A 57,191-nucleotide genomic window follows, 5' to 3' on the forward strand; every position below is an offset into this window, starting at 1 on the left:
GCTGCGGACTTCGTCGTCGGGAGTCAGTGACATGCAACGAAAGTACCTTGCGCCTCCTGCCTCAGAGCGCTTGACGAGCAATAGGAGCATCAACGCGGGCTGCGGACGGAGCGGCCGGCGGTATGTGCTCTCCGCTGCCGGTGAACCGGGACCGGCTGACGGTTGCTGCCGTGCTGCCGCCCGGAGGCGGCAACGGAGTCGCCGGCGTCCACCGCCTGCTGGACTAGCTTCTGTGCCTCCGTCAGGTCGTCGGCCTGCTCCCGGAGCTTGGCCAGGGCGCGCAGTGCCGGGCGGTGTCCGGCCTCGGCGGCCTGCCGGCACAGGGTCTCGGTGCCGGACCGGTCACCGGCCCGTTCCCTGACCAGGGCCAGCACGCACAGGAGGTGACGTCGGCGAGGTCGGCATGCGCTCACGGGGCCCGAACGCCGAAGCCCGCGAACTCGCAGCCGTCCCGGCGCCCCCTCCCGTCGAGGTGACTGCGGCCCGTGCGGGAGCAGCGGGCCGAACGGGCTCCCGACCGCGCGGAAGCCCACTCCGAGCAGCCCTGCCTCAGGGCTTGACGAGGATGCGGATCGGGTTGCCCTCGTGGGACTTGAGCTTGCGGATTCCCTCAGCGATGTCCTCGAGGGGGATGATCTCGCTGATCGAGCGGCTGAGGTCGAGCCGGCCACTCGAGACCAGCTTGGCGAGCGTTTCGATGTCGGTGGTCTCGTAGCCGAGGTGACCGCGCACTTGCTTCTTGGTCAGGTTGAAGAACGTCGTCGAACCGACGGTGGGCTCCTGACCGCTCATGCCCACGCCCACGAGACGGCCCCCGCTGCGCGTCAGGGCGAGCGCGGCTTCGAACGTCGGCTTGATCCCCACCGCGTCGAAGGTGACGTCGAGCATCCGGCCGTCCGTGACCGCGGCGATCTTGGCCTGCAAGTCGGGGTCGTCCGAACGGAACGCGTGGTCCGCGCCGAGGTCCAGCGAACGCTGCAGCACCTCGTCGTTGACGTCCATGACGATGATGGGAGTGGCGCCCACCAGTCGTGCGATCTGCACGATGTGCGTCCCGACGCCGCCCGCGCCCCACACGCCGACGGATTCCCCGACGCGCACCTCACCGGTGTGGACGACCGCGCCGAAGGGGGTGGAGACGGCGTCGGCGAGGATCGCGGCCTGCTCCATCGGGACGTTGTCGGGCACGCGCGTGAGTCCGGCCGCCATCGCCACGGTGTACTCCGCCCACGCACCGTCGTACGCGAAGGCCATGATGCGGACCTGGAGGCAGTGGGCGAAGTCGCCACGAGCGCAATTACGGCACTCCAGGCACGGGCGGCCGGCAGCGGGGATCACCGGGTCACCGACCGACCAGCCCCGGACGCCGGGACCGAGCTCCGCGACGAAGCCGGAGGCCTCGTGCCCCTGGGTGATCACCTGGGGGCCGCCGACCGCCTCGGCGCTGAACGTGCCGTCGAGGAGGCTCAGGTCCGAGTGGCAGATTCCGCAGTAGGCCACCTTGACGAGGACCTCGCCCGGGCCTGGGGCGGGTACCGGAACGTCCTCGACGCTGAAGGCGCCCGTGGTGGTGTCGAGCCGCTGAGCGCGCATGGTGCGCATCCCGATCACTTCCGTTCCTATTTGACAGGTGTCAACCGTAGGGCCGGTGATTGACACCTGTCAATCAGAGTGTCAGGATGCGGCTCATGGAGCACCCACAGGAGCCGAGGTCGAGCAGCACGTCGGAAGACCGACGCGCCGTCCGGTCCCAGCGGGCGCTGCTGAGTGCGGCCATCGGCCTCGTCGCGCGGGGCGACAAACTGACCGTGGCCGCGTTGGCCCAGGAGTCGGGGCTGACCCGCCAGACGATCTACCTGCACTACCCGGACGCGGCTGCCGTTCTCCTGGCCGCCACGGAGGATCTGCTGCGCCGGGAGGTCCCTCACGACGCCGATGCGGCGTGGCCCGGCGACAAGCCGCCCGCGGTGCTCGCCGCGCTCACACGGCACCTCTGGTCCCACCGGCAGTTCTACCGGCACGTCATTCAGAGCCCGGTCGCGCGGCAGGTCGGACAGACACTCACCGAGTACTTCCGGCCGGGCACCCGACGAAGGGTGGGTGAAGAGTACGGTTCCCGACTGCCGGCCGCCGTCCTGGAGGACATGACACGGTTCATCCTCGCCGGCATCGGAGCGCTCCTCGAGGACTGGATCCTCGATCCGCACGGCGAGTCGCCCGAGGACGCGGCCATGCGTTGCTGGCGCGCGGCCCACGCGCTGAGCGCCCGCCCGGCCGCCTGAGGCAACGGCCGCTGGTGCCGTGAGTTCTCCGCACGCCGTCCCACGGGGCGCGCTCCCGTCGGCGGTCACCCTCGGGGCCCTCGCGGTGCCGTCGGGCGATGGCCCCTCCCGGACGGCTCCCGGAGACCGAGCCGTTGGTGGACGGCGGGCGCGGGAGCGGTCCGTCCCGGTCGTCGTGGGACGGGCCGCTGCCCGCCTGGCGTCCGCTGCTGTGGCCGCCCGTGCGTACGACGCGGCTCCGCGTGCCGTCCCGGCCTCCCATCTGCGTGGTCGCGGCCCCCGGTTGGTGGAGGGGTGCCGGGTGCGCAGGTGTGTCGAATCGTGTCGGGATTGCGGCGGTGCAGGGCGCTGGCCGGTCGGCTCGCGGAGCGCTCGTCCGGGGAGGGGCGGGCTCGGTCAGGCGGCGGGCGGGTGGTGCCAGGTGGCCTGGACCAGCGCACGTTCCGTGCCGGTCAGGTAGACGGCCGCCGCCAGCCATGCGCGGGCGTACGCGTCCGGGTCGGTGTCCTCCAGGCGGCCGAAGGCGTCGCGGGTGCGGCGGGCGGCCTCGCCGGTCAGGTGCGCGGCGAGATCCGCGGCCGTCGCGAAGCCGCCGCGGCGCAGTCGCGCGGTGACACCGTCGCCCGGCGGTTCGGCGACGGTCCTGCGGCCTCCCGAGACGGCTGTCTCCACCAGTCGGCGCAGCCGCCACAGGGGGGCTTCGGCCAGAGGGTCCGGGGGGACGCCGGTGGATCCGGGAAGCTGGACGAGGGTTTCGGGGGGTGGGAAGTGGGTCGCCTCCAGACGGTCGTAGCCGAGGTCCGCGTGGCCGCTCCAGTCCGTGGGCAGCCTGAGCGTCGCCTCGGTGCCGGGCACGGGTGCGACGGCGAGCGGGCGGAGGGTGGCGGCGCGGTCGGGATCCAGCCGGCCGATGACACGCACGCAGAGGCCGGGGCGGGACGCGAGACGGCGGAAGTTCGCCGTGTGGGCCAGGCCGGGGTGGCTGTTGGCCGGGGTGAGCCGGACGAGCAGGCCGTCCGCGCCGTCGGGGCGCAGTTCCCGCGCGAAGATCCGGTCGCCCGCGGCGCCGGTCACGACCAGGTCGCAGCCGATCAGCGCACGGATCGTCGTGCCCTCCTGCTCCGGGTCGGCGTCGGCCGGTGCGCTCAGGCGCTCGGCGACCGCCTCGTGCAGGGGGCGGGCGAACAGGGCGGCCAGCGGGCCGTCGGCCCAGGGCCGCCCCGTCAGCGGAGTGGCTCGTACTCCCTTGCCGGTTCCCAGGCGGCCGTCCGGGGAGAGCGTCGCACCGGAGACCAGCAGACCGCCGCGGGCGAGCCCTGCGTGGTCGAGGGTGTGCGAGCCGAGGGCGACAGTGGCGGTGCCGGCGCCCCGGGCGCGGGCGGCTCCGCCGGGCTTGACGTCGGCGACGGAGAACCACTGCCCGTCTTCCCCGACCAGGTGGGTGACGACCCCGCCGTAGCCGGTGGCGGTGACGACCGGTTCGCGGCACACGCCGTGGACGCGAAGGCCGCCGCCCGGCCGGTAACCGCGGCGGGCGGTGCCGATCAGGGCGGGGTCGGGGTCCTGTGCCGCCAGCCGGTGCGTGATGAGGAGCACCTCGCGCAGGCCCGCGACCAGGTCCGCCAGGCGGTGGCCGTCGTGGCGGGCCCGGGCGCCGCGCACCTGGCGCACCACCCGCAGGGCCGCCGCCTCGGCACGGTGCAGGCCGGCGAGCCGCGCGGTGTGCGCGGCGCGCAGCAGTTCCGCCTGCGGCACCGCGCCCGTCGCCGGCACCCCGCCCGTGAGGACGGCCGCGGCCGCCGACCACAGCCCGCGTGCGGCGGCCACCTGAGCGGCGGTGGGAGCCGTGCGCGCGGACGCCGTGCGCGCGGACGCCGCGCTCACGGACGCCGGGGCCGCCGCGGGGCCGGCGGGTTCGGATGCGGTGTCCGCCACCGGGTCGACGGGTCCGGGCGCGGTGTCCGCCGCCGCTTCGGCCGGTTCGGGCGGGGCCGTCGTGTCCGCCACCGGGCACGCGCCGAGTACGGCCGCACGGTGCAGACAGCGCGGCGCCAGCAGGCAGGTGCACGTCGCCTGCGCCGCTTCCGTCACCGCACCCGAGGGGCCGGGCACGAGAACGACCTCGGCGTCCTCACCGCAGCGGACCCTGCGCGCGGTGCCGTCGTCGACGACCGGCGCGGTGGTGTACGTCTCCACGGCGGCGTCCAGCCTCTTGCGCAGCCGGGCGGTCAGGACCTCGACGGCGGCCGCCACCACGTCGGGCGCCGCCGGGGGCAGTTCGGGATTCATCGATTCTCTCCGCGCAGACGGTCGCCCACCCAGCGGGCGAGGGCTTGGGGGCTGAGGGCGGCCACGGGCATCCCCGCCGCGACGAGCTGCCGGGCGACGGGCACCGAGTAGCGGGGCGCGCCGGTGTCGTCCAGGGCGGCGCAGCCCAGCAGATGCACCCCGGAGCCGGCCAGGGCCCGTACCTCGCCCAGGAGTCCGCCCAGCGCGGCGCCCTCCTCGAAGTCGCTCACCACGACCACCAGGGTCCGGCTGGGGACGGTCACGAGCGTCCGGGCGTGCGCCAGTCCGGCGGCGATGTGGGTGCCGCCGCCCACCCGGACCTCCAGCAGCAGCGACAGCGGGTCGTCGACCCGGTCGGTGAAGTCGATCACCTCGGTGGAGAACGCCAGGAAGTGCGTCGACAGGGTGGGTACACCGCCGAGGACGGCCGCGGTCAGCGCCGACCAGACGACGGACGCCTCCATCGACGCGGACACGTCGACCACCAGGATCAGGCGCCAGTCCGCCTCCGTGCGGGAGCGGGTGCTGAACACGGGCCGTTGCGGGACGACCAGCGTGCGGCCGTCGGAGGTACGGCGGGTGTGGGCCAGGTTGGCGCGCAGGGTGCGCGGCAGGTCGAGGCGGCCGCCGGGGCGGCGGGTGGGGCGCGGGGTGGCCAGCCCGGTCAGCGCGGGCCGCATCCGGGTGGCCAGTTCCCTGGCCAGTTCCTCCACCAGACGGCGCACCAGCGGGCGCAGCCGGGCGAGTTGGTGTTCGGGCAGTCCGCCGGCGAGGGACAGCACGGAGGTCAGCAGGTCGATCGAGGGGCGGACCGCGTCCGGGTCCAGCTCCGCGAGTACGTCGTTGCGGCCCTGGTCGGCGGCGCGGGCCAGCACCTCCTCGCGGACCTCCGTGCCGAAGAGTGCCTCCAGTTCCTCGGCCCACTCCCTGGCCGTGGGGAAGGACGCCTCCTGGCCGCCGCCCCGGCCCTGGCCGTCGCCTTGGCCGAGGTCCGCGGAGCCTTCGCCGCGGCCGGCGCCGTACAGCTCGTCCAGGGCGTGGGCGTAACGGCGGGCGTCCCGCGGCAGCTTGTCGGTCTCCCGGCCGAGCAGTAGACGCCAGCGGTCGGCGGGCGCGAGGTCGCGGGCGGGCACAAGGTCGCGGGCGGGCACAAGGTCGTGGGTGGCGGCCTGCGGCGCGGGGCCGGGCCCGGGTTCGGGGTGCTCCGGGGCGGGGGCGGTCGCGGCGTTTTCGGGGGCGGGGGCGGTGGCCGGGGCGGCCGTCTCCTGCGTGCTGAGCGGCAGGCCCAGTGCGGTGAGCGCGGCGCGGCCCGCGGTGTCCGCGGCCGTCCACAGGGCGAGCAGGTGGGGCGGGGCGTTCAGCGACAGGTCGACGCGGTGGCCGAGGCGTTCGGTCACCGTGTGCAGCAGCCGGTCGCGGCCGGCGGGCGTGAGGGTGTCGAAGCCGCCGCGCAGGGCCGGCAGCCGGTCCAGGAATTGCTGGTCGGACAGCGTGTCGACGCGTTCGAGCAGCGGGTCGAGAGCGGCCGGCGCCGACTGGAGCAGCGGTGCGGCGCCGCTCAGCAGCCCGGCGAGGCGACGGGCCAACGCGCGGCGTCCCTCGGGGGTGGTGGCCGTGTCGGTCCACCCGGCGGCGCGTGCGCCGAGGCCGGCGGCGGGGTCGAGGTCGAGCAGGACCCGGGAGGCCAGGGCGGCGCCCTGCATGAGGGGGGAACCGTCGCGGGCGAGGGTCCGCAGCGCGTCGTCCATGCGCAGCCCCAGGCGGTGTTCGCCGACCCGCGCGGACAGTGCGACGAGGGCGGCCGCGTCCTGCGGATCGTCACTGCCCGCGAGGCCGGGCAGGGCCCGTACCGCCGCCTCCAGCAGCTCCGTTGCCAGGTCGGCGGCGGTCCGGCGGGCCTGTGGGGTGGTGCCGGGGAGGTGCTCGCGCCGCAGTGCCTCCATCAGGTCGAGCGCGGTGAGCAGTTCGGGGAGGGTGGCCGTGGCGGGAAGCACCTCGGCGGCGTCCGTCAGGCGTTCGGCGAGCAGGGCGGGCAGGTCGCACCGGGCGGCCGCCTCCAGGCCGGCGAGGACCAGACCGCAGGTGGGTCCGCCGTCCGCCGACTCCTTGCGGAACGTCTCGCGCAGGGTGCCTTCGGCGGCCAGGGCCGCGGTCACGCCCCGGATGCCGGCCAGGTCCAGCCGCACCGGGACGGACGGGGACCAGGACAGCCGCCAGCGGGTGGTGAGGGCGGTGCCGTCGCCGGTGCCCGTCACGCGCACGGGCTCGCCGTACCCCGCCGCGCACACGGCGAGGCGCTGGAGCAGGATCTCGCGGCGGCCGTCGAGGGCGGAGCGCAGCGGGTCTAGACGTATCTCGCGGGGGGCGGGGTCGTCGGGGTGGGGCAGCCGGAGGGCGGCGAGTTCGGCCTCCACGGAGGGGCCGAGGCCGGAGCGGGGGGTGCCCGGCGCGGTCCGGCCGCGGTGGGTGCCGACCAGGACGGTCTCCAGAGCCCGGGCGAGGGCCCGGCCGCGGCCGAGGGGCTCCCCCTGGCCCATGACGGCGGTGAGTGCTTCCAGGACCTCGCTGCGTCCCGGGGCGGCGAGGCCGCGCAGCGCGGCCAGATCGCAGGCGACCCGCAGGGTCTCCGCGGCCTCGCCGGTGCCCGCGGTGTGCCCGGCCGCGCGCAGTTCCCGGCACACGTCGGTGATGGCGCGCGCCGCGGCCCGGCGCAGTTGCCCGGGGTCGCCGGCGGCGGTGAAGACCGCCTGCTGCCAGCGCGGGTCGCGGATTCCGGCCGGGTATCCGGAGCGGGAGTCCAGCAGATCGAAGGCGTACGCGACGAGCGAGGTGACGACGGCCGGCCCTTCGCCGACGGCGGTCCGCCGGCCGGCGGCGCCCCCGGTCGGCGGGCCGACGGTGCCCCGGCCAGGGGTGTCCGGCGCCGGGGCCTTCGGAGCGGTCGTCGCGGGGGCCGTCGTGGCAGCCGGGCCGGTGGTGTCCACGGCCGCCGGCGCGGGTACGCCCGTTGCCGCCGGCCCGGCAGCGTCCATGGCGATCGGCGCGGAGACACCCGCGGCCGTCGGCACGGCGGAGTCCGGGGCCGTCGGCCCGGGGATGTCCGGGGCGGTCAGCGCCGGGGCGTGGAAGGCGCCCACGACGGCCGCGACCCGGCGTCCGCCCTCCCCCGCGCGGGCGATGGTCTCGCGCATCCGGGCCTCCCGGGCGAGGTCGATCGCGGGGACGCCGCCCGCCGACTCCGCGTCGCGGCGCAGCGCCCAGCCGACTCCGAGCGCGGCCCGGCGGATCGCCTCCGGCGTGCAGCCGGGGGCGAGGACCTCCACGCAGCGGTCCCACAGGTCGTCGCCGTCACGGCCGGTGCCGGCGGCGGCGAGGGCGTCCGCGAAGGCGGTCGGGCCGGGCCCTGCCAGGGGCACCGCGGTGCGGGTGTCGCCCGCGGGCAGTGCCTCCTCGGTGTGCCGGCGCGGGTCGGACATCGGCAGGTCGCAGCAGACGACGTCGGCGCCGCGCTCCCGGGCCCAGCGCACGGCGGCGAGTTCGGGTGAGAAGTCGGCGAACGGGTAGAACCCGAGCCGTCCGTCCACGCCGGTCGCGGCCAGCGCGACGGGCGCGACGGTCCCCGGGGCGGCCAGGTGCGCAAGCCACGGCTGGAACTCCGCGGGCAGTTCCACGCACACGACCTCGGCGCGGCAGGCGTCCAGCAGGGCGGGCACCACGGCGGCCAGCGCCGGACTGTGGTGGCGGACGCCGAGCAGGTACGGCTCGGTGTGATCGGCGAGGGCGGCGACGGCCGCCCTCGGGTCCAGGGAAGCCGTCACCGCAGGTTCTCCCGCAGGTCCCACAGGCGGCGCCAGAGCGCGGAACCGTCCTCGGCGCGGCGGCGCACCGGGCCGTCCCAGTAGCCCAGCAGCCGCGCGTGATCGGCCGGGTCGTCCTTGCGGACCACGCCGAGGAGGTGGCCGGGTACGAGGTCGAGGGCGTCGCCGCCGGGCAGGTAGGCGGTGGCCACCCCGAGCGAGACGGCGACCTGCACGGCTTCGGCGGTGGACATCACCGTGCCGGGCCGCTCCACGTCCCAGCCCTCCGCGGACCGGCCGGCCCGCAGGTCGCGGAAGGCGGTGACCAGGACGTCGAGGACCGCGTCGTCGACGGTGAAGGCCGCGCCGGCGCGTTCCACGGCGGCGGTGGCCTGCCGCCGGACGAGCGCGGTCTCGGCCTCCACGTCCCCGATGGGGTGCACGGTCTCGAAGTTGAAGCGGCGCTTGAGCGCGGCGGACATCTCCGACACGCCCCGGTCGCGCAGGTTGGCGGTGGCGATGACGGTGAACCCGGGGGCCGCGGCGACCTGGGCGTCGTCCGTGCCGGACAGCTCGGGCACGCTCATCCGGCGGTCGGACAGGATCGACACCAGGGCGTCCTGGACCTCAGGCAGGCAGCGGGTGATCTCCTCGACACGCGCCACCCGGCCCGCGCGCATCGCCGCCAGCACCGGCGAGTCGACCAGGGCCTGCGGGGTCGGGCCCTGGGCGAGGAGGAGGGCGTAGTTCCAGCCGTAGCGCAGGGCGTCCTCGGTGGTGCCGGCGGTGCCCTGCACGGTCAGCGCGCTGGTACCGCTGACGGCGGCCGCCAGCAGTTCGGAGAGCATCGACTTGGCGGTGCCGGGTTCGCCGACGAGAAGCAGTCCGCGCTCGCCGGCGAGGGTGACGACGCACCGTTCGACCAGGGCGCGCTCCCCGATGAACTTGGGGGCGATGACCAGCTTGTCGGGCAGGGTGGCGTGGGGCTTGGGCAGGGTGAGCGGTTCGCCCGCGCTGCCGCAGACGAACGTGACCACGGAGCGGGGGGTGAGCCGCCAGCCGGGCGGGCGGGGACCCTCGTCGTGGGCGGCGAGGAAAGCGAGTTCGGTGGCGTGGCGTTCCTCGGCGGGCAGTGTCTGCCGGGCCGGGAGGGTCGCCGCCGTGTCGGTGTGCGTCATGGGTGTCCTAGGTGGGCGTGGGAAAGGTGTCGCCGGGCGGCACCCGGCGGAGTCGGGGTCCCGCGCGGCGCCCGGCGGGGTCGAGTCCCGTCAGGCGCTTGGCGGGACCGGTCCCCGCAGGCGATCGGCGGGGCCGGTCACCGCCACGCGCTCGGCGGGGCCGATTACCGTGCGGCGCGCGGCGGGACCGTGCGGTGCGGCAGGCCTGCGCGCGGCCGGGACCGGTGAGCGGGGGCGCGAGCGGGGTGCCCGGCACCCCGCTCACCGGGTGGTTCAGCGGCGGCGTCCGCGGCCGCGCCGTACCTTCAGTTCCTCGAAGCGGGGCGCGTCGCCTTCCCGGACCCGCTGCCAGGCCCGGCGGAACAGGTCCGCGGCCGGTTCGGTCGGCACGAGGGCGCCGAAGGGGGTGTGCTCGCCGTGCACCACGTCGTACAGCGGCAGCTTCCACCGTTCCAAGGGCAGGCGCGGGGCCGACTGCTCGGCCCAGGCGCCGGGCAGGAACAGCGAGCGGCCCGCGCGGGCCCGGTCCGCGCCGATCACCAGGTCGGTGCCGCCGAGTTCGGTGCGCGCCGCCTTCAGACGGGCCGGCTTCCAGCCCGTCCAGCGCGCCGTCATCCGGTCGGTCGGGTCGGGCAGGGCGAGCAGCATCAGGTAGAGGGCGGCGGCGTCCTCGCCGATGCCGTACTCCCCGGCCGCCTCGGTCACCAGGTCCGGCACCGAGCGGGAGGGGTCCTGCGGCCACCAGGTGCCGTCCTTGCCGCGCTCCCCCGCGAGCGGCTCGCCCGGGTCGGCGAGGAGCGCCGCGAAACGCTGGTCGCGCACCAGCCTCAGCGCCACCTCGGCCGCGTAGGGCCGCCCGCCGTCGACCCGGATCGCGGGCAGGTACGGGTCCTGGCCGGCCTCGTCGAGCAGCGCGACGCGCAGTCCGGGGGCGGGCTGGTCGTCGTGCGTAGGCAGGATCACCGCGCCGTAGCGGACGAACTTCTCCCCGGTCTCGGTGGGGCTGCCGGCGGTCTTCCGGAAGTCGGTGAGGCTGATGTAGCGGTTGAGGTCGAGGACCAGGCCGGGGTGGGCCACCCGGGCGCGGACCGCGGTGAGCGCCGGCGGCAGCGCGGCGCGCAGCGGGTCGCCCGCGGGCAGCCGGTGGGCGAGCCAGGCGAGGGTGTCCACGGAGCCGACGAGGATCTGCTCGGTGAATCCGGCCGCGTCGTTGCCGACGGGCCGTACCCGGTCGCCGTTGACCTCCCACTCGAGGTCGCGGCTGAGGCGGGGGTCTCCGGCCGGGTCCAGCAGGGCCGGCAGGGCCTGCCGCACGTCCCACCGGCTGTGCCTGAGGGAGCGGACGGCGTCGCCGAGGATGTCCTCGGGCAGGGCGGTGCGCCGTCCGACCGCCTTGATCCAGACGTCGGCGGCAGCCCGCACGTCGGGGCCGTCGGTCCACAGCCGGGCGGGGTCGGCGGGCAGCAGCGCCCCGACCACCGCGGCCCGTATGCCTGCGTCGAGGCCGCTGAGTTCGTCCTTGGCCACGGCGGCCGGGGCGACCTTGACGCCGGTGACGGCCCGTGCCTCGGCGGTCAGGAACGTCCGCTGGTAGGCGTCGACGCCGGGCAGGCCGGCCACGATCAGCCGGGCCGTCGTGTCCGTGACGCCGGTGAGCCGGGCGAATTCGGCGGCGGCCTCGGGGAACCAGGGTGCGGGTCCGCGGGCGGCCAGTTCCGCGAGGAGCCCGCGCAGGCGGCCGGGGGTGGCGTCGTCGCCCGGCGGGAGGCAGGAGACGAGGGTGTAGGGCTCAGGTGCCTCGAAGCGTCCCGTGGGGTCGTGGAAGAAGCCGTGGAAGGTGCTGTCGGCGTCCTCCAGTCGGCGGTCTCCCAGCAGGGCGAGGAACGCGCCGTCGCCCAGTGGCAGCAGGCCGTTCCAGGCGCCGTCGCGCCACTGGCCGGAGGGGGTGCGCAGCAGTGCGCTGGGCAGGCGGACGGTCACCTGGCGCCAGTGTGCGGAGGCGTCGGGCGCGGTCAGGCCGAGGGTGTCGAACGCGGTCAGCAGTGCGCGCAGTACGTCGCGGTGTTCCTCGTCGGTGACGGGGGACGCCGTGCGGTAGGCGAGCGCGGCGCCGCGGGCGAGGAGGGTGAGCAGGTGCGGGTCGGCCACGTCGATTTCGACGCCGTCCAGGTGGAGGGTCGTGGTCCGCTCCTCGGGTACGGCGTCGCCGGTGAGGCCCGCGGCCCGGGTGAGGGTGCGCAGGGCGCGGAAGGCGGTGTCCTTGCCGTCGGGGTGGTGCCACCGGTAGGTGGGGTGCACCCCGAGCCCGTTCATGGCGTCGCGGAGGGCGGTGTCCGGGGGGCCGGCCGGGCCGTCCGCGTCGGGGCCGTCTTCGAGGGCGCGGGTGAGCCGCCGGGCCACGGCGTCGAGGGCGGCCTGCTGGCCGGCGGCGTGCCGCAGCACGCCGGCGATGCCCGCGACGAGCGCCGGGTGGCTGACGGGCAGCAGGGTGCGGACGGCCTCCGGCAGGGCCTCGGTGTCGTCCTGGGCGGCGGCCGTCAGCAGGGCGGCGGCCGTGTCCCGGTCGATGTTGCGCAGCGCCTTGGAGGCGACCGGGTCGCGGGGGGTGAGGCTCTCCCAGTACTGGACCGGCGGCAGCAGCAGCGTGCCTTCGCCGAAGACGCCGGGGGTGCGGTCGGTCTTGGCGACGGAGGTGACGATGCCGTCGGGGTCGACGATCTCGAGCTGCCAGTTGTTGCGGACGACGGCGCGGGCCCGGTCGTCGCCGGGGAAGACGACCAGGGCGGAGGGCTCGCCGGTGCCGGCGGGCAGGGTGATGCGGTGTCCGGCGAGGTCCTCGGCGCGCAGGGCGCCGCCGGGCAGTTCCACGACGCGCAGGCCGACGAGGCCGCCGACGGGCGCGCAGGCGGGGGCGGGCTCGGTCGTCGGTGCGGGCAGGAGCCGGCCGGTGCGGAAGGTGCTGCCCTCGGGGGCGTCGCGCAGCGCGTCGGCGAGGAAGGCGGGCCGGCTCATGCGTCCGAGGCCGCCCGTGGCCGGGTCGTACTCGTACCAGCCGCGCGTCTGCGGTTCGTCGGAGCCGGTGTGCCACACCCAGTGCGAGGAGCCGTCGAAGAGGAGCGGCCGGTCCTCGGGCACGGTGGTGTCACCGGCGTGCAGGACGCCGCCGCCGGTGGTCCGGCCGCCGCCGGGCAGGGTCAGGGCGTGCGGCAGGGCGCCGCGGTACCAGTCCATCTCGGTGCTGCGGGTCCGCTCGGGTCCCTTGAGGTCGTGGACGTGGTCGGCACGGGTGTGCCAGTAGCCGCGCAGGCCGTTTCCTCGGGTGCGCCAGTGGACCAGGAGTTCGCCGTCGACGTGGTGGAAGCCCGGGTCGCCCCAGGCGTCGTTCGCCGGGATGCGCAGGTCGTGGGTGAGGAGGGTGCCGTCGGGGCCGATGACGCGGGCCTGTGCGGAGCCGGCGACGACGAGGTGGGGCCAGGCGTCCGCGACGAGGATGTCCTCGACGTTCGCCTTGGGCACGAGGGCGGCGGTCGCGTCCTCCCAGGCGGGCCAGCCGAGTTCGTCGAAGAGTCCGGCTCGCAGGGTGCGTACGACGACGGGTGCCAGGTCGGTGGCGACGGCGGCGCGCACGTCCTCCTCGGCCAGCGCCAGCGCCTCGGCCGGGAGCCACTTGAGCCGGTTGAACGCTTCGGGCAGCTGGGGCAGGCCGACGGCGGTGAAGCTCCGGGCGACCGAGCGCACCCACTCGGCGAGCAGCGGGCGGCCGCCGGGCGACGCGGCGAGCATGCGCAGCGTACGGGCCCCGTCGTCGTTGTTTCCGAGGCGGTCGGCGCCGCGGTGGAACGCCGCGTGGAACCGGGAGTCGGCGGCCAGCGCGAGCAGGTCGCGCTGCCCGTCCTCCCGGGACCACTGCACCAGCGGCAGGCCCGCCCTCTCGCCCGGGGCGGCGACGGGGATGTCCAGGGACAGCAGCAGGTCGATCAGGTCGATGTCATCGCCGGCTGGCAACTCCTCCGCAGCAGAAGTGAGTTGGGCGCGCAGCGGGTCGGCGATCCGTTCCACCAGGGCGTAGAGGGCGGGCAGGCGGCCGGAGCTCCTCCAGGACGACGTCTGCTGGTTGAAGGTCAGGAAGCGTTCCAGCCAGCCCGCGGTGCCGTCGTCGGGCCGCTGTTCCTCGGGCAGCGAGGTGTCCCACAGGCCGGCTGTGGCGCCGGCATCGTCCAGCAACCGCAGCCAGAGCTCGGGCAGTTCGCTGTCACGCCTGACGGGCAGCAGGTTCAACAGGGTGCCGCGGACCCGCGGTTCGCGGCTGGCGAGAGCCGTCAGGGCCGTACGGTGTTCCCGCCACCAGCCGGCAGTGGCCCACAGCGTGGCCTCGAGGTTCAGCAGTTCGGACAGATAGTCCCGTTCGACCTGGTCGGCGTCCCGGCCGGCGGCGACGGCCAGCTTGCGCAGGCTCTTGGCCATCTGGGCGGAGGGCGGCATGCCGCCCGCGGTCCGGCGCAGGCACAGGCGGGTGAAACGCCGCAGCGCCTCGTCGGCCGGGAGGCGGGCGGCGAGTTCCTTGGCGTGGGCGGTGAGCACCTTCACCGGGAGAGCGCCGGCCAGCGCGAACTCCAGGAACACGGCGTCCAGTCGCTCCTCGTCGACGGGCAGTCCGTGCTGTGCCTCAGCCTTGCGGGCCCGCGTGAACATCTGCGCCGCGTAGGTGCTGTTCTCCTCGGCGAGGAATACGCGTCCGACCTGTTCGTAGAAGACCGGCAGGAAGTGCGGCACGGAGGCCGCGAGTTGCCCGCCCAGTTCCAGGCAGGCGTCCAGGGCCGCCTTGGGGCGCGACCTGGCCTGGCGGGCCGCGCGCTCGAGGTCCGCCACGACGGCGAGGGCGTGGTGTCCGTCCTCCGGGTGGTGCACCAGCACCCACTCGGGGAAGCCCAGCGACTGGCGCAGCCCCAGCCCCACGACGACCGGTTCCGCGTCCCGTTCCAGGCCTAGGTACTCGGCCGCGAGGTCTTCCGCGGCGCCCAGTTCACCTGCCACCAGCCGCACCACGACCCGGTCGTCGAGCCCGGGGTGGCGGTACGTCCGCGCGGTCAGCGGAACGGCCCGCTCTCCGGCGCCCCGCGTGTCCGGCGGGAGCACCGCGCCCGCCGCGAGTGCCTCCTCGTACGCCACCTGCGTTCCCTCGCTCATGCGCTCTTGCCTTCCTCGATCACACGGCCGGCGTACAGCGCCGCGGCCATCCGCATCCCCTCCGACCAGGCCACCGGGCCCACCTCGGGCAGCGGCAGCGCACGGCCGTCCGCGTCGCGCCAGGTCAGGGTGCCGGTGGACACCGCGTCCTCCCAGTAGGGCTCTCCGATCCACACCGACGCCTCGACCGTGGAGCCCGCGTCCCGGACCCGGGTGGTGGCGTAGCCGCCGGATACGCGGTAGCCGAGCGACGTGGCGCGGGCGGCCAGGGCGAACCGGGAGCGGTAGGAGCCGCCGGAGAAGTCCCGTACCTGGGTGGCCTTCGGGTCGAGGTCGGCGGGCCGGCGCCAGACGGCTCGGTGGATCTGTTCGACGCGCTGGACGATGCCCAGTTCGGCCGCGAACTCCCGGATGTCGTCGAGGTCGGGCAGGGCGACGGGATGCGGCAGGGTGACCGTGGCCGGGGACAGCCGGACCGTCTCCCCGTCCAGGTCGACCACCTTCAGTTCACCGGATTCGGTGGCCCCGCGCAGGAATCCGACCTCGTCCGGGTCGTCGCCGATCACCACCAGGTCGCGCAGCGCCGACTGCCACGCCTCGTCCGGCCACACCCGGGCCAGCAGGCCCGTGGGCACCGGCAGGGACGACACCATCCAGGCGTCGACCTGCGCCACGCACGACGCGGCGTGCCGGTCCAGCCATTCGGCGAACCGCCGCAGCCGGTCCACCTCCGGGTGGTCCTTCAGCGCGCGCGGCAGGGACTTGAGCTGCCGTCCGGCCGCTCTCCCCTTCGTGGCGCGCGCCGCCACCCGTCCATCCACCAGGGCGACCTCATACCCGTCACCCGCCGACAGCCAACCCACGAGCCCCCACCTTCGGACCACGACATCACGAAGAAAGCACATTTCACCGGGGTGATCCCGGCGCCAGTGCGACGATGGGGAGAACGTTAGGGGCGACCACTGACAATCGGATGCCGGGGTACCCGACCGGCCGATCGCTCCCGAGGAATCGGTCTCGGCGCAAGCTTCCCACATGTGCCGGGCGGCGGCCGGGAAAGGGCGGGACCCGGGCCGGGCGGGCGGCCGGTCCGTTTAGTCCGTGAAGGGGAAGGCCGGTCCGCCGACGGCGCATGGCATCGCGGTGGTTCCTCTTTCGGCTGCGCCGGGCGTTGTCAGTGGTGGCAGGCAGGATGACAGGCATGACAACACCTGCTGCTGTGATCAGGGATGCCGCCGCCTACGCGCAGGCGGTCGAGGACGCGGTGAAGGCGTCGGCCGCCTACTACGCGGGCGGGACGTCCGCCTTGGACGACGACGCCTACGACCGGCTGGTGCGAGGCATTGCCGAGTGGGAGGCGGAGCATCCTGATCAGGTGCTGCCCGGCTCTCCGACGGGGAAGGTCGCCGGCGGCGCGGTGGAGGGCGACGTGCCGCACACGGTGGCGATGCTGAGTCTGGACAACGTGTTCTCGCCGGAGGAGTTCACCGCCTGGACCGCGTCCCTGGCCCGCCGAATCGGCCACGAGGTCGAGCGGTTCAGCGTCGAGCCGAAGCTGGACGGGCTCGCGGTCGCCGCCCGCTACACCGGTGGCCGCCTGAGACAACTGATCACCCGCGGGGACGGGACGGCCGGGGAGGACGTCTCACACGCGATCGGCACCATCGAGGGCCTGCCCGAGACCCTCGCCGAGCCGGTCACCGTGGAAGTCCGCGGTGAAGTCCTCATGACGACGGCTCAGTTCGAGCACGCCAACGAGGTGCGCACCGCGCACGGCGGGCAGCCGTTCGCGAATCCGCGCGGCGCCGCGGCGGGTACCCTGCGTGCCAAGGAGCGTGCCTACACCGTGCCGATGACGTTCTTCGGCTACGGCCTGCTGCCTCTGCCCGACACGGAGACGGTGCTCGCCTCGCGACTGGGTGAACTCGCGCACAGCGAACTGATGGTGCGGGCCGCCGCCTTCGGGATCAACACCACCGCCGGCACCGCCGTGCCCGGCATCACCGCCGGCACCGTCGCGCAGGTGCTGGCCCGGGTGCAGGAGATCGCCGCCCTGCGGGCCGAGTTGCCGTTCGGCATCGACGGGATCGTCGTCAAGGCCGATTCGGCGGCCGACCAGCAGTCGGCGGGATCGGGTTCACGCGCTCCGCGCTGGGCGATCGCGTACAAGCTGCCGGCCGTCGAGAAGATCACCCGCCTGCTCGCGGTGGAGTGGAACGTCGGACGCACCGGCATCATCGCCCCGCGCGCCGTCCTGGAGCCGGTCGAGATCGACGGTGCCACCATCACCTACGCCACCCTCCACAACCCGGCCGACATCACCCGCCGCGACCTGCGTCTGGGCGACCAGGTCATGGTCCACCGGGCCGGCGACGTCATCCCCCGCATCGAGGCCCCGGTCGCGCACCTGCGCACCGGCGACGAACAGCCCATCGTCTTCCCGGAGGCGTGCCCGCGCTGCGGGGCCGGCATAGACACCGGCGAGCAGCGCTGGCGCTGCGAGAACGGCCGCAACTGCCACCTGGTGGCCGCCCTGTCCTACGCCGCCGGCCGCGACCAGCTCGACATCGAAGGCCTCGGCCACACCCGGATCGTCCAGCTCGTCGACGCCGGCCTGGTCGCCGACCTCGCCGACCTGTTCGCCCTCACCCGCGAGCAGCTCCTGGGCCTGGAGCGGATGGGCGCCACCAGCACCGACAACCTTCTCGCCGCCATCGCCGCGGCCAAGAGCCGGCCGCTGTCGCGGGTGCTGTGCGCGCTCGGGGTCCGGGGCACCGGCCGCTCCATGTCCCGCCGTATCGCCCGGCACTTCGCCACCATGGACGACATCCGCGCCGCGGACGCGGAGTCGATGCAGCGGGTCGAGGGCATCGGCACCGAGAAGGCCCCCTCGATCGTCGCCGAACTCGCCGAACTCGCCCCGCTCATCGAGAAACTCGCGGCCGCCGGGGTGAACATGACCGAACCCGGCGCCACCCCGCCCGCCCCGGACGACAGCGGCACCGGCGACCGAGCCGAGGAGACCGAGCGTGCGGGCGGGCCGCTGGCCGGGATGACCGTGGTCGTCACCGGCGCGATGACCGGCCCCCTGGAGAAGCTCAGCCGCAACCAGATGAACGAGCTCATCGAACAGGCCGGTGGCCGCTCCTCCTCCAGCGTCTCCAAGAAGACCGCCCTGGTCGTCGCCGGAGACGGCGCGGGATCCAAGCGAGCCAAGGCCGAGGATCTCGGTATCCGGCTGGCCACCCCGGACGAATTCGCCTCCCTGGTGGCCGACTACCTCAACTAGGCCGCTTGGCCGAGCCGTTGAGCGGGACTGCGAGGACGCGGCACTGCCCTCGGCCCGGGCATGGGGGTGTGCCGGCGGGGGCGTGCGGGGCGGTGTTCGTCACGGGCCGGCAGGGTCCTGCCGGTGTGAGCCGGGCCGGCCTCGGCGTGATTCAGCCTTTGCGGGCCCTGATCTCGGCGGTGAGCTGGGGGACGACCTCGAAGAGGTCGCCGACGACGCCGAAGTCGGCCAGGTCGAGGATCGGGGCTTCGGGGTCCTTGTTCACGGCGACGATGGTCTTCGAGGTCTGCATACCGGCCCGGTGCTGGATGGCGCCGGAGATGCCGTTGGCCATGTACAGCTGGGGGGAGACGGACTTGCCGGTCTGCCCGACCTGGTTCGCGTGCGGGTACCAGCCGGCGTCCACCGCCGCCCGCGACGCGCCCACTGCCGCTCCCAGACAATCGGCCAGCTCCTCGATCATCGAGAAGTTCTGCCCGCTGCCCACGCCGCGGCCGCCGGACACCACGATCGCCGCCTCGGTCAGTTCCGGACGCCCCGACGACCGGCGCGGGGTACGGGCGACCACCCTGGCGGCCTTCGCGGGGTCGGAGAAGGTGACGTGCACCGTCTCCACGGTGCCGGCGGCCGGGGCCGCCTCCGGGCTGGTGGCGTTCGGCTTCACGGCGATGACCGGGGTGCCGCGGGTGACGGTGGAGTCCACCGTGTAGGAGGCCGCGAACACCGACTGGGTCGCGATCGGCCCGGTCTCGCCCGCCCTGACATCCACCGCGTCGGTGATGACGCCCGACTCCAGGCGCAGCGCCAGACGCGCGGCGATCTCCTTGCCCTCCGCGGAGGAGGTCACCAGCACCGCAGCGGGGTTCGCCAGTCGGCCGATCTGCTCCAGGGCGTCGATCTTCGGCGCCACCGAGTACTCGGCGAACTCCGGTGCGTCGACGGCGTAGACCTTCGCCGCGCCGTACTCGCCCAGTACCACCGCGATGTCCGCGGTGGCGTCGCCGGCCCCGAGCAGCACCGCGGAGGGTTCGCCCAGGCTGCGGGCCAGGGTCAGCAGTTCCAAGGCCGGCTTGTGAACAGCGCCGCCCGTGTGTTCGGCCAGGACCAGGATCTCACTCATCGTCATTGTCTCCAGGAAGTACCGGCAGGAAGTGATGGTTCCGGTGGCTCAGACGAACTTCCGCGCCGCCAGGAACTCGGCGATCTGCTTGCCGCCGTCGCCGTCGTCCTTCACGATCACGCCCGCGGTGCGTGGCGGGCGGGCGGCGACGGCCTCGACCCTGGTCCAGGAACCGCCCAGGCCGACCTGGCGCGGCTCGATGTCCAGGTCGTCCAGGTCCCAGGACTGCACCGGCTTCTTCTTCGCCGCCATGATTCCCTTGAACGACGGATACCGCGCCTCACCCGACCGGTCGGTCACCGACACGACCGCCGGCAGGGCGGCCTCCAGTTCCTCGGTCGCCGCGTCACCGTCCCGGCGGCCCCTCACGGCGTCCCCCTCGACGGTGACCTCGGACAGCAGGGTGAGTTGCGGCACGCCCAGCCGCTCGGCGAGCAGCGCCGGGACCACGCCCATCGTGCCGTCGGTCGAGGCCATGCCGGAGACCACCAGGTCGAAGCCGGTGCGCTCGATCGCCTTGGCCAGGATCAGCGAGGTGCCGACCGCGTCCGTGCCGTGGATGTCCTCGTCGTCGACGTGCACGGCCTTGTCCGCGCCCATCGACAGCGCCTTGCGCAGCGCGTCCGTCGCGTCCTCGGGACCCACCGTGAGCACGGTCACTTCAGCGTCGCCGTGTGCCTCGGCGATCTGCAGCGCCTGCTCCACGGCGTATTCGTCCAGTTCCGACAGCAGCCCGTCCACCGACTCCCGGTCGGTGGTGGTGTCCTCGGCGAACCGCCGCTCGCCGGTCGCGTCGGGCACGTACTTGACGGTGACCACGATCCTCAGGCTCATGCTCGCTCCTTCCGTTCTCGCATGTCTCGCACAGGTGTCAGGGCTCTCGACGGGAGTAGTCGTGGAAGCCGCGGCCGGTCTTCTTGCCGAGCAGTCCCGCGTCGACCATGCGCAGCAGGAGGGGCGGCGGGGAGTGCAGGGGTTCCTTGAACTCCTCGTACATGGAGTCGGCGATGGCCTTCAGCGTGTCGAGGCCGATGAGGTCGGCCAGGCGCAGGGGGCCCATGGGGTGGGCGCAGCCGAGGACCATGCCGTCGTCGATGTCGGCGGCGGAGGCGAAGCCGGATTCGAGCATGCGGATGGCGGACAGCAGGTACGGCACCAGGAGGGCGTTGACGACGAACCCGGCCCGGTCCTGGGAGCCGATGACCTGCTTGCCGAGCACCCCGGTGACGAAGTCCTCGGTGCGGACGCGGGTCCGGCTGCTCGTCAGCAGGGACGGCACCAGCTCCACGAGGCCGAGGACCGGTACCGGGTTGAAGAAGTGGATGCCGATGACCTGGTCCGGCCGGCCGGTGGCCATCCCGAGCTTCATGATGGGGATGGAGGAGGTGTTGGAGGCGAGGATCGCGCTGGGGCGGCTGACGACCTTGTCGAGTGCGGTGAACACCTCGGTCTTGATCCGCTCGTCCTCCGCGACCGCCTCGATCACGAGATCGCGGTCGGCCATGTCCGCGAGGTCGGTGGTGAAGCGGATGCGGCCGAGCGCGGCGTCGCGGCCGGCTTCGGTGAGCTTGTTGCTGCGCAGGCCTCGGTCGAGGGAGGCGACGATTCTCCGGCGTCCCGCATGCGCGGATTCGGGTCCCGTCTCCCGGACCAGGACGTCGAGTCCGGCGCGCGCGCAGACTTCCGCGATGCCGCTGCCCATGAGTCCGGCTCCGACGACGCCCACGCGACGGACGTCCTCGGGGGTGGCGCCGTGCGATGCGGGCAGCGGACGGGACGACGGTGACATGGCTGATGGGGCCGATGTGGTCGGCGTGGTCATGGAGCTCACCGGTCCTGCCCGTGCGACGGGCGTACGTACACCGTCTTGGTCCGGGTGAAGAACTCGCGGGACGCGCGGCCTTGCTCCTTGGGGCCGTACCCGCTGTGCTTGGCACCGCCGAAGGGAACGTGCGGATCGGCCCCGGCGGTCTCGGAGTTGATGTGGAGGATGCCGACATCCACCTGGTCCGTGGCGGCGGCCACGGCCCGCAGGTCGTCGGTGAAGACGGCCGCGGAGAGCCCGAACTCGCTGTCGTTGGCCAGGGAGAACGCCTCCTGGACGTCGCGGGCCCGGCGAACGGACAGGACGGGGCCGAACAGCTCCTCCCGCCACAGCGGGTCGTCTCCGGCGAGTTCGACGACGGTGGGCTGCAGGAAGGCGCCCGTCATGCGGTCGTCGTCGTAGGGGCGTCCGCCGGTGAGGAGCTCCACTCCAGGGCGTTCCGTTCCCGCGCTCACCGAGCGGTGGATCTCGTCACGGGCCTGGAGCGAGACCACCGGCCCCATCTCCGTGTCCTCTTCCAGCGGGTCACCGACGCGCAGGGCCGAGGCCCGCTCGGTCAGCAGGGCCAGGAACTCGTCGGCGACCGGCTCCGCCACGATGAGCCGGGAGGTGGCGGTGCACTTCTGGCCCGTGGAGCGGAAGGCGCCGGCGAGTACCTCTCCCGCGGCCAGTTCCAGATCGGCGTCGGCGAGGACGACGGCCGCGTTCTTGCCGCCCATCTCGGTCTGGACGGGACGGGCCAGCCGGCCGCACGCCGCGATCAGGCTCCGGCCGACGGACGTCGACCCGGTGAACGTCACCGCGTCCACCCCCGGATGCTCGACCAGCCGGCCGCCGAGAGCGCCGCCGCCGATGAGCAGCGACAGCACTCCTTCGGGCAGTCCCGCCTCGACGAGGGCCTCTGCCAGCCGTACGGCCAGCAGCGGGACGAAGCTGGCGGGCTTCCAGACCACCGTGTTGCCGTAGCTGAGGGCCGGGGCGATCTTCCAGGCCGGGATCGCGATGGGAAAGTTGAAGGGGGTGACGACGGCGACGACGCCCACCGGGCGGTGGATCACGTGGATCTGCTCGCCGGGCCGCGGTGAGGCGAACACCTCACCGACCGGACGCGACGCCTCGCTCGCGTAGAAGCGGAAGATCTCCGCGGCGCGCCGCACCTCGCCGATTCCCTCGGCCCGGGTCTTGCCCTCCTCCCATGACAGTTCCTGGCCCCATTCGTCGGCGTGCGCGTCGAGGATGCCGGCGGCCCGGTCCAGGATCCGGCCGCGCACGTGGTGGGGCGTCGCCGCCCAGCGGGGGAAGGCATCGCGTGCGGCGGCGACGGCCCGGTCGAGGTCGCGGGCCTGGGCGAGCTGTCCGACGGCCACGGTCTCGCGGGGGCGCGCGGGGTTGACGTCGAGCAGTTCGCCGCCTTCGCCGGTTCGCCACTCCCCCGCGACCAGGTGGCGCAGGGACCGGGCAGACCGGTCGAGGCCGCCTGCCGTCACGTTCTTGCCTGCGCTCTGTCGCATCGGCCTTCCTTTCACACGGTCGGACGCGCCATGTCTGCGTCGGACGCGCCATGTCTGCGCCGTACACGTCATACGTGCGTCGTACACGTCATAGGTGCGTCGGTACGCCGTCACGCGTGCGTCGGTACGTGTCGTGCGTCCGTGGGCGCCAGGCCTCCGTACGCGTCGTGCGTCCGTACGCGCCACGTCGGCGCCTCGGGTTGCTGAGGCCGTCATTCTTGGGACCGGATGGGCGGCATCGCACTCGCCGGGATGTCCTGTCCTGGCTGGAGGGAGCACTCCGATCCGTCCATGGCCGGCGGAGCACGGCAGTGCTTGGCTCGGCTCTCCCAACCCCCGCACATCCCGGAGGATGTTCCATGCCCGGTGCTTCCCGGCCGGCCGGCGGTCCCGGCCTCACCCAGGTCCGGCGGATCGTGAGCGAGATCCCCGGCCCGCGTTCGCGTGAACTGCTGGCCCGTCAGCGCAGCCTGGTGCCGGCCGGCGTCGGCTCGGTCCTGCCCGTGTTCGTGGAGGCGGCCGGAGGCGGGGTGATCGTCGACGCGGACGGCAACTCCTTCATCGACTTCGGCAGCGGCATCGCGGTCACCACGGTGGGCAACTCCGCTCCCGCGGTGGCGGAGCGCGCGGCCGCGCAGTTGCGCCGGTTCACCCACACCTGCTTCCTGGTCAACCCCTACGAGTCCTACCTGGACGTGTGCGAGAAGCTGAACGAGCTGGCGCCAGTCCCGGGCGAGAAGCGCACCATCCTGGTGAACTCGGGTGCCGAGGCAGTGGAGAACGCCGTCAAGATCGCCCGTGCCGCCACCGGCCGCCCCGGCATCGTCGTCTTCGACCACGCCTTCCACGGGCGCACGCTGCTCACGATGAGCCTCACCGCCAAGAACAAGCCGTACAAGCAGGGCTTCGGCCCGTTCGCCCCGGAGGTTCACCGGGCGCCGATGGCGTACCCGTACCGCTGGCCCGGCGGCCCGGAGCGGTGTGCCGAGGAGGCGGCGTCCGCCCTCGCCGACCTGCTGGACCGGCAGGCGGGGGCCGACAACGTGGCCGCTGTGCTGATCGAGCCGATCCAGGGTGAGGGCGGCTTCGTCGTCCCGGCGCCCGGCTTCCTCGGCCGCGTCGCCGAGATCTGCCGCAGCCGGGGCGTCCTGCTGATCGTGGACGAGATCCAGGCGGGCATCGCCCGCACCGGCCGGATGTTCGCCTGCGAGCACGAGGGCATCCAGCCCGATCTCATCACCACCGCCAAGGGCCTCGCCGGCGGGCTGCCGCTGGGCGCGGTGACCGGCCGCGCCGAGCTGATGGACGCCGTCCCGGCGGGCGGACTCGGCGGCACGTTCAGCGGCAACCCCGTGGCCTGCGAGGCGGCGCTCGGCGTCTTCGAGGAGATCGAGAACCACGACCTGCTGGAGCGTGCCCGGGAGATCGGCGACACCATGCTCGATTTCCTCAACGCGCTCAGCGACCGGCATCCGGTGATCGGAGACGTCCGGGGCCGGGGCGCCATGATCGCGGTCGAACTGGTGGAGCCGGACGGTGACCGGGTGCCTGCTGCCGGTCTCGCCGCCCGGGTCGCCCAGCGCTGCCACGCGGAGGGGTTGCTGGTCCTGACCGCGGGCAGCTACGGCAACGTGCTGCGCTTCCTGCCGCCGCTGTCGATCTCGGACGCCCTGCTGGAGGAAGGGCTGACCGTGCTGGGCGAGGCGATCGCCAAGGAGGCCGCCTGCGCAGTCTGACGGCCGGCTCGGCCACCGGCCAGGGCCGTCGGCTCGATCACCGGGCACGGCCTCCGGCTCGGCCAACGGGCACGGCCTCCGGCTCGACTACCGGCCGTGGCCTCCGGCTCGGCTAACCACCGAGGCCTCCGGGCTCCTGCCAGGCGGACAACGCCAGCAGGAGTTCGGCCCGCACATGGGCCGAGTCCAGATCCGCACCCGACAGGCTCTGGATTCGGTCCATTCGGCTGCGCAGGGTGTGGCGGTGCACTCCCAGAGCCGTGGAGGCCGCCTCCCACTGGCCGTTGTGCTCCAGGAAGGCACGCAGCGAGGCGAGCAGATCGGTGCCGTGTTCCGTGTCGTAGGCGGCCAGAGGGCCGAGGCGGGCCTCGGCCAGGGACTCCAGGACCCTTCTCGTCTCGGGGACGGCGGCGAGCATCCGGCCGGCCAGCGACTCGAACTCGACGACGTCCGTGCTCCTCCTGGCCTGGGCGACCGAGGCGGCGTTCAGCGCCTCGGTCAGGGCCGCGGGACCCTCGGTCAGGGCACGGACGGCACTGAGACCGGCCCACGTGCGCGACCTCAGCCGGACCCGGGCGCCGTCCGTGACCGTCTGTGCCGTGGCCCCGTGGCCTGCGGGCAGGAGCACGGCCGCGCATCCGCCGTGCATGCGCCCGAACAGGGGCAGGCCGCGCTCGGCCAGTTCCTCCCCCACGGCGTGCAGTGCCTGGCGCGGGTTGCCGCCCCGCAGTGCGAGGACGCGGATGCCGTCCCGGACCGGGAAACCCGCCTCGGTGAGGTGGGCCAAGGCGGCGGCCGCCTCGACGGTTCCGTCGAACAGCATGCGCAGGAGCATGCTGTTGACGCGGCTCTGCTCGTCACGCAGGCGCAGCGGCTTCTCCGCCTCCAGCGCGATCAGTGACGCGGCGTGGCCGAGCAGGAGGTGGTCGACCGGCGTGAGCGTCCGACCGGCGACCAGGGCCAGACGGCCGTGGACGCGTGGCCCCACGCGGATCTGCTGCACGGCGACCACTCCGTCGGGGCCGGCGCTGACCGCGGCCGCCCAGTCCTCCGGGCTACGGACGCCGGCCGGGGCGTGCACTCGCGGAACACCGGTCCCGGGCGGGTGCGCCGCTCGCGGCTTGCCCTCCTGGTCCAGGAAGACCACGGCGGAGCGGGTGCACACGGCCAGCTCCCGCACCACGGCCTGGGCCCCGCCGTGCAGCGCGGCCCGGGTCATCCGCGGCTGGATCCGTGACGCCTGGACGACACCCTCGTACTGCTGCTCGGCCAGGCGTTCCATGACCGCCTTGGTGACGGCCACGAAGGGCGTGGGCAGCGGCACCTCCAGCAGGGCGAGCCCGGTCTCCTCTGCCGTCTCGGCCAGCTCCGCGGGCACCTGCTCGTGCGACAGGCCGATCCCGAAGCCGACGGCGGCCACCTCGGCCTTCGCCAGACGCCGTATGTAGTCGGCGCGCGCCTCGGGTGACGTCGGCAGCCGTAGCCCGGTCGTGAGCACCAGCTCGCCGCCGGCGAGCCATGGAGTCGGGTCGGCGAGTTCGATGCTGTGCGCCCAGACCACTTCCTGGTCGAGGCCGTCACGGCCCGCCACCAGCCTGAGGCGCAGTTCCTGACGCCGCAGCAGCCAGGTGAGAGGTACACCCATCGAGTTCACCGCCAACATTGACCTTCAAAACTGGAGTTAATCATCACGATCGGCGGTAGTCCGCCGACAGGGGGCCGGGGCGCCCTTCGGCCGACTCCACACGCGACAGGTGGGCTCTCGGCCGACCAGCGGTCGAGAGCCCACCTGTCAGTGCTGAGCAGCCCTCGTCAGACAGAGGCAGCCGACGAGGACGGGGCGGCGACCGGGTCGGCCTCCCCCGCCGCAAGCGCGTCAGCCATCACCGCGTCACCCGCCGGCGCGTTCCCACGCCGGTGCGGCTTGGCCACCGCCATGTACAGCGCGCCGATGCCGAGCACGACCACGCCGCTGACCAGCACGATGTAGTTGTCGTACCACGGCGTCCCGGGGGTGCGCGGCCAGCAGATGTTGACGAGCGCCACGATGCCGTAGGCCAGCGCGCCCACCGTGACCGGCATCCCCCAGCGTCCGAGCCGGTACTCGCCGGAAGGCCGCCAGCCGAGCACCCGGGCCCGCAGCGCGGCGAAGACGACCATCTGGAAGGCCAGGTAGATGCCGAGGGTCGAGAAGGAAATGATCTTGACGAGGGCGTCGGCGGAGAACGCGGACGCCACGATGATCAGCGCGGGCAGGACGGCGGCGAGCAGCAGCGCGTTCGGCGGCACCCGCAGCTTCTCGGAGAAGACCGCCAGCACACGGCTGCCGGCGATCATGCGGTCGCGGGCGAACGAGTAGGTCAGCCGGCTGGCCGCCGCCTGCAGGCTCATGGCACAGGAGAGGAAGGACAGCAGCACGATCACGAGCACGACCCGGGCGCCACCGCTGCCGAACGCCTCGGTGAGCACGGGGGTCACCGGGTCGGCGTTCTCGCCGCTGATCACGGCGCCGAAGTCGGTGACGGCGAGGATCAGGGCGAGACACACGCCGATCGAGGCAGCCCCTCCGATGTAGATGGTGCGCCGCATGGACGTCGGGATGCGCCTGCCGGGGTTGGGGACCTCCTCGGCCACGTCACCGCACGCCTCGAAGCCGTAGTACTGGAACACGCCGATGAGCGCCGCGGCCGAGAAGGCGTAGAGGTAGGAGTGGCTGCCCTGGGCGCCGAAGCTGTCGAAGAGCACGCCGAGCCCGTGGTGGCGGTGCGCGACGAGCAGCCACGTGCCCACCGCGAGGGCGCCGACGATCTCGGCGGCGAAACCGAAGACTGCCGCCGCGGAGAGCACCTTCGTACCACCGAAATTGATCACGGTGGCGAGGAGCAGCAGGCCGAGGGCGCAGGCGATGGTCGTCTTGGTGCTCGACGTGAACCCGAAGGCGGCGGCCACGTAGGGCCCGGCTCCGTAGGCGACGCCCGAGATGGTGGAGAGCAGGGCGAGGAGGTAGACCCAGCCGGTCATCCATCCCCACTTGCGGCCCCACAGCCGCCTGGCCCAGGGGTAGACACCGCCGGCCACCGGGAACTGCGCCACGACCTCGCTGAACACCAGGGCGACCAGGAGCTGCCCGACGCCGGCGATGACGAAGGCCCAGATCATCGGCGGGCCGCCGGCCATGAGCGAGGCGCCGAAGAGGGTGTACACGCCGACGACGGGCGAGAGGTAGGTGAACCCGAGCGAGAAGTTCGCCCACAGGCTCATGTCCCGCTTGAACTCGGACTCATAGCCCAGCGCGGCGAGGCGTTGGGAGTCGGCGTCGGCCGGGAGTGCCGAGGCGGGTGTGGCGTCGTGCATGGATGAGCTCCTAGAGACAACCCGGTACTGCGGTTGGGGTCGACGGGGCAGAGGACGTGGCGCCAACGGGGTCGACATCAGGTGACCGCGGCTGAGATGGCGAGAAACCTATGACATTGAAGGTAATGAGACAAGGGTTTGACTTGGTATCCTGCTCGGTGATTTCGCGTTACTACCGTGTTGCGACCGCGAGGGGGGGCCGTGGCTGCAGTGAACGGCCACTCTCCGGTGATGAGCGCGGTGTTCGCTCCGCTGAGCGACTCCGGCCGCGCCGACATGGTGGTCCGCAGGATCGCCGAGGCCGTCACTCTGGGTCTGATGGCCGAAGGCGACCAGCTCCCCAGTGAGAACGACCTGGCGGAGCAGCTGGGAGTGGCCAACGGCACCGTTCGCGAAGCGCTGGCCATCCTGCGTGAGCAGGGGCTCGTGGAGACCCGGCGCGGACGCAACGGCGGCAGTTTCGTCCGGGCGCCCGAGGACGGACTGGCCAGGATCCACCAAGCCCGCCTGAAGGAGATCGGCCTGTCGGAGCTGCGGGATCTCGGCGACGAGCAGTTCGCGGTGTCGGGAGCGGCGGCCCGCTTCGCCGCCGAGCGCGCCCCCTCGGACCTCGCGGACCGGCTGGAGAAGCTGGTCACGGTGTTGCGCAAGGCGGACAGCCTCGCCGAACGCCGCAAGGCCGACGCACGCTTCCACATCGAGGTGGCGGTGGCCGCCCAGTCGGTCCGGCTGACCCGCCTTGAGGTGCGCTTGCAGGCGGAACTCGGCCCACTGCTGTGGCTGTTGGAGCTGGACGCCCCCGACGTCTCGGCGTGGGCCGACCAGCACCATGAGATCCTCGTCGCGATCGCCGCCGGCGACGCGTCCGCCGCCCGCAGGCTCGCGGAGGAACACAGTGTCGCGTGCGCCCACCACCTCGTACGGACCCGTCTGCGGTTGACCGACTCCTGATCCCCCGGTGGCGGCACGCCACCCGTTTGCCCCGACGGAGCAGTAATGACCAGCAACGCAGCGACCGGCGTCGCCCGATGCGCCGACTCCCTCCGCGTCGCGGTGGAGTCCTTCTTCTCGTCGCTGACCGTCCTGGAGGCAGCGGCGAAAGAGTGTCTGAGGACCGCTTACGCACAAGGCAGGCAGCCGGAGAGCGCGGATCTCGTGCCCCTGCGGCCGCTGATCCGGTCGGTGCTGGCCGCTCAGGAAGGGCGCATCAACGGCACGGGGGTGGTCATGGCGCCGGGCGCGCTGTCCGATGCCCGCCTGCACCTCGAATGGTGGCAGCGGGCCGGCGCGAGGGACTTCCGGCCGGTGCACCTGGACCTCAATCCCCGCAGCGAGAACTACTACGATTTCACGCTCAAGCCGTGGTTCGCGATTCCGCGCGACGAGGGCCACGGCACGGTGATGGGCCCGTACGTCGACCTGCACGGCGCCGACCTGTACCTGCTGACGTTCGCGCTGCCGCTGGTGGTGGAGGGCACCTTCGTGGGTGTGGTGGCGGCGGACGTCCCGGTGAGCGGTTTCGAGCAGCTCGTCGTTCCGGCGCTCAAACAGCTCGGCTGCGACGCGGTCGTGATCACGGGCGAGGGTCGGGTGCTGGCGACGAACACGCCCGTCTGGGCGGTGGGCGCCCTGGCCCGCGACCTGCTGCCCGAAAACGCGGGCGCGGAGCGGGCGCGCGTACGCACCCCCGAGGTCGACTGGAGTGTGGTGCGCGTCGGGGCCCCGCACTGAGACCTCGACGCCTTACGGGGAGCCGCCCCCCGCATCAGGCGGCAGCGGCCCTGCGGGCGTCGCCGACCGCCCCCCGGCCGCTTCCGGTTCGCCGCGGTCAGCGCTCGTCGATCAGGGTGAGCACCTCGGCCGTCGTACGTACGTCGCCGAAGGAGCGGTAGACGGTGTGGAGGGTCGCGTTGTGGACCTGGTCGCGGCCGGCGGCGTTCGCGTCGGCGACCATGATCACCCGGTATCCGAGGGTGAAGGCGTCGCGGGCCGAGGACTCACAGCACACGTTGGTCACCGTGCCGGTGACCAGCACTGTGTCGATCCCGCGCTCCCGCAGGAGTCCGGGCAGGGAGCAACGGCCGGGGAAGAAGGCGCTGGGCGCGGACTTCTCCACCAGGACATCGTCGGCGCTGACGGTGAACCCGTGCCACAGCCTCCTCGGGAGCGGGCCGCTGCCGCCGCAGTCGCGGAACATCTCCGCGGCTCGAGGGCCGTAGAACTCGTCGCCGACCGGGGTGCGTTCGGTGCGTGCGGGCAGTACCCAGGCCACCGTCCCGCCGGCCGCGCGCAGCCGTTCGGCGAGGTTCCGGATGTTCGGCACGATGCCGGGGCAGTAGGGGTTGGCGTCGACGAAGAACGGCACCATGTCGACCACCACGAGGGCGGTGCGGGCGGGGTGGAGGCTGCCGTAGGCGAACCGGCGGCCGCGGCGCCGCTCCTGGCGCCGGTATTCCCGGTCCTCGATGCGCCAGGCATGCGTGAGGGCCTCGCTGTCGGTCACGGCGGAGTCTCCTGTCAGTTGTGGTCCGGGCGGAGCTTCCGGTTGGTGCCGGACCTGCCGATGTCCAGGTCCAGGAACGATGTCAGCGGGGTGCCGCTGTTCCAGAAGCCGAGCAGGTTGACGTCGATGAGGACCAGTCGGTGCCTGGCGGCGAAGTCGCGGGCGGGTTCGGTGAAGACGCACGAGGCCACGAAGACGGGAGTGTCGGCGCCGTGTTCGGCGCGGGCCGTGCCGTTGAACGTCTGGATGTCACGGCTGCCGACCGCACGGTGCTTGGCGTAGCGCTTGCACTGGACGACCAGGCGGCGGCCGTCGGGCAGGCGGCCGGTGACGTCGGCGCCGAGGTCGCCGGCGCCGCCGACCCGTTTCACGTCGGTGCAGCCGTCCCGGCGGCACAGATCGGCGACGTACTCCTCGAACTGGCGGTCGTCCATCGCCCAGACCGCGTCCAGGGACCGGTGGGCTCGGCGGCGCGCGTCCTCGGCCAGCCGGGCCTTCTCCGCCAGCGCCTCGTGTCGTCCGGCGCTCACCAGCCTGGCGACGACGATCCCGACGGCTGCCACGGCCAACGCGGCAAGCAGCACCATTCCCATGATTCGGTCCCCCTCCTGTGGTCTGCTGACTTGTTGCTCCCCACCGCGCCGCCGTCGTAGCCGTACATGGGTCTCATCCAGGCCGGCCGGTCCCCGATCCCCCGCCGGCCGTGCGGCTGTTCCTTCGAACCTGCTCGAATCCTGGCGCGGAACGTCGCGGCGGCAGGCCTGACCGGCGCAGCCTGGTGGCCCGCGGCGTGGTGATCGCCGACGGAGCCGAGGGGGGACCTCACGGGTGCCCGCACACAGGGAGGGAACGACGTGCGAATTCGCGTGCTTCAGGAGGCAGGGGGAGTATGAGTATCCGGTCACGTGCCGTCAGGTTCCTGGCGGCCGCTGCTTTGATGTCCAGCGGGCTGACGGCCGCTGCCGGCGCGTCGGCCGTCGCGGCCCCTGCCACGGCCCAGTCCGGCTCGAGTGCGTCCACCGCGGTCGCCGCGGCGGGCTGCGGCGGCTCGTACAGCCGCGGACCGTACTTCTACGCCGGCGTCGACGCCAGCACTCGTGCGGGCAAGCGCATGGTCATGGACATCCAGGGCCCTTGGACCACTTCCGGCACTCAGGCTCACATGTGGAGCTGGTACAACGGCCAGAGCCAGTACTGGTGTCTGGCGCCGGTCCAGAACGGGAGCTCCGGCGGCACCTTCTACGGGGTCCGCAACTACTACACGGGCAAGTGCCTGGACTCGGGCGCCACCGGCTACGGCACACTGGTCAAGCAGCAGGACTGCAGCCTGTCCAAGTACAGCCAGCTGTGGTGGATCACGAACAAGGGTTCGTATTCCACTCCGGAAGGTTCCAAGACCGCCTATGAGTTCAGGAGCCTGGCCAACGGCCAGGGCTACTGCCTGGACGTGAAGGACTTCGGTTCCACGGACGGCACCGTCCTTCAGACCTGGTCCTGCAGCAACGGCAGGAACCAGCGCTTCTACTGATGCGCAGGGCTGGGCGCGGGGGCAGATACCCTGCGCCCGGTCCTGGGTGGACCGGGCGCGGCCGTCGTGGCCACCTCGTCTCCGCGGAGCCCTGCGCAGTCCTGCGCAGGGCTGGGAGCGGGGCTATGCGGCGAGCGCGGCAGGCTCGGCGAGATGCGCGGCCGCTGTACGCCACGCGCCGGTCACCGCCGCGCGGGCCCGCGCCGTGCATACGGTGCTGTCGCCGGTCAGAACGACCGGAACGCCGATGTGGACGTGCAGTGCGGGCCGGCGCAGCGGGGCTGTGGCGAGACCGGCGATCTGCTTGATCGCGCTGCCCGACGTGACGCGGCGGGCCCCCGCCTGGCCGACGGGCACGACAGGGGCACCGGTGCGCTCGGCGAGGCGGGCCAGGCCGGTGCGGAAGTCGCCCGGGGCCGCTTCTGCGGCGTCCCTGCGGCGGGGCAGGCCGCCCTCGGCGTAGATGAGCAGGTACCGGCCCTGCTCGAGGGCGCGGGCGGCCAGGTCGAGCGCGGCCGAGGCCCTTCGGTCGCCGCGGTGTACGGGGATGTGTCCTTCGCGGGTGAGGGAGCGGCCGAGTACGGGCACGCGCCACAGGCCGGCGGTGGCCATGATGACCGGTTCGACGCCCAGGCGGTGCAGGGCGGCGATCACAACGGCGGGGTCGGCGAGCGAGGTGTGATTGGCGGCGATGATGCTGCCCGGCGCCAGTTCGGCGCCGGGGTCGGTGGTCACCGACAGGCGGCCGAAGGCGGGCACCAGGATGTCGGCGATGCGGCTGAGCACGGGACGGTCTCCAGATCTCGACGATGTCGATCTTCATCGTCGGCCATGGGCGTCCGTCCGGCCTGAGTTGCCGTACTCATCTTCTCCGCCTGCTGGTGAGTTCTCCAGACGGGGTGTGGCTGTCTGCTACAGGTCGAACTCGACGTGTTCGATGTCGGTGAAGCGGACTTCTTCCAGCTGGCCGGCGCGGCGGCCGCCGTCCTGGAAGTACACCTCCTTGAGCGCTTCGGCGGCGATCTGCTGGAGCTGCTGCTCGCCGGCGCCGGTCTGCTGGGCGTCGAAGAGACGGGCGGCGTACTGCGGCGGGAGCGCGACGGTCAGGTGCCGGAGACGGTCCTCGTCGGTCGTACCGATCGGCGCCGTGTAGCCGATCCGGGCGCGCGTGTCGATGACGATGCCGCCGGTGGTGGCAGCCTTCTGCCGGACCCTGGCGCGGACCTGTGGCTGCCAGCGCTTCTTCACCTCGCGTTCCAGGCGCGCGGCGAGGTCGGGGCGGGGCTTCTTGATCTGGTCCTTGACGTACCGTTCGACGGTGCGCTGGGAGATGCGCAGCATCTGTGCGACGGCCTTGGTGCCCTTGAGCTGCCTGACCAGGTAGCGCATCTGCGCGGGCGCGCTCTTGGGCGCCGGGCGGGTGAAGGATTTCTGCACCGCGGCGTCCAGGCCGTCCCCGAACAGGCTCATCGCCCTCTCCTACTCTCCGTTGTCGGCGTCGGTGACGGTGCCGTCCTTGATGTAACGGGCGAGGTTGAGTTCCGGCGCGTCGAACCGTTCGCGGACCTCCTCGCCCCACAGGACGGTCTGGGTGCCTTCGTGTTTGACCAGGCCGGGGTTGATGCCGAGCTTGAAGCCGCCGGGCAGCGGCTTGCCGTCACGGTAGGGCAGGAAGTCCAGCGGCGATCCGCCGTCGGCCGCGTAGACGACGCAGTCGGACAGGATCGCCACCGGGTACTGCCCGGTGAACGCCGCATGCTTGACGATCTTACGGTGCAGGTTGATCCGGGTGCGGGAGATGACCGCCGCGCGGATGTCGGGCCGCCACGTCGGCCGGGACAGGGCACGCCACGGCTCGCCGGGCCGCCAGCCCTCCCCGCGCGGGCGCTCGCGCAGCTTGCCGAGGCCGCCCTTGACGGTCGCCTTGATCGCCGAGACGACGATCGCCAGCTCGGGGTCGCGCTGCCGGTAGCCTTCCATGGCCGTCAGGAAGCCGGCCGGCGCCAGGTCCGCGTGCACGCCCAGGTCGGCCATCGTGGCCAGGTAGGCGTCGCGCAGCCGGTTGTACCAGCCGTCCAGGTAGCGGCCGTTGTCGTAGCGGACGTACGCCTCGATGGGGCGCACCTGGTAACCGAGTTCCACCGCGTAGGCGACGGTGGGTGTGGCGTACCAGGCCGGGCCCTCGGGCCGCTCGCCCTTCGGCGTGAACGGGCTGGGCAGCAACTCGCCGTCCAGGTCTGCCCACTTGTCCTTGCCGACCTTCACTCTCGACAGGTCGACGTGGGAGAGGTCGACCAGCCAGGAGCCGGGCAGCTTCGGGTCGAACACCGGCTGCTTGACGCGTGTGGGTGTGCCGAGGCCGACGATCAGGCCGTTGGCGCCGGCGGCGAAGGCCATGTTCACGTCGATACCGACGAGGTGGCGGCGCATGCATTCGGCGTCGGTCATCGGGCGTGCCCAGTCGTACGCCTCCTCGAACAGCTTTTCCGCCGGGCCGCGGACGTGGAACCGCGGCAGGTCCGCCAGGAGCGGGTGCCCGTCGGGAGCCTCGCACGGGGCGCAGTCCACCGGGTCCTTGCCCAGGCTGCCGGGGTTGTGCGCGGAATGCCGCTTGCCCGTCGCGTCGGGTTCGGAGGCGCGGGTCGGCGGGTGCAGCGCGGTCATCAGCTCCAGGCCGGTGACGGCGGTGGAGCCGCAAGGCGTCATCACCCGGGACGCGTACACGCCCAGCACACGGGCGAGTTCCGCCGACGGAAGGTTCCCGGCCTCGCCCCAGTGGCGGGAGTCCAGCGCGTTCCACGACGGAACGCACAGCTGGACGCAGGCCCGCTCGGAGCCCTGCGCGGGGCGGTAGATCCGCGCCCACGGCCCGAACCCGCGCTTCGTCAACTTCCATCCGGCGCGCGCCAGTTGCTTGACGACCTTGTGCCCCTCCGGGATCCGCCCGGCGAGGCGCTCCTCGTCGGTGAGGGCGACGGGCAGGCCGTAACGTTCCAGGGCGGCCTCGGTGAGCACCAGCAGCGGGTCGGCGTCCCTGCCCGGGCCGGACAGCTTCGGCTGCCCCAGCTTCGCCGCTCGGAGTGTCCAGTCCACCAGTGCGGAGACGGACTTGGCGGGCACGTCCAGGACCAGGCCGCCGACGCAGTACGCGAGGACCTGGCCGTCGTCGTCGAGGTCGACGACCGCGAGCGGCCCGTTCTCGAACCGCGGGTCGGTGCCCGTCGCCGGGGTGCCGGCCGGGGCGGCCCTCTTCATGCCCGGGCGCCGCGATGTCGACGACGGCACGGTCGTGTGCGCCGGACGCGGCGCGACAACGGGGGCGACGGCATTCCCGGCGGTCGCGGAGGGGGGCTGAGCGTCCTCGGAGACAGGCATGGCGGCAGCCTCGGGCACCGGGGCCGGCGGCACAGGCCGCGCTCCCGCCGGATCGGGCGCGCTGGTGGCCGTGGGGGGCGCCGCCGTGTCCTGTACGGGCGTACCCGTACTGGTGGGGGCGGGGGCGGGGTAGAGTTCCGCGAGCTGTCTGAGCAGCCGGGCGTACGCGTCGCGCTCGGGCGGCCGCGGCTCCGTCCGGCCGGCCTCCCAGCCGCTGACCGTGGCGCGGCGCACTTTCAGCGCCGAGGCCACTTCTTCGACCGTCAGGCCGTGAGCCTTGCGCAGCCGCTTCCGCTCCTCCGGCGACGGCAGCGGGGAGCGGGACGCGACCAGCGCGTCGACCGCGTCGAACAACTCGGACATGGCGCACCTCCGGATCAGCACCCTACCGCCTGAAGCGCACCTATCACGTACATGAACCGCACATTTCGCGTACAGCAAGTGCGGCGTTGCGGCTTCACGGGACATTGCGGTGCTCCGGTGGGTGTGAGTCCGGCTCCGCCGAAGCGGGTTCGCCGAAGCGGGTTCGCCGGTGCGGCGACGACGGCGTCCAAGCGGGTGTGGACACGAACGTCGTCGCCGCGGCAGCGGTCAGGCGAGGACCGCCGTGGCTTCGATCTCGACCAGATGCTCGGGGACGTCCAGCGCCATGACGCCGATCAGCGTGGCCGGCGGCGCCGGATTCCCCAGCTTCGCGGCCGCCCGGGAGATCCCCTCCAGGAGTGCGGGCATCTTGTCGGCGGTCCAGTCGACGACGTAGAAGGTCAGTCTCGCCACGTCGGCGAAGGAACCGCCGGCCTCGCCCAGCGCGGTGTCGATGTTGTGGTAGCACTGCTCGACCTGCGCGGCGAGGTCGCCCTCTCCGACCGTGGTCCCTTCCGCGTCCCAGGCGACCTGCCCGGCGACGAAGACCAGCTTCGAGCCGGAGGCGATCGCCACCTGCCGGTAGACATCGATCTTCGGCAGTCCGTCGGGGTTCTTCAACGTGATCGCCATGCTGTCCCTCTCCTCGCCCAGGCTCCTGCGAGCCCCAGTTCGTCCCACAACCGTGGTCTCTTGCAGTTACTCAGGAACCGTAGGAGAGTGCGCACTGACATGGAAGAACGCACTTTTCAGTGACTGGGGAACCTCATGGTGACCAAGCAGTTCGGAGACTCGGCCGAAGACGCCGACCTGCGGCGCGCCGACTCCCTGGCGCGGGAGATCTTCTCCGACGTCGCCAACAAGTGGGCGCTGCTGATCATCGAAGCGCTGGGAGAGGGCACCCTGCGCTTCAGCGAGCTGCGCAGCCGGGTCGAGGGCATCAGCCACAAGATGCTCACCCAGAACCTGCGCATGCTGGAACGCAACGGCCTGGCCGAGCGGACCGTCCACCCCACCGTCCCGCCCCGCGTCGAGTACACCCTCACCGAGGCGGGCCACGGACTGCGGGCGACGGTCGACGGGATGTGTGACTGGACCCACCGGTACCTCCGGCACATCGAGTCCGCCCGGCTGCGGTTCGAAGCTGACGGCCAGTGAAACCTGACGGCCAGTAAACCTGACGGTCGATGGAACCTGACGGTTCGTTGGACCTGACGGTCAGATGGCCGACGCCCACCCGACCACGTCCAGGGTCTGGGTGGGCGTCGGCTCGGCCGGCGTCTCGTCGCGCATGCCGCCCGCGTCGGCACGGACCCGGCGGGCCCCGGCGCTCCGGGGCCCGACGTCCCGGTACCACGTCAGGACACAGAACGGCCCGTCAGCGGCCGGCCCCCGTCGCCTGGCGGGCGGCCGGGGCCGCGTCGCGCCGGCTGCCGGTGCCCAGTGCGTGCAGGATCTCCTCCACGCTCTGTTTGGCGTCGCCGAAGAGCATGCTGCTGTTCTCGCGGAAGAAGAGCGGGTTCTGCACGCCCGCGTAGCCGGAGGCCATGGACCGTTTGAAGACGATGACCTGCTCGGCTTCCCAGACGCGCAGCACCGGCATGCCGGCGATCGGGCTGCTCGGGTCATCGGTCGCGGCGGGGTTGACGGTGTCGTTGGCGCCGATGACCAGTACGACGGAGGTGTCGGCGAAGTCGTCGTTGATCTCGTCCATCTCCAGGACGATGTCGTAGGGCACCTTCGCCTCGGCCAGCAGTACGTTCATGTGCCCGGGCAGGCGCCCGGCGACGGGGTGGACGCCGAAGCGGACCTCGACGCCCCGGTCGCGCAGTTGCCGCGTCAGTTCCGCGACCGGGTGCTGGGCCTGGGCGACGGCCATGCCGTAGCCCGGGGTGATGATCACGGAGCGGGCCTGGGCGAGCATCTCGGCCGCCTCCGCGGCCCGCACCTCGCGGTGCTCGCCGTGCTCCTCCTCACGGCCGGACGGCGCCTCGATGCCGAAACCGCCCGCGATGACGGAGATGAAGGAGCGGTTCATCGCCTTGCACATGATGTAGGACAGGTAGGCGCCGGAGGAGCCGACCAGCGCGCCGGTGACGATGAGCAGGTTGTTGTCGAGCAGGAAGCCGGCCGCGGCCGCCGCCCAGCCCGAGTAGCTGTTCAGCATGGAGACGACGACGGGCATGTCACCGCCGCCGATCGAGGCGACCAGGTGCCAGCCGAGGGCGAGCGCCAGCGCGGTCACCGCGATCATCAGGGGCAGGCTCGGGCTGATCGTGAACCAGACGGTCAGCGCGACGAACGCCACGAGCGCGCCGACGTTCAGCGCGTTCTTGCCCGGCAGCGTCAGGGGACGGGACTTGATGCGCGCCGAGAGCTTCAGGAACGCGACGATCGAGCCGGTGAAGGTGACCGCGCCGATGAAGATGCCGATGAACACCTCGGCGTGGTGGATGCCCAGCAGGTCGGCGCCGACCTCGGTCTGCGCCGCACCGTGCGCCTCCACCTCCAGGTAGCTGTTCCAGCCCACCAGCACCGCGGCGAGGCCGACGAAACTGTGCAGGACGGCGATCAGTTCGGGCATCTGCGTCATCTCGACGCGGCGGGCCCGCCACAGGCCGATCGCCGCGCCGAGCGCCATCGCCAGCACGATCAGCGTGACCGCTCCGGCGGTGATGCTCTGGGCCGCCACGACGACGGTGGCGACCAGGGCGAGGGCCATGCCGGCGATGCCGTAGACGACGCCGGCGCGGGAGGTGCGGTGCTGGGAGAGGCCGGCCAGGCTGAGGATGAAGAGCAGGGCGGCGACCAGGTCGGCCGCGTGTGAAGCCGTCAGGGAGGTCATCTCGGCTCAGCCTTTCGAGAACATGGACAGCATGCGGCGGGTGACGGCGAAGCCTCCGAAGATGTTGACGCTCGTCAGCAGGATCGCCACGAAGGACAACGCGGTGACGATCCGGCTCTCGTGCCCGATCTGCAGCAGAGCGCCGATCACGACGATCCCGGAGATCGCGTTGGTCACCGACATCAGCGGCGTGTGCAGCGCATGGTGCACCTTGCCGATGACGTAGTAGCCGATCACCACCGCCAGCGCGAACACCGTGAAGTTGCCCGCCAGTTGAGCGGGAGCGAAGCCCACCAGCAGGAACATCGCGACCATGCCGAGCCCGATCAGGCCGAAGCGCCGCGCAGGGGTCAGCTTCGGCTGCTTCGGTTCGGGCGCCTCGGGTGCGGCCGCGGGCTGCGCGGCGGGCGCGGCCGAGACCGCGACGGGCGGCGGCGGCCAGGTGACGTCGCCGTCGCGCACCACGGTCACCGCCCGCTGCACGACGTCGTCGAAGTCGATCGTCAGCTGCCCGTCCTTGCCGGGGGTGAGCAGCTTCAGCAGGTTCACCAGGTTGGTGCCGAACAGTTGCGAGGCCTGGGCCGGCAGCCGGGAGGCCAGGTCGGTGTAGCCGATGATGGTGACGCCGTTGTCGGTGACGACCGCGCGCCCCGGCACGGTGCCCTCGACGTTGCCGCCCATCGCGGCGGCCATGTCGACGATGACGCTGCCCGGCTTCATGGCGGACACGTCCCGCGCCGTGAGCAGGCGCGGCGCGGGCCGGCCCGGGATCAGCGCGGTGGTGATCACGATGTCCACGTCCGCGGCCTGCCGGTGGTAGAGCTCGGCTGCAGCACGGTCGTAGTCGGCCGATGTCGCCTTCGCGTAGCCGTCGGTGCTCGCCTCCTGGGCGACTTCCACCGGCAGGTACTCGCCGCCCAGCGACTTCACCTGGTCCGCGACCTCGGGCCGCGGGTCGGTGGCCCGGACGATCGCGCCGAGGCTGGAGGCGGCGCCGATCGCCGCGAGACCGGCCACACCGGCGCCGGCGACCAGCACCTTCGCCGGCGGCACCTTGCCCGCCGCGGTGACCTGGCCGGTGAAGATCCGGCCGAAGACGTGCGCGGCCTCGATCACCGCGCGGTACCCGGCGATGTTCGCCATCGACGACAGCACGTCCATCGACTGCGCGCGCGAGATGCGCGGCACCGCGTCCAGCGCCAGAGCGGTCACCCCGGCATCGGCCAGTGCCCGCACCAGTTCGGGCTTCTGTGCCGGCGTCAGCAGGGCGACCACGGTCGCTCCCCGCCGCAGCCGGGCGATCTCCGCGTCGGAGGGGGCGTTCACCTTCAGGACGACATCGGCGTCCCAGGCGTCACCGATCTCGGCGCCGGCATCGGCGTACGCCTGGTCACCGAAGCCGGAGGCCTCACCGGCACCGGACTCGACGACGACCTCGTAGCCGAGGCCCAGCAGCAGTCGTACCGTCGCCGGGGTCGCCGCGACCCGCGTCTCCCCGGAGACGGACTCGGCCACCGCGCCGATGCGGCGAGGAGGATGGTGCGAGGCTTCTTCAGCAGACATGTCCTGTATCTCTCGTCAGAGGAGGGTGCGAAAGGGGGATCTGCGCCTGGGGAGTGACGACGTCCTCCCCGTGATCGCTGGAACCTAACCCGACTGACGGGTACGGGCCAACGCGAACAGACGGTGACGTGGTTCACCTTGCGCTACGGCCCGAGATGATCCGACGACGCGGGACCACACCGGCCGGGCCCGCGCGGTCGGGCCGCTCCGCCCGGTCGCGGCCGCCGGTCTGACGGTGCGGCTGTGGGCTCGGGAGCGCCGGGCGCCACCGGGGGCCGACGGGAACGCCTGCGGCTGCCGGTTCACGGCCACGGGGTTGTCCTTCGACGACGGCATCGGCGTCGAGGGGCGCGAACACCGGCCGGGCCGCTTCGGGAGCGTCAGGTCGCGACGCCAGGCACGGTGCACGCCGACGGCACTGCGCCGACAGCTCATCGACTGTGACCATAGACACACCCTCTTCACACCCACTGACATACCTACTGGTCGGTACCCTGCGGCAAGCCGTCAATGACAGGAGGCGCGATGTCCGTGACCAACCGCCAGATCCGCCTGGCCGCGAGGCCGGTGGGCGAAGTAAAGCCCGAGGACTGGGAGCACGTCTCCGCGCCCGTGGAGGAGCCCGGTCCCGGCCGCTTCGCGGGCCGCACCCGTGTCATCTCCCTCGACCCGGCGATGCGGGGCTGGCTGGACGACCGCCCCTCCTACCTGCCGCCCGTGGGCATCGGCGAGGTGATGCGCGCCGGATCGGTCATCGAGGTGACCGCCTCCGACCATCCCGACTACCGCCCCGGTGATCACGTGGTCGGCACCTTCGGCGTCCAGGAACACGTGGTCTCCGACGGCCGGGGCGCCATGAAGATCGACACCTCCCTCGCCCCGCCCTCCACGTACCTCGGCGCGCTGGGCATGCCCGGCATGACCGCCTATTTCGGCCTGCTGGACGTCGGGGCGCTGCAGGACGGCGAGACCGTTGTGGTCTCGGGGGCGGCCGGGGCGGTGGGCAGCATCGTCGGGCAGATCGCGAAGGCCAGAGGCGCCCGGATCGTGGGCATCGCCGGAGGGCCGCAGAAGTGCGCGCTGCTCACCGACGAACTGGGCTTCGACGCGGCGATCGACTACCGCGCCGAGGATGTCCGGAAGGCGCTGCGCCGGCACGCCCCCGACGGCATCGACGTCTACTTCGACAACGTGGGAGGCGACATCCTCGACGCCGCCCTGACGCGGCTGGCGATGCACGCGCGCGTGGTGATCTGCGGTGCGATCAGCCAGTACAACAACGCCACACCGGTCAAGGGCCCGTCCAACTACCTCTCGCTGCTGGTGCGCCGCGCCCGCATGGAGGGAATGGTCGTGTTCGACTACGCCAAGCGCTTCCCGCAGGCCGCGCAGGACATCTCGGCCTGGATCGGCTCCGGCCGCATCAAGGTCAAGGAGCACGTGGTCAAGGGAAGCGTGGACGACTTCCCCGAGACGTTGCAGATGCTCTTCCGCGGAGAGAACGTCGGCAAACTCGTCCTGGAACTGGCCTGACCGTCGCCTCCCTGTTCGAGCGTCAGGCGACGGTCCTTGCCTGAGGCGCCGGCAGCCGGGGAACACCCAGTAGGTACGGCCGGGTGGGCGCGGCCGGCGGCTCCGGCTCGCGTGTCGGCGGCCTGCGGGGACCGGGGGGACCGGCAGTGGATGGTCGGGCCGCGGTCCGCCGTCGGTGGCCTCCGCCCGTGCAGGAGTGGAGGCCACCGGCAGGCTAGGTGCTCAGCGGTTGGTCCACAGGTTCCACACCCACGGCCACATGGAGCCCTCGGCGCACTGGTAGCGGTCCCAGTGCCCACGATCGATGCCCTGCTGACCGGCCGTCTGGCAGCCGCCCAGGGTCATGAACTTGCCGCGGTGGATGTCGAGGCCGTCGGCCGCCCGGACGGCTGCCGTCCGGTGGGACGCCGCGCTCGGGGCCGCGAGGGCAGGCGCGGCCGAGACCAGGCCGAGCCCGACCACGGTCGTCGCCGCGAAGGCGGACAGTGCGGTGCGTGCACGCATGATGGAGATCCTTTCGGTAGGGGTTCGAGGCCGGGCCGTGCGGCGTCCGCCGGCACTGCCACGACCACCGGCACGCTCACCCTCGGGGGTGATCTGCTCGGCCGGTATGCCGAGTTTGCACAGGAAGGCGCCCCTTGGAAACCAGATCCCGCTTGCTTCACCGATGTCGGGATAAATACAGTCCTGACCTGCCGGGACGCGTCCGTCCCGGGACACGGGACAACCGCGGGACGCGGTCTCTCCCCCGCACGAAAGGCCCTTCGCGATGACCGGCCGACGACCGGACCATGGTGCGGCAGCAGCACGGAAGCTGGGAGACGCGCTGCGGAGCCTCCAGCAGCAGTCGGGGCGCACACTGCGCAGTCTGGAGACCCAGGTCCGTATCAGCGACTCGTCGCTCTCCCGCTACTTCCGCGGGGAAACGGTGCCGGCCTGGACGGTGGTGAGTGACCTTTGCCGGGCGTTGGGGGCGGACCCTGCCGAGTACCGTGCCCTGTGGGAAGCGGCCGACCGCAACCGCCCCGACGAGCCGGCCGGCACCGGCACCATCACCGGCAGCGGCACCAACAGCGGCAGCACGGCAGACGCTGTCGGTCCGTCACGCCTCCCCGGCCTGGCCCGGTGGCCCCGGCTGCGCGGGGCCGTGTCCGGTCGCTGGGTCACCGCGGCGGCCGCGGCAGCCGTGGGCGGACTCGCAACGGCGCTGCTGCTTCTCCTGCTTCCCTCACCGGGCGCGCCCGGTGCCGCGCCCGCGCAGGGCGGCACGGGCAGCACGGGCAGCGCGAGCAGAAGCAGCGACGCCGGTGTCCTCGTGCACAACGTCGAGAAGGCATGCCAGAAACCCCGCACGAACGAATGCGCTCTGTCCCTGGCCTACAGTCCCTACCGCCCCTACGTGACTTCCAACTCGGCCGGCCGTGTGTGGCACCACGACCTGCTCCGCGCCCGGTGCACCATCGCCAACGGCGTCACCGTCACCGACGAGAACCACAAGCACACCAGCATCTGGATCCAGGTCACACGCGACGGGGAACACCTCTGGCTCCCCGGCATCCGCGTCCGCCCCGACCAGTTGAACCAGCTCACCACCGTGCTGCCCACCTGTCCCTCCTAGGAACCGGTTCCGGCTGGACGGCTCTTCCCGGTGTGGTCGGCCGACAGGATTTCGACGTAGCCGTCGGTTCCGTGGACGCGGATCCGCTGCCCGTCCCGGATCAGCCGGGTGGCCCGCTCCACGCCCACGACGGCCGGCAAGCCGTACTCCCGCGCGATGACCGCGCCATGGGTCATCAGGCCGCCCACCTCCGTCACCAGGCCGGTGATTCCGACGAACAGGGGCGACCAACTGGGGTCGGTACAGGCCGTGACCAGGATGTCGCCCGCCTCGAGATCGGCCTGCGCCATGTCACGGATGACGCGGGCCCTGCCCTCGACGGTCCCGGCGGAGACCGGCAGGCCGGTCAGGGCACCGGCCGGCACGTCCTGACGGCGGTACGCCCCGGCGAGGACCTCGCCGTCCGAGGTGAGCACCCGGGGTGGTGTGAGCCCGTGGTACGACCGGAAGGCGTCCTTGCGCTGCCGGACGAGCCGCTCGTCCACCCGGTGCGAGCGCACGACGTCGTGAAGCTCCTGGAACGTGAGGTAGAAGACGTCCTCCCGTTCAGGAAGCACGCCCTCCCGCACGAGACGCTCGGCCTCCTCCAGGAGGGCCTGCCGGTAGACGAAGTAGCGGCTGACGATGTCGTACTTCGGGTACTCCCGGTATCCGATGAAGGTCCGGACCCGGTCGATCATCCGTTTGGCCTCGTCGGCCTTCCGTCCGCCGTCCGGCAGGGTCCGCAGGCGTGACAGCACGTCCTGCTCCTTCTTCCGCGCCTCCTGCCGTCCCTGCTCGAAGCGCCGTCCGGCGGCGCCAGGTTCGAAGTTCCTGACGTTGTCGAGGATCACGGGCACGAGAGTGGCGGGCCGCTCGCGCCAACGCGGTCTGGTGATGTCGATCTCACCGACGCAGCGCATGCCGTACCGGTCCAGGTAGGCCTCGAACGCGGCGCGCGCTTCGGTGCCGCCCGGGAGCTTCGTCAGTTCGTCCAGGAAGTCCTCGTCCCCGACTCCCTGGAGAAAGGCCGTCACGTCCGGATGCGGACGGATCGCATCCGCGACGTCGAGCAGTGCCAGGCCCATCTCCGAGGTGATGTTGCCGGGGGCGGACAGCGTGAGTGTGTCCGCCGCGTTCTTCTCCCCCAGCCACGCCCGCAGCTTGTCGTTGAGCCACCACGTGGCCTCCATCCCCGCCATGATCGCCTGGATGCTCAGCGGATCACTGAGGACGCGTTTGTGCTCCTCGAAGGCGTCCAGCAGGAAGTCGAACAGCGCCGGTCCGGTCTTCGTCCGGATGTCACGCCTCAGGGCGGCGATGGACGCCTGGCTGCGCCTGACCAGCTCCGTGACGACGGCCGGATCGGTCTCGACCGGAGCGGGCGGGCCGGCGGCCGGCGGCCCGCCGGGACCCTCGTCCGGGAGCGACGGGACGAAGTCGTCGCCGCGGTGGAGGACGGTCTCCAGCGCGTCCCTGGTCAGCGGATCGGATCTCCCCACGAGGTCCAGGAGGCGGGCGCGGCCCGCGGGCGCGGCCAGGCGCCGGGTGACGTCGACGAACAGCCGCCCGCCGGCCTCGTGCATCGGCACCATGGCCGTCAGCTTCCACATGGAGAGCCCCAAGGGCCTCATGGGATCGGTCATCATCTGCTGATGACCGACGGAGACGTAGACGTGGTTCTCCTGGTCGCCGGTCTCGGGGGCGGGGACGGGGAACAGAGTGGTGATCGGCCGGCTCTGGACGATCTGGAAGCCGTCGTCGTCCAGGCACCATTCGATGTCCTGCGGGCAGCCGAAGTGTGCTTCGATCCGCCGCCCGAGCCGCACCAGTCGCAGCACCTGCTCATCCGTCAGCGCCGGCTGCCGCTGCCGCCCCGGGTCGATCACCGATTCCTCGAAGCCGCCGGTCGGCAGAGCGCGCACGGCACGCTGCTTGGCGGCGATCGCCCTGGCGACGACTTCGCCGCCTCTCACCTCGAAGACGTCCGGGTCGACCAGACCGGAGACCAGTGCCTCGCCGAGGCCGAAGCCGGCGTCGACGGTGGCAACCTTCCGGTTGCCCGTGACGGGGTCGGCCGTGAACAGGATGCCGGCCGCGTCCGGAAGCACCATCCGTTGCACGACCACGGCCATCTGAACCGTACGGTGGTCGATGTCGTTCCGCCGACGGTAGGTCACGGCCCGCTCGGTGAACAGCGAAGCCCAGCACCGGCTGACGTGCCGGAGGATCGCCGCCGGCCCCACGACGTTCAGGTACGTGTCCTGCTGGCCGGCGAAGGAGGCCGTCGGCAGGTCCTCGGCCGTCGCGCTGGAGCGGACGGCGTAGGCGGCTTGCGGGCCGAACCGGGCGAGCGCACCGGTGATCTCCGCGGCGAGATCACCCGGAACGGCGACGCCTTCGACGGTCCGGCGGATCTGCGCGCTCAGCGTGCGGATCGTCTCCCGGTCGTCCGGGTCCGCGCGCGACAGTCGATCGAGCCGGTCCTCGAACGACGGCGCCTCCGCCATGATCAGCCGAAACGCGTCCGTCGTCACGCAGAAGCCACCCGGCACGCGGACGCCTTCGATCCGCGACAGCCCGCCCAGGAGCGCACCCTTGCCGCCGACGACCGCGACCTGTGTCTCGTCCACCTCTTCGAGATCCAGCACGTACCTCTCGGTCATCGCGATGCCTCCGAGACAGCCGTGCTCCGTCGTCGACGGCGACGCAGACAGCTCGTGCCCTCAAATCCGCAGCTTGTGGTCATGGCCGACGATTCTGCGCCGCCACCCGGGTCTTGCCGCAAGCCCCCCGGCGCGCTATACGTTGAGAGTGGCGAGGAGAGCGTTCTCCTCGCCTTCGTGTTTCGTCGGCCGCCGGAGCCGATCCGCCCGGCTGCGGTCCCTCGGCCGGGCTGCACGACGATCGACGATCCGCTGTCCGAAAGGGATCACGGCGTCTCCGTGCCCTACGTAGGCTCTGCACGCGCGTGTCGACGCGGTCGACCAGAGACGCGTGGGGCCTGTGCCCGAAGGGTCGGACAGAAGGAGCGTTCCGCTGTGACGCATGCTCACGAGGAAGAAGTCCTGTCCCGGATCGCCGAGGGGCTTGTCTACACCGAGTCGGAAGCGGCCTTCCAGGCCCCTCGGCGCCGTACCGAGCAGATCTTCGAGTACAACCACACCCCACCGGGCGAAGTGGAGAAGCGTCGGTCGCTGCTCGTCACGATCTTCGGCTCGGTCGGTGAACGCACGGTCCTGCTACCGCCGTTCCACGCCGGGTTCGGCAGCAACGTCCACATCGGTGACGACTTCTTCGGGAACGTGAACCTGACGTTCGTCGACGACGTGGACATCCGGATAGGCGACGGCGTCATGATCGCGCCCAGCGTGACCCTGACCACGACAGGACACCCGGTGCATCCCTCGCGACGCGCTGACTTCGGACGGTTCTCGGAGCCGATCGTGATCGAGGACAAGGTGTGGATCGGCAGCAACGCGGTGGTCCTGCCCGGCGTTCGCATCGGATACGGGTCGGTCATCGGCGCCGGCAGCGTCGTCAGCCGCAGCATTCCCCCGATGACCGTCGCGGTCGGAGCCCCTTGCCGGGTGGTCCGCCCCATCACGGAGGAGGACCTCACCACCCGCACCGCAGGTCATTGAGCACGGGCGACCGCCCTGGTCCTGCTGTGCCGAGTCACCGCGCCACTCCCCAGGAGTGGCGCGGTGCCGTGAACGGTGTGCCGGTTTCCTACGGACCGTCAGTAGCGGCGGTCCGTCATGCGGTCACCGCCGTCGCGCCGCTGGTCACCGTCGTAGCGGTGGCCGCCGTCGTGGTGGTGGCGGTGGCGGTCATCGCCGTCGCGGTGGTCATGACGGTCACCGTCGCGGCCATCGCGGCCGTCGCGGCCCCAGGAGAACTCGTCGATGAACCGGCCCCGGTCGTTGCGCAGGGTCGCGGTGTCGTAGTCGTCGTCCCACACGTAGTCGCGGCGGTCCTGGTACAGGTCGTCGGAGGTGTCCCGGCCGATGCCGGTGTGCACGCGGACGGTCGAGCCGCCCTCCAGCCAGACGCGGCGGAAGGTGTAGGTGTTGCCGTCCTCGTCGGAGAGGGTCCAGCCGTCCAGGTCGACGGCTCGGCGGGAATTGTTGGTGATGTCCACCCACTCCCTGTTCAGCGAGCGATTGGAGCGGTTCTCCCAGCCCGGGGAGTCGTACTGCACACCGCTGATGACCACACGCTCACGGTACGGGCGGCCGTGGCCGTGGTCGGCAGCCGCGGCCGGCAGCGCCACCGCGCCCACGACAGCGGCGGCCACGCCGCACGCGGCGGCCAGACGGCGAGCGGAGGAAGAAACGGACACGAAGTCCCCCTTCACGAGTGCGCACACCCCCGGGACGCCGTCAACGGCGCGGGCCGGCAGGGTGTGTGGTGCTGGTGTGTGACCGGTCGGCCGCACACGCACACCCTGCGGCCCTCGTCCCGCCGGGTGTGCGACCCGCGAACGGCGGTTACGAATTGCTCATATTCCTGTGACTCTCGGATGCAAGGCACATGAATGTCTGGAGTGTGCAATCTTGACGCCATATTGGGGTGTTTGGGGCTGGAAGTACGGGCCTGTGGCACTGCTCGGCCGGCTCTCGCCACCCCACCGGCAGCGCCGCGGTCACCCGAAAGTGCGTAACAACGATCCGTGCGGCGATGCCCGCTATGAGGTGGCAGCGGCCCACAGGTCGGTGCTGTGGGCCCCGATGAGGGCGCTGATGTGGGTGAGTGCGTCAGTGGCGGGCTGCGGGGCGAGCCGGCGTCCGTCACGCAGGCGCAGTGCGACGTGATCGTCAGCGGCTTCCCTGGCGCCGATGACGGCTTGGTAGGGAACCAGGCGGGCCTCTCGGACACGGGCGCCCAGGCTGCCGCGTTCCGGTCCGGCGATCTCGGCTCGCAGTCCGAGGCGGACGCAACGCCGGGCGAGGGCGGCGGCGTTCGGCAGTTCGGTGTCGGAGACCGGGAGAATGACCAGCTGAGTGGGGGCGAGCCAGGCGGGGAAGGCGCCGCCGTGCTGTTCGATGAGGTGGGCGACGGCTCGTTCCACACTGCCGATGATGCTGCGGTGGACCATGACCGGGCGGTGTCTGGCGCCGTCCGCGCCGATGTAGTGCAGGTCGAACTGTTCGGGCTGGTGGAAGTCGACCTGGACGGTGGACAGGGTGGACTCCCGGCCGGCGCCGTCGGTGACCTGTACGTCGATCTTGGGGCCGTAGAACGCCGCCTCCCCCTCGGCCGCCTCGTAGGGCAGGCCGGAGCGGTCCAGGACGTCGGTCAGCAGGGCGGTGGAGCGTCGCCACTTCTCGGGCGCGGCGACGTACTTGCCACCGGGACCGGGGAGGGAGAGCCGGTAACGGGTTGGGGTGATGCCGAGCGCCGCGTACGCCCGGCGGATCATCTCCAGCGCCGCCTGCGCCTCCTCGGCGACCTGCTCCAGGGTGCAGAAGATGTGCGCGTCGTTGAGCTGGATGGCCCGTACGCGGGTCAGTCCGCCGAGCACGCCGGAGAGTTCGGAGCGGTACATGCCGCCCAGTTCGGCGATGCGCAGGGGCAGTTCGCGGTAGCTGTGGGAGCGGGAGCGGTAGATCACCGCGTGATGGGGGCACAGGCTGGGCCGCAGGACGACCTGCTCCCCGCCGAGTTCCATCGGGGGGAACATGTCGTCGCTGTAGTGCGCCCAGTGCCCGGAGATCTCGTACAGGTCCCGCTTGCCGAGTACCGGTGAGTACACGTGGCGGTAGCCCGCTCGCCGCTCGGCGGCGCGGATGTACTCCTCCAGGGTGTGCCGTACGGTCGCGCCGTCGGGCAGCCAGTACGGCAGGCCGGCGCCGATCAGCGGGTCGGTGTCGAACAGGCCAAGTTCGCGGCCGAGTTTGCGGTGGTCGTGCATGGCGGTCTCCTCGCGGGCATCGGGCGGGTGACCGCAAGGCGAAGCCCCGGGGCACTCGCCCCGGGGCTTCGGACTGAAGACATCTGTCAGCGCGCCGGGACACTCTCCGGCGTCGTCGTCATGGCAGCGCGCTTCATGCGGCAGACGCTAGCAGGAGGCAGTGGCGTCCGCACGGCCATTTCTCGTCAGGAGTGCCCGGTCGCAGGCCGACACACCGAACCGGCCCGCGCGTTCAGTCGGCGTGGGCGGCAAGGCCGGCTTCGGCGTAGTCGTCGTGGACCGCGGGGTTCCGTGGCCGCAGCCGTTGCCGTGGGCGGAAGGGGGCAGGGGTGGTGAGGACGGCGAGGCAGGCGGTCACGAGGGCGATGCCGGCCCAGCCGGCGGCGGGGAGGCGTTCACCGACGACGAGGACGGCGAGGACCGCGGCGACGACCGGTTCCAGCAGGGACAGGGTGGTGGCGGTGCTGGCGGGCACATGGGCGAGGCCCCGTCCGAACAGCACGTAGCCGACGAACATGGGCACCAGCGCCATGTAGATGCCGACGGCCGCATTGGACCAGGAGCCGACGAGCGGGGCGCCGGTGAGCGCCAGGACGGGCAGGAGGAGCAGTCCGCCGAGCCCGAAGACGCTACCCATCGCCGCGCGGGAGGGGACCTGGCGGGTGATGAGCCGGTGCGCGGCCCAGGAGTACAGGGCGTAGGTCGCGGCCGCCACGAGGCCGAGGCCGACGCCGAGCAGCGCAGCGGCCGCGGAGCCCCGGTTCGAGGCGGAGTGGCCGGTGCGGGCGGCCTCGGCGAGGCACAACAGGACGGTGCCGAGCAGGCCGAGGCCGGCCGCGAGGATCCAGCGGCGGGCGAGCCGGCGGCCGTCCACGACGCGTTCGATCAGGGCCGAGGCGAGCGGGGCGGTGCCGATGGACACCACAGTGCCCACGGCCACTCCGGCCAGGCGCATGGAGGTGTAGAACGCCAGCGGGTAGACCGCCACCGCGGCGGCGCCGAGCAGTACCGTGCCACGCTGGGCACGCAGGCGGGCGGCCTGGCGAGTGATCTGCCGGACGGCGGCGAGGGCCTGGAGGAGCCCGCCCACGCCCATGGCGACGGCGCCGATGGCGAGCGGGCCCACGCCCGGAGCGAAGCCGGCGGCGGTGCCCGTCGTGCCCCACAGCAGGGAGGCCGCCAGCACGCACAGGGCTCCCGTGCCGGAGGACCGGCCGCGGTCGGTGCCGCTCACAACCGGTCCAGCAGGGTCGCGGCGAGCGAGCGGGCGTGCCGGAGACGGTCACCGTGCCCCTCCAGCCCCGCACGGGCCATCGCCCCCTCCAGGAGGAAGGCGAGGTGCTCAGCCGTCGCGCGGACCTCGTCGGGGCGGCCGGGGATCAGTTCCTCCACGTGTCCGGCGATCAGACGCTCGACCTCCTCCTTGTGGGCGCGCACCACGGCCCGGCCCTCGTCGCCGACCGGCAGCTCGGCGGCGGCGTTGAGCAGGCCGCAGCCGCGGAAGCCGTGCTCGTAGGCGAACGCGGCGTGGTCGGCGTACGCGTCGAAGACGGCCAGCACCCGGTCGCGCGGGCCCTCGGCTTCCTCCAGCCGGGCCCGGTACAGGCCGAGCCACTCCTCGTGCCGGGCGTCGAGGTAGGCGCGGACCAGCTCGGCCTTCGAGGAGAAGTTGTTGTACAGGCTCATCTTCGCTACGCCGGCCTCGGCGGTGATCGTGTCGATACCGGTCGCCGCCACGCCGTCGGCGTAGAAGCGGCGGGCTGCCGCTTCCAGCAGCCGCTCCCGCGCCGGCCGCCGCCGACCGGGTCCCATCGTGCTCACGTCAGCCTCGCTCATCACATTCCCGATTAGGTAGGTAGGTCTACCTAGATTAGCCGATGCGAGGGCTCTCGTGGAAGCAGGGCCCGGGCGCCGGCGCCGGCGCGGCGGTCAAGATCGGATCTCGGGGCAGACGGCCCAGTGATCACCTGCCGACGACGGGAAAGGGCATCACCACCGTGACCACACGTACGCGCCGCATACGAACCGGCGACCGCCGACGGCCCTTCGACCTCCGCGCCACGGCCGTGTTCTTCGCCCTTCTCGCGCTCCTGCTGACCCTCACCGGCTTCGCCGTCCGCTCGGCGGCCGACGCCCTGCGGCACCGCCCGGTGTGGGTCGTGCTCTGCCTCGTCATGACGGCGACCGTCATGACGCTGCGCGGGCGCCGGCGCAGATTCTCCGCGAAGCGGACCGCGCGCCGGGCCGCCGCGGCCCTGGAGGAGGCGACGCACACCGCCCTCGACATACTCGAGACGCCGCCGGTCCCCACCGTGGCCGCACAGGCCGCGGGCACCGCACCGGCGACCGTTTGTCCGGGCCTGCCGGCGCCCCGCCCGGGCGACGACGCGACGGAGGCGACGATCGCCCTGCCGGGCGGCGGGGCGGCCACCGCGCCGGTGGCCGGTGCCGAGGCCCCGATCGACGCGGCCGGCACCCTGGAAACCCCCGGAGCCCCCGGAGCCCCCGGAGCCCCCGAGACGGTCGTGTACGGGGGCGCGGTCGACTACGACAGCTTGGACGCCGACGAGTTCGAGCAGGCGATCGCAGGGCTGTGCGAGCGGGACGGATGCTCCCCGGTCGACGTCGTCGGGGGCGCGGGAGACCTCGGCGCCGACGTCCTGGCCGTCGCTCCGGACGGGCGCCGCGTCGTCATCCAGTGCAAGCGCTACTGCGACAGCAACCGCGTCGGCTCCCAGGACCTGCAGCGCTTCGGCGGCACCTGCTACACCGTCCACGAGGCCGACATCGCCGTCGTCGTCACCACGAGCGACTTCACCGCGCCGGCCGCCGAGTACGCCGAACAGTGCGGCATCGTCTGCGTGGACGGCGACGCCCTGCGGGCCTGGAGCGACGGCACCGGGCCGGCGCCGTGGAGCGCACCGGCCCCCGACCAGCCCCGGCACTGAGCCGGCCGCGCTCGCCGGACCCGGCCGACGACATCGCCGCCGTACGACACAGCCGTGCCCTTACCCCCGGCGGGACGGCGTCCGTCGTAGCCTGCGGCCATGACCGACACCACCCCTTCCACCCCGCGCGAAGCCTTCGACCTGCTCCTGGCGGGCAACGACCGCTTCGCCGCCGGCACCCCCCTGCACCCCAACCAGGACGCCGCCCACCGCGCCGGCCTGGCCACCGCCCAGCGCCCCTTCGCCGTACTGTTCGGATGCTCCGACTCGCGGCTGGCCGCCGAGATCATCTTCGACCAAGGGCTCGGAGACCTGTTCGTCGTCCGCACCGCCGGACATGTGGCGGGGCCGGAAGTCCTGGGCAGCATCGAATACGGGGTGAGCGTGCTGGGATGTCCGCTGGTCGTGGTGCTCGGCCACGACAGCTGCGGGGCCGTGGCGGCGACCCGGGAGGTCGTGGCCGACGGTACGACCGCCCGCGGGTACCTGCGGGAGGTGACGGCGCGGGTGACACCCAGCGTGCTGGCCGCTCACGCCGCCGGCGCGAGCGGCGACGACGAATTCATCGACACCCACGTACGGCACACCGTCGACTTCCTCGTGGAGCGCTCCCGGGAACTGGCCGACCAGGTCGCCGCCGGACGTACCGCGGTCGTGGGCCTGTCCTACCGTCTGGCCGAGGGCAACGCACGGCTGGTCACCTCCCGCGGCCTGGATCTGCCCTCGGGCCCGGTCTCCCTTTCCGACGCCACGCCGAACGCGGAGCGGCCGGTGTGACGAACGCGGACGAACGGGTGACACGGGTCCGCGAGGTACGCCGCCGGCTCGCGCGGGAGGGGCCACCGCGGACGCGAGACCGTGAGCGGGACTTCGAGATCGTCGCGGTGCCCGAACGGCACGGCGATCAACTGCGCGATCTGCTGGTCTCCGAGGGGGCCGAGAAGGTCATCGAGATCGGTCTCGCGTACGCCGGCTCCGCCCTCGCCATCGGTGAGGCTCTGGCAACCGTCGATCCTCCGCTGCCCCGGCACATCGTGATCGACCCGTTCCAGGAGCGCGAGTACGCCAACGCCGGTTGGGATCTGCTGCGCTCCGCGGGGCTGGACACGTTCACCACGCTCATGCCCACTCCGTCGTCGACCGCGCTGCCGCGGCTGCTCGGCGAAGGCTTCGTCGCGGACGCGGCGTTCGTGGACGGCAGTCACCGGTTCCACGAAGTCTTCGTCGACCTCTACTTCTTGCGCAAGATCGTCCGGCCCGGGGGTGTGATCGTCATCGACGACGACTGGTGGCCGTCCGTACACGCGGCCGCGCGGTACTACGAGCGCAACACGGGATGGCACCTGATCCCCGACGCCTTTCCCGGTGACCCGAGCGGCACCGGACCGCACGGCGCACAAGGGCCCCGGTGCAAGGCCTATCGGCTGCCCGACCCCCCGTTCGAGCCTCCCTTCGATGCGTTCCGCGCGTTCTGACCTGGAGGTCACCTGGATTCCGGTCGCCGGCCAGGAGAGGCGCCGCCTGGCGGGCGCCTCAGGCTCGGTCGGTTGCGGTGGTTCGGTCGAGGAATCGGCGTAGGCCGGTTCGTACGCCGTCGGTGGGGACGGTGGCGGCGAAGCACGCGGCCTCGACCGCCAGGGCCTCGTCGATCGGCAGGTTCATGCCGCGGGTGACCGCGCGCAGGCAGGCCGCCACGGCCGTCGGTGCGTGCCGGGTGATCCGTGCGGCCAGGTCCCGTGCGGCGTCGAGAAGGTGGTCGGTCGGTACGACGGAGTTGACGAGGCCCAGTTCGGCGGCTCGGGCGGCCGGGATCGGGTCGCCGGTGAGGATCATCTCCAGGCCGCGCTTGCGGCCGACGTGTCGTGGCAGGCGCTGGGAGCCGCCGAAGGGAGGCGGGAAGCCGAGGGAGATCTCGGGTTTGGCGAAGGTCGCGTGCTCGGCGGCGATCGCGAGCGGTGCGGCCTCGGTGATCTCGCAACCGCCGCCGTAGGCGAGGCCGTTGACCGCGACGATCACCGGCTTGGGGAACTCCTCGATCCGCCGGGTCAGCGCGTGTCCCCGGCGGACGATCTCGCGCACCGCCCGTTCGGGCCCGCCGGCGATGCTGCCCGCCAGCGACGGGATGTCCGCGCCGGCACTGAACGCCCTGTGCCCCGCGCCGGTCAGGACGACCGCCCGGACGCCGTCGTCGGAGTCGGCGAGGTCGAGCTGGGCGAGCAGCGCGTCGATCGTCGGGTAGTCGAGGGCGTTGAGCTTTTGCTCCCGGTCGATGGTGATCACCACGACCTGGTCGTCCCGCTCGATGCGCACCGTCATGCCGGGTACTCCGTTTCGCCTGGGTCCGGAGCTGCCGAGGCTACGAGCCGGGAGGCAGGACGATCCATTGATTGTCCTGGATACACTGGCGCTCTTCCACGATCCCGGTCCTCCTTCGCGACGGACGGCAGGTGCCGCATGCGACCGTCCTCCTACAAGGCCCTCGTCGACGAGTTCGCGGTGGCCATCCGCTCCGGCGCGATCCCGGCCGGCACCCGGCTGCCGACGCACCGCGCCCTCGCGCGCGAGCGGCGCGTCGCGCTGGCCACGGCCACCCGCGTCTACGCCGAACTCGCCGCCCTCGGCCTGGTCGTGGGAGAGCCGGGCCGGGGAACGTTCGTCCGGGTGCGGTCCGGCTACGACGGGCTCGAACCGTCACGCGCCCTGCCGGTGCCCCGGACCGCGGACCTGTCGTTCAACCAGCCCCTCTCCCCCGGGCAGGCCGACCTGCTGCGGCAGGCCCTGCGCACGATGGCCGGGTCGGGAGACGTCGAGGCGCTGCTGCGGCAGCACCCGCCGGGCGGACACCGGCACGACCGGGCGGTCGTGGCGACCTACCTGCTGGGGCGGGGGATCGACACGGTGCCGGACAACGTCCTGCTGACCGGCGGGACCCAGCAGGCGCTCGACATCGTGCTGAGCACGCTCACCCGGCCCGGTGACATCCTCGCCGTCGACGCGCTCAGCTACCCGGGCATCAAGCTCCTCGCCGCGGCGCACGGCCTGGACCTGGCCGCCGTCCCGGTCACGGCCGTGGGACCGGACCTCGACGCGCTCGACGAACTGTGCCGCGCCCGGCCCGTCCGGGCGGTCTACACGATCCCGACCGTGCACAACCCGCTCGGCTGGGTGCTCGACCGGGAGCAGCGCGGCAGGCTGGCCGCCCTCGCCCGCTCACACGACTGCCTGATCGTCGAGGACGGCACCTACGCCTTCCTCGAACCCTCCCCGCCGCCACCACTGCAGGCCCTCGCGCCCGAACGCACCTGCTACGTCGCGGGCCTGTCCAAGAACGTGGCACCCGGCCTGCGTTTCGGCTTCGCCGTCCTGCCCGACCGCCACCTGCGGGCAGCCGTGAGCGCTCTTCGCGCCGCGGCCTGGGGGACGCCGGGAGTCGTCACCGCGCTCGCCACCGGCTGGCTCACCGACGGTACGGTCACCCGGCTGGAGGAAGACCGCCGCGCGGACGCGGCCGCCCGGCAGGACATCGCCCGCGCCGCGCTCGCCGGCCTCGACATCACGGCCCACCCGGCCTCCTACCACGTGTGGCTCGGCCTGGAGCCGCACCAGCGCCCCGATCACGTCGCGGCCGTACTCGCGGAGCGAGGGATCCTGGTGTCCACCGCGGACGCCTTCGCCACCGGCCCGCACCGCCCCCACGCCCTGCGGCTGGCACTGGCAACGCCGCCCCGGGACGAACTCGGGGCGGCGTTGCGCCGTGTGAAGGACTCGGTCGAGGCCATACCCCCGTGAATGGCCTCGAGGTCCCCACAGCGTGATAATGAGTCTCCGTCAGTAGGCGACGTATCCCTCGCTGTAGCCCGAGAAGTCGAGGTAGAACTTCGTACCGTCGAGGACGTCCGTGGCCGCCACGCCCCAGACGCCCTTCTTGAGCGGGTGCCATCCGTTGCACTTGCCGGTCTTGACGAAGCAGGTCTGCACCGAGATGTCGCGGTCGGTGGGCTTGACGTTGATGTCGTTGCAGTAGGACGTGGCAGTGAGGGTGCCCCCTCCCCACGGCCACATCCACTGGTCGTTCGTGTAGTAGGACTTGGCGCTGCCGTAGCAGGTCGCGGCGCCGGCCGGCGTGCCCGTGGCGACGGTGAGTCCGGCAGCCGCCAGAACAGCGGCGCCTACGACTGCCGTGGCACGTGTACGAATGCGCACGTCGTTTCCCTCCTGTGTGCGGGCACCCGTGAGGTCCCCCTCGGCTCCGTCGGCGATCAACACGCCGCGGGCCACCAGGCTGCGCCGATCAGGCCTGCCGCCGCGACGTTCCGTGCCAGGATTCGAGCAGGTTCGAAGGAACGGCCGCACGGCCGGCGGGGGATCGGAGACCGGAAGAGCCATGATCGAGCTGACCGTGGACGCCGCTGGGCTCGCCCGTTCCCGCTTCTCGGTCTCGCCGTTGCACGAGGTCGTCGCGACGCTGCTGCCCTGGGGCCTGCGGCCGGACCCGGACACCGATCCGTGGGTCGCCCGTACCCGACGCGTGCTGCGCCGGGCCCGGCTGCCCCTGCTGTCCGAGCTGGCCCTGGAACAAGGCGGATACATCCCCGACTTCCTCAGCCCGCACCCGTGCGGGCCCTCCCCCACCGTCGAGGAGGAGCTGGAGCGGGTCCGGTGCACCCCGCCCCAGCGGGTGCTGGGCGAACTGGAGGCGCTGCGCGACGGGCGGCCGCGCCACGGCCTCGCCGGTTCCGAGCTGCCGGCCGGGGTGCGGCGCGCCATGGCGCGGGGCGGCGCGCACCTGGCACGGCAGGCGGCGGACGAGTTGCGGCGCTACTGGGAGCTGGCCTTCGCCCCGTACTGGGAGGCGGCCAAGGCCGCCCTCGACGCGGAGGTCGACCGGTGCGCCGGGGTGCTGGCCCGGCACGGCGCGGCCAGGCTCTTCAACTCCCTGCACCCGGGCATCCGGTGGGCCGACGGCACGCTGCGCGTCGACAGCCGGTTCCGGATCGCGCTGCCCGTGCCCATGGTGGTCGTCGTGCCGTCACTCGTCGCGTCCGGGCCGGGCGTGGCCGTGGACCCGACGCGCGCGGGAGACCGGCCGCCGATGCTCGTCTATCCCGTGCGCGACAAGGCCGTTACCAGCGCCCTCGCCCCGGTGGTCCCCTCCGCCGAGATGGCCCGGCTGCTCGGGCCCACCCGCGCCGGGCTGCTCGCCGCGCTGGCGCGGCCCGCCTCCACCGCGGAGCTGGCGGAACGTCATTTCCTCAGCCCCGCCACGGTCTCGTACCACCTGGGTGTGCTGCACCGGGCCGGCCTCGTCGCCCGCGCCCGGTCCGGCCGGTCGGTGCTCTACCGCCGGACGCCCGAGGGGTCCCGGCTGGCGGGGAGACGGTAGACGCGGCGGAGACGCACGCCCGGCCGGCGGGCACCGGTGTTCCGCCCGGCGGGGCCGGAACGGCACCG

General features: G+C 72.7%; 44 protein-coding genes. 15 read left to right on the forward strand and 29 right to left on the reverse strand.

What is annotated here, in order from left to right:
* Positions 1 to 89: 89 nt before the first annotated feature.
* Together ACZ5GT_RS15365 and ACZ5GT_RS15370 are read right to left on the reverse strand one after the other, a co-directional pair.
* A complete protein-coding gene (locus ACZ5GT_RS15365; RefSeq protein WP_469022086.1) occupies positions 90 to 374 on the reverse strand; it encodes a hypothetical protein in 285 nt (94 codons plus the stop codon).
* Between the two features lie 175 nt (positions 375 to 549).
* Complete coding sequence (locus ACZ5GT_RS15370; RefSeq protein WP_469022089.1) at positions 550 to 1,602, reverse strand: zinc-binding dehydrogenase; 1,053 nt, start codon at positions 1,600 to 1,602, stop codon at positions 550 to 552.
* Between the two features lie 86 nt (positions 1,603 to 1,688).
* Here ACZ5GT_RS15370 and ACZ5GT_RS15375 point away from each other — a divergent pair, with 86 nt between their 5' ends.
* The gene (locus ACZ5GT_RS15375; RefSeq protein WP_469022092.1) at positions 1,689 to 2,282 is read left to right on the forward strand and encodes a TetR/AcrR family transcriptional regulator; all 594 of its coding nucleotides are present in this window, start codon (positions 1,689 to 1,691) and stop codon (positions 2,280 to 2,282) included.
* Positions 2,283 to 2,678: 396 nt separating this feature from the next.
* Here the strand turns inward: ACZ5GT_RS15375 and ACZ5GT_RS15380 are convergent, their stop codons facing one another.
* From ACZ5GT_RS15380 to ACZ5GT_RS15400, 5 genes are all read right to left on the reverse strand, one after another.
* Entirely contained in the window at positions 2,679 to 4,571 is a 1,893-nt protein-coding gene (locus ACZ5GT_RS15380; RefSeq protein WP_469022095.1) for a hypothetical protein, read from the reverse strand.
* Positions 4,568 to 8,389, reverse strand: coding sequence for a DUF5682 family protein (locus ACZ5GT_RS15385; RefSeq protein ID WP_469022100.1), 3,822 nt, complete (start codon positions 8,387 to 8,389; stop codon positions 4,568 to 4,570). The genes ACZ5GT_RS15380 and ACZ5GT_RS15385 overlap by 4 nt, the downstream gene beginning before the upstream one ends.
* Complete coding sequence (locus ACZ5GT_RS15390) at positions 8,386 to 9,546, reverse strand: ATP-binding protein (RefSeq protein ID WP_469022103.1); 1,161 nt, start codon at positions 9,544 to 9,546, stop codon at positions 8,386 to 8,388. The genes ACZ5GT_RS15385 and ACZ5GT_RS15390 overlap by 4 nt, the downstream gene beginning before the upstream one ends.
* Before the next feature lie 273 nt (positions 9,547 to 9,819).
* The gene (locus ACZ5GT_RS15395; protein WP_469022106.1) at positions 9,820 to 14,733 is read right to left on the reverse strand and encodes a DNA-binding protein; all 4,914 of its coding nucleotides are present in this window, start codon (positions 14,731 to 14,733) and stop codon (positions 9,820 to 9,822) included.
* Entirely contained in the window at positions 14,730 to 15,596 is an 867-nt protein-coding gene (locus ACZ5GT_RS15400; RefSeq protein ID WP_469022112.1) for a DUF4132 domain-containing protein, read from the reverse strand. The genes ACZ5GT_RS15395 and ACZ5GT_RS15400 overlap by 4 nt, the downstream gene beginning before the upstream one ends.
* A 338-nt stretch (positions 15,597 to 15,934) precedes the next feature.
* On the opposite strand from ACZ5GT_RS15400, the gene ligA reads away from it, so the two are divergent.
* The gene (gene ligA / locus ACZ5GT_RS15405; protein WP_469022119.1) at positions 15,935 to 18,022 is read left to right on the forward strand and encodes an NAD-dependent DNA ligase LigA; all 2,088 of its coding nucleotides are present in this window, start codon (positions 15,935 to 15,937) and stop codon (positions 18,020 to 18,022) included.
* Between the two features lie 151 nt (positions 18,023 to 18,173).
* On the opposite strand, the gene ACZ5GT_RS15410 is transcribed toward ligA, so the two are convergent.
* Genes ACZ5GT_RS15410 through ACZ5GT_RS15425 form a run of 4 tightly spaced genes read right to left on the reverse strand, consistent with a single transcriptional unit; the run spans position 18,174 to position 22,478 of the window.
* Positions 18,174 to 19,142 (reverse strand): electron transfer flavoprotein subunit alpha/FixB family protein, encoded by a 969-nt coding sequence (locus ACZ5GT_RS15410; RefSeq protein ID WP_469022122.1) that lies wholly within the window; start codon positions 19,140 to 19,142, stop codon positions 18,174 to 18,176.
* A gap of 48 nt (positions 19,143 to 19,190) precedes the next feature.
* A complete protein-coding gene (locus tag ACZ5GT_RS15415) occupies positions 19,191 to 19,976 on the reverse strand; it encodes an electron transfer flavoprotein subunit beta/FixA family protein (protein WP_469022127.1) in 786 nt (261 codons plus the stop codon).
* 37 nt (positions 19,977 to 20,013) lie between these two features.
* On the reverse strand, positions 20,014 to 20,931 hold the full coding sequence (locus ACZ5GT_RS15420) for a 3-hydroxybutyryl-CoA dehydrogenase (RefSeq protein ID WP_469022646.1): 918 nt from the start codon (positions 20,929 to 20,931) through the stop codon (positions 20,014 to 20,016).
* 38 nt (positions 20,932 to 20,969) lie between these two features.
* Positions 20,970 to 22,478 (reverse strand): aldehyde dehydrogenase family protein, encoded by a 1,509-nt coding sequence (locus ACZ5GT_RS15425; protein WP_469022130.1) that lies wholly within the window; start codon positions 22,476 to 22,478, stop codon positions 20,970 to 20,972.
* Between the two features lie 359 nt (positions 22,479 to 22,837).
* On the opposite strand from ACZ5GT_RS15425, the gene gabT reads away from it, so the two are divergent.
* Complete coding sequence (gene gabT / locus ACZ5GT_RS15430) at positions 22,838 to 24,214, forward strand: 4-aminobutyrate--2-oxoglutarate transaminase (RefSeq protein WP_469022132.1); 1,377 nt, start codon at positions 22,838 to 22,840, stop codon at positions 24,212 to 24,214.
* 112 nt (positions 24,215 to 24,326) lie between these two features.
* On the opposite strand, the gene ACZ5GT_RS15435 is transcribed toward gabT, so the two are convergent.
* Together ACZ5GT_RS15435 and ACZ5GT_RS15440 are read right to left on the reverse strand one after the other, a co-directional pair.
* On the reverse strand, positions 24,327 to 25,859 hold the full coding sequence (locus ACZ5GT_RS15435) for a PucR family transcriptional regulator (RefSeq protein WP_469022135.1): 1,533 nt from the start codon (positions 25,857 to 25,859) through the stop codon (positions 24,327 to 24,329).
* A 167-nt stretch (positions 25,860 to 26,026) separates the two neighbouring features.
* On the reverse strand, positions 26,027 to 27,568 hold the full coding sequence (locus ACZ5GT_RS15440; protein WP_469022138.1) for an APC family permease: 1,542 nt from the start codon (positions 27,566 to 27,568) through the stop codon (positions 26,027 to 26,029).
* A 201-nt stretch (positions 27,569 to 27,769) separates the two neighbouring features.
* On the opposite strand from ACZ5GT_RS15440, the gene ACZ5GT_RS15445 reads away from it, so the two are divergent.
* Both ACZ5GT_RS15445 and ACZ5GT_RS15450 read left to right on the forward strand, forming a co-directional pair.
* Entirely contained in the window at positions 27,770 to 28,519 is a 750-nt protein-coding gene (locus ACZ5GT_RS15445; RefSeq protein ID WP_469022141.1) for a FadR/GntR family transcriptional regulator, read from the forward strand.
* A 45-nt stretch (positions 28,520 to 28,564) separates the two neighbouring features.
* A complete protein-coding gene (locus tag ACZ5GT_RS15450) occupies positions 28,565 to 29,299 on the forward strand; it encodes a cache domain-containing protein (RefSeq protein WP_469022144.1) in 735 nt (244 codons plus the stop codon).
* A gap of 97 nt (positions 29,300 to 29,396) precedes the next feature.
* On the opposite strand, the gene ACZ5GT_RS15455 is transcribed toward ACZ5GT_RS15450, so the two are convergent.
* Entirely contained in the window at positions 29,397 to 30,071 is a 675-nt protein-coding gene (locus ACZ5GT_RS15455) for an isochorismatase family protein (protein ID WP_469022147.1), read from the reverse strand.
* A 14-nt stretch (positions 30,072 to 30,085) separates the two neighbouring features.
* Positions 30,086 to 30,664 carry a restriction endonuclease gene (locus ACZ5GT_RS15460; protein ID WP_469022151.1) on the reverse strand — a complete coding sequence of 193 codons (579 nt, stop codon included), beginning with the start codon at positions 30,662 to 30,664 and terminating at the stop codon, positions 30,086 to 30,088.
* 296 nt (positions 30,665 to 30,960) lie between these two features.
* On the opposite strand from ACZ5GT_RS15460, the gene ACZ5GT_RS15465 reads away from it, so the two are divergent.
* Positions 30,961 to 31,599 carry an RICIN domain-containing protein gene (locus tag ACZ5GT_RS15465; protein WP_469022156.1) on the forward strand — a complete coding sequence of 213 codons (639 nt, stop codon included), beginning with the start codon at positions 30,961 to 30,963 and terminating at the stop codon, positions 31,597 to 31,599.
* 123 nt (positions 31,600 to 31,722) lie between these two features.
* Here ACZ5GT_RS15465 and ACZ5GT_RS15470 read toward each other — a convergent pair whose 3' ends face one another.
* From ACZ5GT_RS15470 to ACZ5GT_RS15485, 4 genes are all read right to left on the reverse strand, one after another.
* Positions 31,723 to 32,385, reverse strand: coding sequence for a lysophospholipid acyltransferase family protein (locus tag ACZ5GT_RS15470; RefSeq protein WP_469022161.1), 663 nt, complete (start codon positions 32,383 to 32,385; stop codon positions 31,723 to 31,725).
* Positions 32,386 to 32,511: 126 nt separating this feature from the next.
* Positions 32,512 to 33,069, reverse strand: coding sequence for a telomere-protecting terminal protein Tpg (gene tpg / locus ACZ5GT_RS15475; protein WP_469022165.1), 558 nt, complete (start codon positions 33,067 to 33,069; stop codon positions 32,512 to 32,514).
* Positions 33,070 to 33,078: 9 nt separating this feature from the next.
* Positions 33,079 to 35,337, reverse strand: coding sequence for a telomere-associated protein Tap (tap, locus tag ACZ5GT_RS15480; RefSeq protein ID WP_469022168.1), 2,259 nt, complete (start codon positions 35,335 to 35,337; stop codon positions 33,079 to 33,081).
* A gap of 228 nt (positions 35,338 to 35,565) precedes the next feature.
* The gene (locus tag ACZ5GT_RS15485; protein ID WP_469022173.1) at positions 35,566 to 35,970 is read right to left on the reverse strand and encodes a RidA family protein; all 405 of its coding nucleotides are present in this window, start codon (positions 35,968 to 35,970) and stop codon (positions 35,566 to 35,568) included.
* A 135-nt stretch (positions 35,971 to 36,105) separates the two neighbouring features.
* On the opposite strand from ACZ5GT_RS15485, the gene ACZ5GT_RS15490 reads away from it, so the two are divergent.
* Positions 36,106 to 36,495, forward strand: a complete 390-nt coding sequence (locus tag ACZ5GT_RS15490) for a winged helix-turn-helix transcriptional regulator (RefSeq protein WP_469022178.1) — start codon at positions 36,106 to 36,108, stop codon at positions 36,493 to 36,495.
* A gap of 220 nt (positions 36,496 to 36,715) precedes the next feature.
* Here the strand turns inward: ACZ5GT_RS15490 and pntB are convergent, their stop codons facing one another.
* Positions 36,716 to 38,182 (reverse strand): Re/Si-specific NAD(P)(+) transhydrogenase subunit beta, encoded by a 1,467-nt coding sequence (pntB, locus tag ACZ5GT_RS15495; RefSeq protein ID WP_469022182.1) that lies wholly within the window; start codon positions 38,180 to 38,182, stop codon positions 36,716 to 36,718.
* Between the two features lie 6 nt (positions 38,183 to 38,188).
* On the reverse strand, positions 38,189 to 39,745 hold the full coding sequence (locus ACZ5GT_RS15500) for a Re/Si-specific NAD(P)(+) transhydrogenase subunit alpha (protein WP_469022189.1): 1,557 nt from the start codon (positions 39,743 to 39,745) through the stop codon (positions 38,189 to 38,191).
* A 525-nt stretch (positions 39,746 to 40,270) separates the two neighbouring features.
* Here ACZ5GT_RS15500 and ACZ5GT_RS15505 point away from each other — a divergent pair.
* Positions 40,271 to 41,278, forward strand: a complete 1,008-nt coding sequence (locus ACZ5GT_RS15505) for an NADP-dependent oxidoreductase (protein WP_469022192.1) — start codon at positions 40,271 to 40,273, stop codon at positions 41,276 to 41,278.
* Between the two features lie 222 nt (positions 41,279 to 41,500).
* On the opposite strand, the gene ACZ5GT_RS15510 is transcribed toward ACZ5GT_RS15505, so the two are convergent.
* Positions 41,501 to 41,782, reverse strand: a complete 282-nt coding sequence (locus ACZ5GT_RS15510; RefSeq protein WP_469022195.1) for a hypothetical protein — start codon at positions 41,780 to 41,782, stop codon at positions 41,501 to 41,503.
* A 265-nt stretch (positions 41,783 to 42,047) separates the two neighbouring features.
* Between ACZ5GT_RS15510 and ACZ5GT_RS15515 the strand changes: the two genes are divergently transcribed.
* The gene (locus ACZ5GT_RS15515; RefSeq protein WP_469022198.1) at positions 42,048 to 42,896 is read left to right on the forward strand and encodes a helix-turn-helix domain-containing protein; all 849 of its coding nucleotides are present in this window, start codon (positions 42,048 to 42,050) and stop codon (positions 42,894 to 42,896) included.
* Here ACZ5GT_RS15515 and rph read toward each other — a convergent pair.
* A complete protein-coding gene (gene rph, locus ACZ5GT_RS15520) occupies positions 42,893 to 45,541 on the reverse strand; it encodes a rifamycin-inactivating phosphotransferase (protein ID WP_469022201.1) in 2,649 nt (882 codons plus the stop codon). The genes ACZ5GT_RS15515 and rph overlap by 4 nt on opposite strands.
* 375 nt (positions 45,542 to 45,916) lie before the next feature.
* Between rph and ACZ5GT_RS15525 the strand changes: the two genes are divergently transcribed.
* On the forward strand, positions 45,917 to 46,519 hold the full coding sequence (locus tag ACZ5GT_RS15525; protein ID WP_469022204.1) for a sugar O-acetyltransferase: 603 nt from the start codon (positions 45,917 to 45,919) through the stop codon (positions 46,517 to 46,519).
* A 98-nt stretch (positions 46,520 to 46,617) separates the two neighbouring features.
* Here ACZ5GT_RS15525 and ACZ5GT_RS15530 read toward each other — a convergent pair whose 3' ends face one another.
* From ACZ5GT_RS15530 to ACZ5GT_RS15545, 4 genes are all read right to left on the reverse strand, one after another.
* On the reverse strand, positions 46,618 to 47,220 hold the full coding sequence (locus tag ACZ5GT_RS15530; protein WP_469022207.1) for a lamin tail domain-containing protein: 603 nt from the start codon (positions 47,218 to 47,220) through the stop codon (positions 46,618 to 46,620).
* A gap of 345 nt (positions 47,221 to 47,565) precedes the next feature.
* On the reverse strand, positions 47,566 to 48,882 hold the full coding sequence (gene thrS, locus ACZ5GT_RS15535; RefSeq protein ID WP_469022650.1) for a threonine--tRNA ligase: 1,317 nt from the start codon (positions 48,880 to 48,882) through the stop codon (positions 47,566 to 47,568).
* A gap of 142 nt (positions 48,883 to 49,024) precedes the next feature.
* Positions 49,025 to 50,026: a DMT family transporter gene (locus ACZ5GT_RS15540; RefSeq protein ID WP_469022210.1), complete on the reverse strand. Its 1,002-nt coding sequence runs from the start codon at positions 50,024 to 50,026 to the stop codon at positions 49,025 to 49,027.
* Positions 50,023 to 50,628 carry a TetR/AcrR family transcriptional regulator gene (locus ACZ5GT_RS15545; RefSeq protein ID WP_469022213.1) on the reverse strand — a complete coding sequence of 202 codons (606 nt, stop codon included), beginning with the start codon at positions 50,626 to 50,628 and terminating at the stop codon, positions 50,023 to 50,025. The genes ACZ5GT_RS15540 and ACZ5GT_RS15545 overlap by 4 nt, the downstream gene beginning before the upstream one ends.
* A 161-nt stretch (positions 50,629 to 50,789) precedes the next feature.
* On the opposite strand from ACZ5GT_RS15545, the gene ACZ5GT_RS15550 reads away from it, so the two are divergent.
* The 3 genes from ACZ5GT_RS15550 to ACZ5GT_RS15560 all read left to right on the forward strand — a co-directional run bounded on the left by ACZ5GT_RS15550 (position 50,790) and on the right by ACZ5GT_RS15560 (position 53,215).
* Positions 50,790 to 51,740 carry a restriction endonuclease gene (locus tag ACZ5GT_RS15550; protein WP_469022215.1) on the forward strand — a complete coding sequence of 317 codons (951 nt, stop codon included), beginning with the start codon at positions 50,790 to 50,792 and terminating at the stop codon, positions 51,738 to 51,740.
* Positions 51,741 to 51,839: 99 nt separating this feature from the next.
* Positions 51,840 to 52,517 carry a carbonic anhydrase gene (locus tag ACZ5GT_RS15555; protein ID WP_469022218.1) on the forward strand — a complete coding sequence of 226 codons (678 nt, stop codon included), beginning with the start codon at positions 51,840 to 51,842 and terminating at the stop codon, positions 52,515 to 52,517.
* Positions 52,514 to 53,215 (forward strand): class I SAM-dependent methyltransferase, encoded by a 702-nt coding sequence (locus ACZ5GT_RS15560; protein ID WP_469022225.1) that lies wholly within the window; start codon positions 52,514 to 52,516, stop codon positions 53,213 to 53,215. The genes ACZ5GT_RS15555 and ACZ5GT_RS15560 overlap by 4 nt, the downstream gene beginning before the upstream one ends.
* A 58-nt stretch (positions 53,216 to 53,273) precedes the next feature.
* Here ACZ5GT_RS15560 and ACZ5GT_RS15565 read toward each other — a convergent pair whose 3' ends face one another.
* Entirely contained in the window at positions 53,274 to 54,056 is a 783-nt protein-coding gene (locus tag ACZ5GT_RS15565) for an enoyl-CoA hydratase-related protein (RefSeq protein ID WP_469022231.1), read from the reverse strand.
* A gap of 138 nt (positions 54,057 to 54,194) precedes the next feature.
* Between ACZ5GT_RS15565 and ACZ5GT_RS15570 the strand changes: the two genes are divergently transcribed.
* The gene (locus ACZ5GT_RS15570; protein WP_469022237.1) at positions 54,195 to 55,529 is read left to right on the forward strand and encodes an aminotransferase-like domain-containing protein; all 1,335 of its coding nucleotides are present in this window, start codon (positions 54,195 to 54,197) and stop codon (positions 55,527 to 55,529) included.
* Positions 55,530 to 55,568: 39 nt separating this feature from the next.
* Here the strand turns inward: ACZ5GT_RS15570 and ACZ5GT_RS15575 are convergent, their stop codons facing one another.
* Positions 55,569 to 55,943, reverse strand: a complete 375-nt coding sequence (locus ACZ5GT_RS15575; protein ID WP_469022244.1) for a hypothetical protein — start codon at positions 55,941 to 55,943, stop codon at positions 55,569 to 55,571.
* Between the two features lie 181 nt (positions 55,944 to 56,124).
* On the opposite strand from ACZ5GT_RS15575, the gene ACZ5GT_RS15580 reads away from it, so the two are divergent.
* A complete protein-coding gene (locus tag ACZ5GT_RS15580) occupies positions 56,125 to 57,123 on the forward strand; it encodes an ArsR/SmtB family transcription factor (protein ID WP_469022248.1) in 999 nt (332 codons plus the stop codon).
* Positions 57,124 to 57,191: the final 68 nt, after the last annotated feature.

Source organism: Streptomyces sp. NPDC031340 (genome assembly GCF_055569945.1).

Bases quoted from the DNA above. Each gene is read 5' to 3' on its own strand.
- ACZ5GT_RS15425 (WP_469022130.1), bottom strand. From the start codon at position 22,478: ATGCGACAGAGCGCAGGCAAGAACGTGACGGCAGGCGGCCTCGACCGG.
- ACZ5GT_RS15510 (WP_469022195.1), bottom strand. From the start codon at position 41,782: ATGCGTGCACGCACCGCACTGTCCGCCTTCGCGGCGACGACCGTGGTC.
- ACZ5GT_RS15500 (WP_469022189.1), bottom strand. From the start codon at position 39,745: ATGTCTGCTGAAGAAGCCTCGCACCATCCTCCTCGCCGCATCGGCGCG.
- ACZ5GT_RS15555 (WP_469022218.1), top strand. From the start codon at position 51,840: ATGACCGACACCACCCCTTCCACCCCGCGCGAAGCCTTCGACCTGCTC.
- ligA (WP_469022119.1), top strand. From the start codon at position 15,935: ATGACAACACCTGCTGCTGTGATCAGGGATGCCGCCGCCTACGCGCAG.
- ACZ5GT_RS15370 (WP_469022089.1), bottom strand. From the start codon at position 1,602: ATGCGCACCATGCGCGCTCAGCGGCTCGACACCACCACGGGCGCCTTC.
- tpg (WP_469022165.1), bottom strand. From the start codon at position 33,069: ATGAGCCTGTTCGGGGACGGCCTGGACGCCGCGGTGCAGAAATCCTTC.
- ACZ5GT_RS15515 (WP_469022198.1), top strand. From the start codon at position 42,048: ATGACCGGCCGACGACCGGACCATGGTGCGGCAGCAGCACGGAAGCTG.
- ACZ5GT_RS15570 (WP_469022237.1), top strand. From the start codon at position 54,195: ATGCGACCGTCCTCCTACAAGGCCCTCGTCGACGAGTTCGCGGTGGCC.
- rph (WP_469022201.1), bottom strand. From the start codon at position 45,541: ATGACCGAGAGGTACGTGCTGGATCTCGAAGAGGTGGACGAGACACAG.
- ACZ5GT_RS15565 (WP_469022231.1), bottom strand. From the start codon at position 54,056: ATGACGGTGCGCATCGAGCGGGACGACCAGGTCGTGGTGATCACCATC.
- ACZ5GT_RS15485 (WP_469022173.1), bottom strand. From the start codon at position 35,970: ATGGCGATCACGTTGAAGAACCCCGACGGACTGCCGAAGATCGATGTC.
- pntB (WP_469022182.1), bottom strand. From the start codon at position 38,182: ATGACCTCCCTGACGGCTTCACACGCGGCCGACCTGGTCGCCGCCCTG.
- ACZ5GT_RS15420 (WP_469022646.1), bottom strand. From the start codon at position 20,931: ATGTCACCGTCGTCCCGTCCGCTGCCCGCATCGCACGGCGCCACCCCC.
- ACZ5GT_RS15395 (WP_469022106.1), bottom strand. From the start codon at position 14,733: ATGAGCGAGGGAACGCAGGTGGCGTACGAGGAGGCACTCGCGGCGGGC.
- ACZ5GT_RS15390 (WP_469022103.1), bottom strand. From the start codon at position 9,546: ATGACGCACACCGACACGGCGGCGACCCTCCCGGCCCGGCAGACACTG.
- ACZ5GT_RS15505 (WP_469022192.1), top strand. From the start codon at position 40,271: ATGTCCGTGACCAACCGCCAGATCCGCCTGGCCGCGAGGCCGGTGGGC.
- ACZ5GT_RS15490 (WP_469022178.1), top strand. From the start codon at position 36,106: ATGGTGACCAAGCAGTTCGGAGACTCGGCCGAAGACGCCGACCTGCGG.
- ACZ5GT_RS15460 (WP_469022151.1), bottom strand. From the start codon at position 30,664: ATGGGAATGGTGCTGCTTGCCGCGTTGGCCGTGGCAGCCGTCGGGATC.
- ACZ5GT_RS15450 (WP_469022144.1), top strand. From the start codon at position 28,565: ATGACCAGCAACGCAGCGACCGGCGTCGCCCGATGCGCCGACTCCCTC.
- ACZ5GT_RS15410 (WP_469022122.1), bottom strand. From the start codon at position 19,142: ATGAGTGAGATCCTGGTCCTGGCCGAACACACGGGCGGCGCTGTTCAC.
- ACZ5GT_RS15545 (WP_469022213.1), bottom strand. From the start codon at position 50,628: ATGAGCGAGGCTGACGTGAGCACGATGGGACCCGGTCGGCGGCGGCCG.
- ACZ5GT_RS15580 (WP_469022248.1), top strand. From the start codon at position 56,125: ATGATCGAGCTGACCGTGGACGCCGCTGGGCTCGCCCGTTCCCGCTTC.
- gabT (WP_469022132.1), top strand. From the start codon at position 22,838: ATGCCCGGTGCTTCCCGGCCGGCCGGCGGTCCCGGCCTCACCCAGGTC.
- ACZ5GT_RS15375 (WP_469022092.1), top strand. From the start codon at position 1,689: ATGGAGCACCCACAGGAGCCGAGGTCGAGCAGCACGTCGGAAGACCGA.
- ACZ5GT_RS15435 (WP_469022135.1), bottom strand. From the start codon at position 25,859: ATGGGTGTACCTCTCACCTGGCTGCTGCGGCGTCAGGAACTGCGCCTC.
- ACZ5GT_RS15380 (WP_469022095.1), bottom strand. From the start codon at position 4,571: ATGAATCCCGAACTGCCCCCGGCGGCGCCCGACGTGGTGGCGGCCGCC.
- ACZ5GT_RS15465 (WP_469022156.1), top strand. From the start codon at position 30,961: ATGAGTATCCGGTCACGTGCCGTCAGGTTCCTGGCGGCCGCTGCTTTG.
- ACZ5GT_RS15440 (WP_469022138.1), bottom strand. From the start codon at position 27,568: ATGCACGACGCCACACCCGCCTCGGCACTCCCGGCCGACGCCGACTCC.
- ACZ5GT_RS15415 (WP_469022127.1), bottom strand. From the start codon at position 19,976: ATGAGCCTGAGGATCGTGGTCACCGTCAAGTACGTGCCCGACGCGACC.
- tap (WP_469022168.1), bottom strand. From the start codon at position 35,337: ATGTCCGAGTTGTTCGACGCGGTCGACGCGCTGGTCGCGTCCCGCTCC.